At 32.0% G+C, this 57,671-nt stretch carries 47 protein-coding genes (2 of these 47 only partly in view); 9 read left to right on the top strand and 38 right to left on the bottom strand.

What is annotated here, in order from left to right:
* From AWE51_RS12825 to AWE51_RS12775, 11 genes are all read right to left on the bottom strand, one after another.
* Positions 1 to 479 carry the beginning of a glycerophosphodiester phosphodiesterase gene (locus AWE51_RS12825; protein ID WP_066314055.1) on the bottom strand. Its footprint begins 658 nt before the window's first position, so 479 of the gene's 1,137 nt are visible here — the first part of the coding sequence; its start codon is at positions 477 to 479; its stop codon lies beyond the left edge, outside the window.
* A gap of 195 nt (positions 480 to 674) precedes the next feature.
* Positions 675 to 1,436 carry a tryptophan synthase subunit alpha gene (trpA, locus tag AWE51_RS12820; protein ID WP_066314054.1) on the bottom strand — a complete coding sequence of 254 codons (762 nt, stop codon included), beginning with the start codon at positions 1,434 to 1,436 and terminating at the stop codon, positions 675 to 677.
* Between the two features lie 21 nt (positions 1,437 to 1,457).
* Complete coding sequence (gene trpB, locus AWE51_RS12815; RefSeq protein ID WP_066314052.1) at positions 1,458 to 2,639, bottom strand: tryptophan synthase subunit beta; 1,182 nt, start codon at positions 2,637 to 2,639, stop codon at positions 1,458 to 1,460.
* A 25-nt stretch (positions 2,640 to 2,664) separates the two neighbouring features.
* Positions 2,665 to 3,315, bottom strand: coding sequence for a phosphoribosylanthranilate isomerase (locus AWE51_RS12810; RefSeq protein WP_066314051.1), 651 nt, complete (start codon positions 3,313 to 3,315; stop codon positions 2,665 to 2,667).
* Positions 3,316 to 3,332: 17 nt separating this feature from the next.
* Positions 3,333 to 4,475 carry an SDR family oxidoreductase gene (locus AWE51_RS12805; protein ID WP_066314050.1) on the bottom strand — a complete coding sequence of 381 codons (1,143 nt, stop codon included), beginning with the start codon at positions 4,473 to 4,475 and terminating at the stop codon, positions 3,333 to 3,335.
* A gap of 1 nt (position 4,476) precedes the next feature.
* Positions 4,477 to 5,259, bottom strand: a complete 783-nt coding sequence (trpC, locus tag AWE51_RS12800; RefSeq protein ID WP_066314049.1) for an indole-3-glycerol phosphate synthase TrpC — start codon at positions 5,257 to 5,259, stop codon at positions 4,477 to 4,479.
* An 81-nt stretch (positions 5,260 to 5,340) separates the two neighbouring features.
* Complete coding sequence (trpD, locus tag AWE51_RS12795) at positions 5,341 to 6,339, bottom strand: anthranilate phosphoribosyltransferase (protein ID WP_066314048.1); 999 nt, start codon at positions 6,337 to 6,339, stop codon at positions 5,341 to 5,343.
* 93 nt (positions 6,340 to 6,432) lie between these two features.
* The gene (locus AWE51_RS12790) at positions 6,433 to 7,002 is read right to left on the bottom strand and encodes an anthranilate synthase component II (protein WP_066314046.1); all 570 of its coding nucleotides are present in this window, start codon (positions 7,000 to 7,002) and stop codon (positions 6,433 to 6,435) included.
* A gap of 24 nt (positions 7,003 to 7,026) precedes the next feature.
* Positions 7,027 to 8,424 carry an anthranilate synthase component I family protein gene (locus AWE51_RS12785; protein WP_066314045.1) on the bottom strand — a complete coding sequence of 466 codons (1,398 nt, stop codon included), beginning with the start codon at positions 8,422 to 8,424 and terminating at the stop codon, positions 7,027 to 7,029.
* Between the two features lie 225 nt (positions 8,425 to 8,649).
* The gene (locus tag AWE51_RS12780; protein ID WP_066314044.1) at positions 8,650 to 9,216 is read right to left on the bottom strand and encodes a YceI family protein; all 567 of its coding nucleotides are present in this window, start codon (positions 9,214 to 9,216) and stop codon (positions 8,650 to 8,652) included.
* Positions 9,217 to 9,241: 25 nt separating this feature from the next.
* Entirely contained in the window at positions 9,242 to 9,700 is a 459-nt protein-coding gene (locus AWE51_RS12775; protein WP_066314042.1) for a MarR family winged helix-turn-helix transcriptional regulator, read from the bottom strand.
* A 238-nt stretch (positions 9,701 to 9,938) separates the two neighbouring features.
* Between AWE51_RS12775 and AWE51_RS12770 the strand changes: the two genes are divergently transcribed.
* From AWE51_RS12770 to AWE51_RS12755, 4 genes are all read left to right on the top strand, one after another.
* Complete coding sequence (locus AWE51_RS12770; RefSeq protein WP_066314040.1) at positions 9,939 to 10,460, top strand: TlpA family protein disulfide reductase; 522 nt, start codon at positions 9,939 to 9,941, stop codon at positions 10,458 to 10,460.
* 35 nt (positions 10,461 to 10,495) lie between these two features.
* Positions 10,496 to 11,122 carry a thioredoxin family protein gene (locus tag AWE51_RS12765; RefSeq protein WP_066314039.1) on the top strand — a complete coding sequence of 209 codons (627 nt, stop codon included), beginning with the start codon at positions 10,496 to 10,498 and terminating at the stop codon, positions 11,120 to 11,122.
* Positions 11,123 to 11,248: 126 nt separating this feature from the next.
* Entirely contained in the window at positions 11,249 to 11,563 is a 315-nt protein-coding gene (locus AWE51_RS12760; protein WP_066314038.1) for a rhodanese-like domain-containing protein, read from the top strand.
* A 10-nt stretch (positions 11,564 to 11,573) separates the two neighbouring features.
* Entirely contained in the window at positions 11,574 to 11,969 is a 396-nt protein-coding gene (locus AWE51_RS12755; RefSeq protein WP_066314036.1) for a rhodanese-like domain-containing protein, read from the top strand.
* Between the two features lie 129 nt (positions 11,970 to 12,098).
* On the opposite strand, the gene AWE51_RS12750 is transcribed toward AWE51_RS12755, so the two are convergent.
* The 7 genes from AWE51_RS12750 to AWE51_RS12720 all read right to left on the bottom strand — a co-directional run bounded on the left by AWE51_RS12750 (position 12,099) and on the right by AWE51_RS12720 (position 26,259).
* Entirely contained in the window at positions 12,099 to 12,767 is a 669-nt protein-coding gene (locus AWE51_RS12750) for a bifunctional 4-hydroxy-2-oxoglutarate aldolase/2-dehydro-3-deoxy-phosphogluconate aldolase (RefSeq protein WP_066314035.1), read from the bottom strand.
* A 1-nt stretch (position 12,768) separates the two neighbouring features.
* Entirely contained in the window at positions 12,769 to 13,773 is a 1,005-nt protein-coding gene (locus tag AWE51_RS12745; protein ID WP_066314032.1) for a sugar kinase, read from the bottom strand.
* A gap of 299 nt (positions 13,774 to 14,072) precedes the next feature.
* Positions 14,073 to 16,106 (bottom strand): carbohydrate-binding protein, encoded by a 2,034-nt coding sequence (locus AWE51_RS12740; RefSeq protein WP_066314031.1) that lies wholly within the window; start codon positions 16,104 to 16,106, stop codon positions 14,073 to 14,075.
* 56 nt (positions 16,107 to 16,162) lie between these two features.
* Positions 16,163 to 19,273, bottom strand: a complete 3,111-nt coding sequence (locus AWE51_RS12735) for a carbohydrate-binding protein (RefSeq protein WP_066314029.1) — start codon at positions 19,271 to 19,273, stop codon at positions 16,163 to 16,165.
* A 551-nt stretch (positions 19,274 to 19,824) separates the two neighbouring features.
* Positions 19,825 to 21,372: a hypothetical protein gene (locus AWE51_RS12730; protein WP_066314027.1), complete on the bottom strand. Its 1,548-nt coding sequence runs from the start codon at positions 21,370 to 21,372 to the stop codon at positions 19,825 to 19,827.
* Between the two features lie 11 nt (positions 21,373 to 21,383).
* Positions 21,384 to 23,120, bottom strand: a complete 1,737-nt coding sequence (locus AWE51_RS12725; protein ID WP_066314026.1) for a RagB/SusD family nutrient uptake outer membrane protein — start codon at positions 23,118 to 23,120, stop codon at positions 21,384 to 21,386.
* A 19-nt stretch (positions 23,121 to 23,139) separates the two neighbouring features.
* Positions 23,140 to 26,259 carry a SusC/RagA family TonB-linked outer membrane protein gene (locus AWE51_RS12720; protein WP_066314025.1) on the bottom strand — a complete coding sequence of 1,040 codons (3,120 nt, stop codon included), beginning with the start codon at positions 26,257 to 26,259 and terminating at the stop codon, positions 23,140 to 23,142.
* Positions 26,260 to 27,155: 896 nt separating this feature from the next.
* Here AWE51_RS12720 and AWE51_RS12715 point away from each other — a divergent pair.
* Complete coding sequence (locus AWE51_RS12715) at positions 27,156 to 28,343, top strand: LamG domain-containing protein (RefSeq protein WP_066314023.1); 1,188 nt, start codon at positions 27,156 to 27,158, stop codon at positions 28,341 to 28,343.
* 111 nt (positions 28,344 to 28,454) lie between these two features.
* The gene (locus AWE51_RS12710) at positions 28,455 to 29,480 is read left to right on the top strand and encodes a LacI family DNA-binding transcriptional regulator (protein ID WP_066314022.1); all 1,026 of its coding nucleotides are present in this window, start codon (positions 28,455 to 28,457) and stop codon (positions 29,478 to 29,480) included.
* A 45-nt stretch (positions 29,481 to 29,525) separates the two neighbouring features.
* Here the strand turns inward: AWE51_RS12710 and AWE51_RS12705 are convergent, their stop codons facing one another.
* Genes AWE51_RS12705 through AWE51_RS12670 form a run of 8 tightly spaced genes read right to left on the bottom strand, consistent with a single transcriptional unit; the run spans position 29,526 to position 39,954 of the window.
* On the bottom strand, positions 29,526 to 30,542 hold the full coding sequence (locus AWE51_RS12705) for an L-rhamnose/proton symporter RhaT (RefSeq protein WP_066314021.1): 1,017 nt from the start codon (positions 30,540 to 30,542) through the stop codon (positions 29,526 to 29,528).
* Between the two features lie 49 nt (positions 30,543 to 30,591).
* Positions 30,592 to 31,641: an aldose epimerase family protein gene (locus AWE51_RS12700; RefSeq protein WP_066314017.1), complete on the bottom strand. Its 1,050-nt coding sequence runs from the start codon at positions 31,639 to 31,641 to the stop codon at positions 30,592 to 30,594.
* A gap of 41 nt (positions 31,642 to 31,682) precedes the next feature.
* Positions 31,683 to 32,786 carry a mandelate racemase/muconate lactonizing enzyme family protein gene (locus AWE51_RS12695; protein ID WP_066314015.1) on the bottom strand — a complete coding sequence of 368 codons (1,104 nt, stop codon included), beginning with the start codon at positions 32,784 to 32,786 and terminating at the stop codon, positions 31,683 to 31,685.
* A gap of 15 nt (positions 32,787 to 32,801) precedes the next feature.
* Positions 32,802 to 34,253, bottom strand: a complete 1,452-nt coding sequence (gene aldA / locus AWE51_RS12690) for an aldehyde dehydrogenase (RefSeq protein WP_066314013.1) — start codon at positions 34,251 to 34,253, stop codon at positions 32,802 to 32,804.
* Positions 34,254 to 34,285: 32 nt separating this feature from the next.
* Complete coding sequence (locus AWE51_RS12685; RefSeq protein ID WP_066314011.1) at positions 34,286 to 35,056, bottom strand: SDR family NAD(P)-dependent oxidoreductase; 771 nt, start codon at positions 35,054 to 35,056, stop codon at positions 34,286 to 34,288.
* A gap of 24 nt (positions 35,057 to 35,080) precedes the next feature.
* The gene (locus tag AWE51_RS12680; RefSeq protein WP_066314009.1) at positions 35,081 to 36,097 is read right to left on the bottom strand and encodes a zinc-dependent alcohol dehydrogenase; all 1,017 of its coding nucleotides are present in this window, start codon (positions 36,095 to 36,097) and stop codon (positions 35,081 to 35,083) included.
* 20 nt (positions 36,098 to 36,117) lie between these two features.
* On the bottom strand, positions 36,118 to 37,407 hold the full coding sequence (locus tag AWE51_RS12675) for a glycoside hydrolase family 117 protein (RefSeq protein ID WP_082832423.1): 1,290 nt from the start codon (positions 37,405 to 37,407) through the stop codon (positions 36,118 to 36,120).
* A gap of 27 nt (positions 37,408 to 37,434) precedes the next feature.
* Positions 37,435 to 39,954 (bottom strand): glycoside hydrolase family 2 TIM barrel-domain containing protein, encoded by a 2,520-nt coding sequence (locus AWE51_RS12670; RefSeq protein ID WP_066314008.1) that lies wholly within the window; start codon positions 39,952 to 39,954, stop codon positions 37,435 to 37,437.
* A gap of 338 nt (positions 39,955 to 40,292) precedes the next feature.
* Here AWE51_RS12670 and AWE51_RS12665 point away from each other — a divergent pair, with 338 nt between their 5' ends.
* The gene (locus AWE51_RS12665) at positions 40,293 to 41,909 is read left to right on the top strand and encodes a helix-turn-helix domain-containing protein (protein ID WP_066314007.1); all 1,617 of its coding nucleotides are present in this window, start codon (positions 40,293 to 40,295) and stop codon (positions 41,907 to 41,909) included.
* Between the two features lie 7 nt (positions 41,910 to 41,916).
* Here AWE51_RS12665 and AWE51_RS12660 read toward each other — a convergent pair whose 3' ends face one another.
* Together AWE51_RS12660 and AWE51_RS12655 are read right to left on the bottom strand one after the other, a co-directional pair.
* Positions 41,917 to 45,153: a DUF1553 domain-containing protein gene (locus AWE51_RS12660; RefSeq protein WP_066314006.1), complete on the bottom strand. Its 3,237-nt coding sequence runs from the start codon at positions 45,151 to 45,153 to the stop codon at positions 41,917 to 41,919.
* Between the two features lie 336 nt (positions 45,154 to 45,489).
* Positions 45,490 to 46,887 carry a glycosyltransferase family 2 protein gene (locus AWE51_RS12655; RefSeq protein WP_232517383.1) on the bottom strand — a complete coding sequence of 466 codons (1,398 nt, stop codon included), beginning with the start codon at positions 46,885 to 46,887 and terminating at the stop codon, positions 45,490 to 45,492.
* 361 nt (positions 46,888 to 47,248) lie between these two features.
* On the opposite strand from AWE51_RS12655, the gene AWE51_RS12650 reads away from it, so the two are divergent.
* On the top strand, positions 47,249 to 47,677 hold the full coding sequence (locus AWE51_RS12650) for a DUF1801 domain-containing protein (protein ID WP_066314004.1): 429 nt from the start codon (positions 47,249 to 47,251) through the stop codon (positions 47,675 to 47,677).
* A gap of 165 nt (positions 47,678 to 47,842) precedes the next feature.
* A complete protein-coding gene (locus AWE51_RS12645; protein WP_066314000.1) occupies positions 47,843 to 49,339 on the top strand; it encodes a serine hydrolase in 1,497 nt (498 codons plus the stop codon).
* A gap of 237 nt (positions 49,340 to 49,576) precedes the next feature.
* Here the strand turns inward: AWE51_RS12645 and AWE51_RS12640 are convergent, their stop codons facing one another.
* From AWE51_RS12640 to AWE51_RS12595, 10 genes are all read right to left on the bottom strand, one after another.
* Positions 49,577 to 50,884 carry a PrsW family intramembrane metalloprotease gene (locus AWE51_RS12640; protein WP_066313999.1) on the bottom strand — a complete coding sequence of 436 codons (1,308 nt, stop codon included), beginning with the start codon at positions 50,882 to 50,884 and terminating at the stop codon, positions 49,577 to 49,579.
* Between the two features lie 193 nt (positions 50,885 to 51,077).
* Entirely contained in the window at positions 51,078 to 51,749 is a 672-nt protein-coding gene (locus tag AWE51_RS12635) for a hypothetical protein (RefSeq protein WP_066313998.1), read from the bottom strand.
* A gap of 219 nt (positions 51,750 to 51,968) precedes the next feature.
* Positions 51,969 to 52,886, bottom strand: coding sequence for a helix-turn-helix domain-containing protein (locus AWE51_RS12630; protein WP_066313997.1), 918 nt, complete (start codon positions 52,884 to 52,886; stop codon positions 51,969 to 51,971).
* Positions 52,887 to 52,910: 24 nt separating this feature from the next.
* On the bottom strand, positions 52,911 to 53,669 hold the full coding sequence (locus AWE51_RS12625) for an SDR family NAD(P)-dependent oxidoreductase (protein ID WP_066313995.1): 759 nt from the start codon (positions 53,667 to 53,669) through the stop codon (positions 52,911 to 52,913).
* Between the two features lie 119 nt (positions 53,670 to 53,788).
* Positions 53,789 to 54,334 (bottom strand): hypothetical protein, encoded by a 546-nt coding sequence (locus AWE51_RS12620; protein ID WP_157766090.1) that lies wholly within the window; start codon positions 54,332 to 54,334, stop codon positions 53,789 to 53,791.
* A 39-nt stretch (positions 54,335 to 54,373) separates the two neighbouring features.
* Positions 54,374 to 54,808 carry an SRPBCC family protein gene (locus AWE51_RS12615; RefSeq protein WP_066313992.1) on the bottom strand — a complete coding sequence of 145 codons (435 nt, stop codon included), beginning with the start codon at positions 54,806 to 54,808 and terminating at the stop codon, positions 54,374 to 54,376.
* Between the two features lie 230 nt (positions 54,809 to 55,038).
* Complete coding sequence (locus tag AWE51_RS12610) at positions 55,039 to 55,542, bottom strand: cupin domain-containing protein (RefSeq protein ID WP_066313990.1); 504 nt, start codon at positions 55,540 to 55,542, stop codon at positions 55,039 to 55,041.
* A 97-nt stretch (positions 55,543 to 55,639) separates the two neighbouring features.
* The gene (locus AWE51_RS12605) at positions 55,640 to 56,686 is read right to left on the bottom strand and encodes a M14 family metallopeptidase (protein WP_232517382.1); all 1,047 of its coding nucleotides are present in this window, start codon (positions 56,684 to 56,686) and stop codon (positions 55,640 to 55,642) included.
* 228 nt (positions 56,687 to 56,914) lie between these two features.
* A complete protein-coding gene (locus AWE51_RS12600; protein WP_066313989.1) occupies positions 56,915 to 57,601 on the bottom strand; it encodes a CPBP family intramembrane glutamic endopeptidase in 687 nt (228 codons plus the stop codon).
* Positions 57,602 to 57,669: 68 nt separating this feature from the next.
* Positions 57,670 to 57,671, bottom strand: a 2-nt sliver of a protein-coding gene (locus AWE51_RS12595) for a helix-turn-helix domain-containing protein (protein WP_066313986.1). It continues 1,114 nt past the right edge of the window; only 2 of the gene's 1,116 nt are visible here; the start codon falls outside the window, past its right edge — the gene reads right to left on this strand; its stop codon straddles the right edge of the window (only 2 of its three bases are visible, at positions 57,670 to 57,671).

The following is a 57,671-nucleotide window of genomic DNA, read 5'->3' as shown; positions in this document are numbered from 1 at the left end:
TTTTTAGCAAGTAATATAACTTCTTCAAAAGTTGGGATATCAAATTGGTCATCAAAATCTTTTGGTCTACTACCAAATGCCTGCCTTGCTTTTAGTGTTTTAATTTGTGCCAAAGTAAAATCTATAGCAAACCAGTCTGTAACCATTTTACCATCTAGTTCTTTGGTAGTTTTTAAGTTTGCAAATTCTGGAAGGTCGGCTACGTTTGTTGTGCCTGATAACATAGGTTCGTGTCGTACTACAAGATGGCCATCTTTTGTTAATACTAAATCTGGTTCTATAAAATCAGCTCCTAATTCGATAGCTTTTACATATCCTTGTAGCGTATGTTCGGGTAATAAAGACTGCGCACCTCTATGTGCTATAATAAGTGGTTTTTTGTCTGGAGTTGGACCCCCAGTATAATCATCTAGAAAATCACAAGAAGTGAAAGAAATTATTGCGATAAGCAATAATAATGTGTGTTTAAGTGGTTTCATTATTTAAAATTTAGATTTCTGGCAAGAAACAAAATGAATGTTAGTACAATGTGAAACCGATGTTACACTACGATAATCTAAACGTAAAGAATGTTAAATTTAGGAGTATTAGATTTACTTTAAAAGTTGTAATTAAACGATTTGTTTTGTCATTCTAAGATATCTTAGAATGACAAAACAAATCGTTTATCTTATCTATCTTATCTTTTTAACAAAGTCACTTATGCTATTCACTCCATTATTTGTAATATGCTTTATAAAAGCCGAACCAATAATAGCTCCCTTAGTAGTTTTGGTGGCTTGTAAAAAAGTTTCGTTATTACTAATGCCAAAACCTACAATTTGAGGGTTTTTGAGTTTTAAATTCTGGATGCGGTTAAAATAATCCTGTTGTACATCTCCAAAAGTTGATTTTGCTCCCGTTGTACTTGCAGAACTAACCATATAAATAAAACCGTTAGATACACTATCAATAAATCGAATACGTTCGTCAGAGGTTTGAGGCGTAATTAAAAACACATTTATCAATCCATATTTTTCAAATATCTCTTGATAATGTTCGTGGTATTCGGCAACGGGAAGATCGGGTATAATTAAGCCATCGATACCAATTTCTTGGCATTTAGCACAAAAAGCTTCAATACCATATTGCATCATAGGGTTAAAGTACCCCATAATAATTAAAGGGATGTTAACTGATTGTCGGATATCTTTAAGTTGTTCAAAAAGAAGTTTTGTAGTCATTCCATTTTTTAAGGCGACTGTAGAACTTTCTTGGATAGTAGGTCCATCTGCTAGAGGATCACTAAATGGTAACCCTATCTCTATCATATCTACTCCATTTTGTTCTAAATCTTGTATCACTTTTACGGTATCATTAAGTGATGGGTATCCTGCGGTAAAATAAATAGATAATAACTTATTATCTTGATTTAATTTTTGATTAATTCGGTTCATTTTTCTTAAATAGAGTAGTTTTTATAATTTAAAATAATCGATGTAGGTGTTCAAATCTTTATCTCCACGACCAGAAAGACTAATTACAACAATATCATCCGGTTTAAATTTTTTATCATTAAAAATAGCCAGTGCATGTGATGTTTCGATTGCCGGAATAATTCCTTCTAATTGAGATAATTCTAACCCAGCAGTCATAGCATCATCATCGGTTACTGAGAAAAATTCTCCTCTTCCTGTTTTGTATAAATGGGAATGTAGTGGTCCTACTCCAGGGTAATCTAATCCTGCAGAGATAGAGTAAGGCTCTGTTATTTGACCATCGGGAGTTTGCATTAGCAATGTTTTACATCCATGAATAATACCTTCTTTTCCTAATTGAGATGTAGCAGCACTTTCGCCACTGTTTACACCTTTTCCTGCAGCTTCTACAGCAATGATTCCTACATCAGGATTGTCTAGGAAATGATAATATGTTCCAGCAGCGTTACTTCCACCACCGATACAAGCAACTACATAATCAGGGTTTTCTCGTCCTTCTTTCTCGTTAAGTTGCCATTTTATTTCTTCAGAAATTACAGATTGAAAGCGTGTTACCATATCTGGATAAGGATGAGGTCCGATAGCTGATCCAATAATGTAATGGGTGTCTACAGGGTTGTTGATCCAATCTCTAATAGCTTCGTTAGTGGCATCTTTAAGAGTTTTACTACCTGATTTAGCAGGTCTTACTTCGGCTCCGAGCATTTTCATACGTGCTACATTGGGAGCTTGTCGCTTAATATCAATTTCTCCCATATATACAATGCATTTTATACCCATAAGGGCACATACTGTTGCTGTTGCTACCCCATGCTGTCCAGCACCAGTTTCTGCAATGATTCTGTTTTTACCTAATTTTTTGGCAACTAAAATTTGACCAATAGTATTATTGACCTTGTGAGCTCCAGTATGATTAAGGTCTTCACGTTTTAAGTAAATTCTGGTATTATGTTTTTCTGAAAGGCGTTTGGCAAAATACAACGGAGATGGACGCCCAACATAATCTTTTAATAATTGATTAAACTCTTCTTTAAAAGATGGTTCATTCATAATATCCAGATATGTAGTGCGCAGTTCTTCTACGTTTGGATATAGCATTTCAGGAATATATGCTCCTCCAAACTCACCATAGTACCCTTTTTCGTTAGCTTGATATTTCATAGTGTAATTTTATAATATGCTCTATTTAATTAGAGAATAATTGTTTTTTAAATTCTTTTAAATCTTCTATGTTTTTTAGACCTGGTGCCGTTTCAAATTTACTGTTTACATCTAATGCATAAATAGGTAAACCGGTCTTCATAATTTCTTTTATTTTTTCAATTTCATTTAAGCCAATACCACCACTTAATATAAATGGAGTAGTGGAGGGATAGTTTTCTAAAACGCGCCAATCAAATGTATATCCATTGCCTCCTTTTTCTTTTCCTTTAGTATCAAACAAAAAATAATCTACGATACCTTCATACGATTTAAGTATTTCAAAATCGAATTGATCTTTGATAGAGAAAACTTTCCATACTTCAATGTGACGAGACCCCGAAGGTCTTTGAGGGCCGTCGAGCTGATTTCTTAATTCTTGACAATATTCAGGAGATTCGTTTCCATGTAATTGAATTGCATTAAAACCAAACTTGACTACTTTTTCAATTATAAAATTAATTGAAGCATCTACAAACACGCCTGTTTTTTTTATAGTATCAGGAAGCTCAGAAATATCTTCTTCAAAATTTCTTGGAGATTTTTCATAAAAAATAAAACCTAAATAATCTGGCTTTAAGTCAGCTACAGCAGTTATGTTTTCTTCATATTTCATTCCGCAAACTTTCAATTTCATCTTCTTTTTTTTCAAGGTTAAAGGTTGGCTTCTAATTTAATATTGGCATTATTAAAATTGATATTATGCGCAAAATCATATATTTCTTGAAAATGTTCTTTCATGTTTGGTTCTTCAATATTTGAAAGTAATTTTCGTATTAATTTGGATTCGAAATAATGATTTTTTGACATTGAATATTTCAGTAATTGACTTCCAATTGTTTTATAGAATAACTTCTCGATAGTGGATTTATCTTCGGGTTCTTCAGGAACTAATTCTATGTTAATACCACATTTTTTTAAAATACTGGTAGCTATATATTGGGTTGGGACATTTTGAGTTAAAGTGATATTTAATTGCTCTTCTTTGATATCAGCTGCACGGATAATTCCTTTGGCAACATAATCTACAGGAACAATATTAAGACCTCCTTCTATATTTAAGGCAAGCCTTATTGTGCCAATATTTGAATGTGATTTTTTTATCTTGTTAAAAAATTCTCCTACAGCATAAAAAACAATATATCTACTGCTTACAAATTTAGGAAAATCAATAAGCCTTCCTGATACAATACTAGGTCTCGCAATAGTGCAGCTAAAATTATTTTCTTTTGCGATTTGTAAAACTAGTTTTTCGATTTTCATTTTATACGCTTCATAGAAGTTTCTAAAATTATATGTCGTAGCAGAATGATAATCCTCTTCGATTGCACCTTCTATTTCACCTCTTGAAAATGCAGTGCTGACAAAGACTAGTTTTTTTGTACGACACTTAATCGTATCGAAAAAAGCTTGCGTATGATGATAATTGACATGTGCAATTTCATGTTTCGCTTTTTCTGTATTACTTAGGTTTACAGAAGCGGCTAAATGATATACTGTTATTGTATTTCCTGCCTTTTCTGGAAGTATAAAATTATGGATTTCTCCTTCAATTACTTCTACATATTTATCTATGTATTCCTTATAGAAAGGAACAATCTTTTCGGGAATAAGCTGTTTAGAAAAAACTTCATTTAATAAACGTTCTTGAGCAGATATATGCCTTTGTTTGCGAATCAAAACATAAATACGTGCTTCTTCTTTTTTCGAATACAAATCAAATAAGAGTTCGAATAATACATGTGACCCTATATTGCCTGTTACTCCTGTTACTAATATTGTATTGATATTGCTCAAGTTATTTTAGATTTTGGATAAATTCTATTGCGCTAGTTCCTGGATTCTCGGTCTTCATAAAGTTTTCACCTATAAGAAAACCTTTATATCCATATTGTTTTAAATCTTTAATAGCTTCGATACTACTGATCCCACTTTCTGAGACTTTTACAAAATCATCAGGAATCTGATCACTTAAAGATTTGCTTATATCTGTACTAACTTCGAATGTTTTTAGGTTTCGATTATTTACACCTAGCATATCGAGTGTGGGCATAATTGACTTTTCTAATTCTTCTTGATTATGAACTTCTAATAATACATCAAGTGATAGGCTTTTGGCAAACTCGGACAAAGATTTGATTTGATCTCTGGTAAGTACCGCAGCTATCAACAAAATAACATCTGCACCGTAAGCCTTTGCTTCGAGTAGTTGGTATTCATCGATTATAAATTCTTTTCGTAATAAAGGAAGCTCTACAGATGCCCTTGTAAGCAATAAATCGTCTAAAGAGCCGCCAAAGTATTTCCCATCGGTTAATATTGACATACCACAAACCTCTGCTTTTTGATACCCTATGGCAACGTCTTGGACACTTACTTTTTGATTAATAACTGCTTTAGAGGGAGATCTGCGTTTATGTTCTGCAATAATTCCTGTTGTACTGTTACGTAATGCATTGGCCAGAGAATTTGTTTTTCGATCAAATAACACAGAATTTTCTAATTGCGTTGTAGGGATGATGCTTTTTTTAAGTTCGACCTCGATACGTTTATCAGCTACTATTTTATCTAGTATATTCATTGTTTTATATCCTAGTTTTTGGATAAATTTTAATAATGGTTTATTTTACAAATAGGCTAGGAGTCTATCCTAAATTAAATTTTATGCCGTTTTACTCAGCTCTTGCATTTTTTGTAGAGCTACGAGTCCTTTTCCAGATAATAAAGATTCTTTGGCACGTTCAAACCCTTGTATTGGTGCTAATTTCTCTACAGTAGCAATAGCCATACCTGCATTAGCACAAACAACATTATTTTGTGCCTCTGTACCTTTACCACTTAAAATATTCATAAAGATATCGGCAGATGACGAAATAGAATCTCCTCCAACTATTTCTTCTTGTTGTAATGCAGAAACACCAAAATCACTTGGTGTTAACATTCCTTCTGTTTGATTTGAAATTGTCTTAGTATTTCCTGTTAAGGAGATTTCATCATATCCATCTAATGCATGAATGATAGTAAAGTTTTTATCTGTGTTTTGATATAAATATCCATACATCCTTGCTAGTTCAAGATTAAAAACACCAACAATTTGATTTTTAGGAAAAGCGGGATTAACCATTGGTCCTAACATATTGAAAAAAGTCTTAACACCAAGTTCTCTACGAATTGGGGCTACATTTTTCATTGCTGGGTGAAATAAAGGTGCGTGCAATACACAAATTCCGGCCTCATCAATACTACGCTTTAAAAAATCTTTATCATTACTAAATTTGATACCTAAGTGTTCCATGACATTAGAGCTTCCGCATTTAGAAGATACACCATAGTTGCCATGTTTAGTTACTTTTATTCCTGCACCAGCAGAGACAAATGATGATAATGTAGAGATGTTAAAAGTATCTTTTCCATCACCACCTGTACCACATAGATCGATAGGGTTGTATTCACTTAAATCAATAGCTACGCAGAGTTCTAATAATGCATCTCTAAATCCTTCTAATTCTTCAACGGTAATACTACGCATCATATAAACGGTTAAGAAAGATGCGATTTGACTTTGGTTGTAATCTCCTTTAGAAATGTTAACCAATACGGCTTTGGCTTCTTCTTTTGAGATTGTTTCGTGATTGATTAATCTATTGAGTAAATTTTTCATAGCAAGTACGTCCAGAACTCTTTTTTTATCATAAAGATATAGAGTGTGTTAGGATTATTTTTTTGTTAATATCGAATTATCATATTTTTTATGTCAATTGTTGACCCAGTTTTCTAGTATTTTTTTTCCATCTGGTGTTAATACAGATTCTGGATGAAATTGTACACCACGAACATCTAATTTTTTATGGCGAAGTGACATAATTTGTCCGTTTTCATCATATGATGTTGCTTCTAAGCATTCAGGAAGTCCTTGTTCGGTAACCACCCAAGAATGGTATCTACCCACATCAAAGTTTTTTTCAAGCCCCTGAAAAAGAGGCTCGTCTGTTACAGCTAAGGTGACGTTGGTAGCAACGCCATGATATACATTTTCGAGATTGGTCAAATTGCCACCAAAAACTTCTCCTATGGCCTGTTGTCCAAGACAAACCCCAAAGATACTTTTTGAATCAGCATATGCGCTAATGATATCTTTTAATAATCCTGCTTCATCAGGAACACCAGGACCTGGAGATAGTAAAATCTTTTGATAAGGTTCTACATCTTTTAGAACTAATTGATCGTTTCGTTTTACGGTAACCTCGCAGCCTAAATCTTCTAGATAATGTACTAAATTGTACACAAACGAGTCGTAGTTGTCTATTACTAATATTTTTTTCATTATTTCTTTGCGGAATTTAAACTCCTATATTTCTTCAGCTAATTTTAAAGCTTTTGTTAGTGCTCCTAATTTGTTATATACTTCTTGTAATTCATTTTCCTTATTGGATTCATTAACTAATCCCGCTCCTGCTTGCCAATGTAGTTGGTGATTTTTACTTAGAAATGTACGAATCATAATCGCGTGGTTAAAGTTGCCCGAGAAATCCATAAAACCGATGGCTCCTCCATAAAAATCTCGATTTACCGTTTCATACTTTTCTATTAATTGCATTGCCATATGTTTAGGAGCACCACTTAATGTACCAGCAGGAAAAGTATCTGCAACTATCTGCATAGTAGTCGTATTAGGATGTTTTTTTCCGGTTACTTTACTAACAAGATGAATTACATGAGAAAAAAATTGAACCTCTCTATAATTGTCTACGGTAACATTACTTCCATTTCTGCTTAAGTCGTTGCGTGCTAAATCGACTAACATAACATGTTCGGCATTTTCTTTTTCATCAACAGATAGCTTTTTTGCTAATTCTGCGTCTTGTTCATCATTACCTGTTCGTTTAAAGGTTCCGGCGATAGGATGAATCTCTGCAATCTCATCTTTAACAACCAGTTGTGCTTCTGGAGAACTTCCAAATATCTTGAAATCACCATAATCAAAGTAAAATAGATAAGGAGATGGATTTACACTTCTTAGAGCACGATATACATTAAATTCATCTCCTTTAAATTTTTGAGAAAAACGTTTAGATAAAACCAACTGGAAAACATCACCACGTTGACAATGACTTTTGGCTAATTCTACATGTTCTTTATACTGTTCATCATTGAGATTAGAAGTTGTATCACCTAAAGTAGAAAAACTATACGAAGCAAAATTTTTGACATTAAGTAACGATTCAATTTCGGCGATATTACTTTCAGAATTATAACAATGTGCAAAAATATATGCTTCATTATTAAAATGATTTATAGCGATTATATTTTGATAAACAGCATAATGAATGTCTGGGATATCGAGTGCTCCTTCTTTTTTAGTGATGTCAATATTTTCAAAATAACGAACAGCATCATAAGAAATATATCCAAATAATCCATTGTTGATAAATTTGAAGTCACTTTTTGAGGTGTCAAATTGTTGTCCGAATTGCTCAATAATTTCTGGGATATTGGTGCTGTCGGTAACTTTTGTTTCGGTAGTACTTTTATCGGGAAAAGATTGATATATGATTTCTTTTTCGATCTTAATACTGGCAATAGGGTTACAGCAGATATAGGAAAAACTGTTTTCATTTCCTCGATAATCACTACTTTCTAATAACAAACTATTAGGGAAACGATCTCTTATTTTTAGATAGACACTTACGGGAGTGATAGTGTCTGCTAGAATTTGTTTGAAATGTGTGGTTAATTTATAACTCATTTTGCATTATGCTGATTTAATTTATAGCTCTGATTATAACAACAAAAAAAAGGCTTGTCGTGATTTGACAAGCCTTAGATATGTTTACTTAACATAATAACAGGAGCTATCTCACGACGTTTTCGTTTTGAGATAACCACCACCAATTATTTGTTAAGATTGTTTTCATTATTTTTTTATTGGTTCAAATATATAAATTAATTTATAATTTGAAAACATAAAAAATTACATTTTTAAATTTACAGCTAATTCAAACTCATCGCTGATTGCTTTATCCCCTAAATTGTCAAAGAAACTTCCTGATCCATATTTAATGTCGTATTTAGTTCTGTCTACCTTAAGAGTTGTAGAAGCAGTATCGCCATTAACAGCTAAATCAAACTCGATAGGGTTTGTTTTTCCTTTTATGGTTAAATCTCCAGCAATTTTATACCCTTTTTCTGTTTTTTTAGCTTTAGTGACTTTTAGTTTTGCTGTTTTATGATTGGCAGTACTAAAGAAATCATCAGAACTTAAATGCCCTTCAAGTTTTTCTTTTCCTTTTCCAGCTTCAAGATCTGTTACTTGTAGAGAAGTCATATCAACTGTAAACTCTCCACTTGTTATTTTATCTCCGTCGAAGACTAAAAAACCATCAGATAAATTTAATGTTCCTTTATGTTCTCCGGTAACTTTTTTTCCTGTCCAATTTATTTTGCTTTCTGAGGTTTTAATTGCTTTTTTTTGCGCAAAAGTTGAAGCAGAAGTAATAATCGCAATAGCTAAGATTAGTGATTTAAGTCTAGTTTTCATTGTTTTTAAATTTGAATAGTTAATTTTAATTTGTAGTTCTTATTTTATTTAATAGTTCGTTTAAATGCAATAATTCTTTTTCGGATAGATGAGCGGTAGTTCTATTTTCAAAAGCATCCATTATAGGACTAATTTTATTTAGAAACTCTTTTCCATTTTTAGTGATTGTAATTTCTACTTTTCTTCTATTTGAAGGACAAGTAGTTCTTTCTACATACGTTTTGGTAATAAGTTTATCAACCAATCGAGTAGTGTTACTCATTTTACTAACCATTCTTTCTTGTATAGTAGAAAGATTTGCCGGTTTTCCTTTTTGACCGTTTAGTATTCTAAGTACGTTAAATTGTTGAAGAGAGATATCATGTGCTTTAAGCTCAAGGTTTATTTTATCCATGATCCAATGTTCAGTATATAATAAATTTACTATTACTTTTCTAGAAAGAGGAAGCTCTACTTCGGTTTTTATAATGTTTTCTATTTTCAATTGTCTGTACAATATTTGTATATACAAATGTATGAAATGATTTGTTTTATAAATTATAAAGAGATACTAATTCTTTGTTAAAGTTGAATTTTAACTGTGGTTAAATAGTATTATTGCCTCAATAAAAGTATAGTAGTCCAGTGGGGTATTTGTAAGAAATTCTGAAAATTTTTAGATATAATATAGAAACCCTGTTAATTTTCTTTCGCATAATTAGCGATTTTAATAAATTAGAAGCATGTCGAGATTAATTTTATATGCGATATTAATAATATTCTTTACAAATTGTAAAGGAGAACAGAACATAGCACTTGATGCTACAGATGTATACAAGAGCAAAGGGGTAGAAATACCAACATATGATTTTGAAAGTTTTGAGCCCTTATTAAAAATTGATGATGGTAAAACAAGAGTAATTAATTTTTGGGCCACTTGGTGCAAGCCTTGTGTAGCAGAATTACCATATTTTGAATTAATTAATAGTAGGTATCCGGATAATGAAGTAGAAGTTATTTTAGTGAGTTTGGATTTACCAAAACAGGTAGAATCAAAACTCATTCCATTTGTTAAAAAACAAAAAATAGAAAGTAGAGTTTTGCTATTAGACGATCCTGATGCAAACAGTTGGATACCTAAAGTAAATAAAAATTGGTCTGGTTCTATCCCAGCTACTATTATTTATAAAGGAAATAATGTTAACTTTTATGAAAGATCATTTACATATAGTGATTTGGAAAAAGAGTTAAAAAAAATGTTATAAATAAAAACATAAATACAAACACTTAAACGGTAGATATGAAAACTTTAAAAATTCTTGTTGGAGTAGCTTTTGTAATCGCTATAAGTGCTTTTGCAATTGATAAGGTTTCTGATTCAAAAGCTAAAGGAGGATATGTAATAGGAGATATTGCTACAGATTTTGAATTAAAAAACATAGACAATACTTTGGTTTCATTAAAAAATTATGAAAATGCCAAAGGGTTCATTGTAATCTTTACATGTAATCATTGTCCATATTCGGTAGCATACGAAGATAGGATTGTAGCATTGGATAAGATGTATAAGGATAAAGGATATCCAGTAATCGCTATAAATCCAAATAATCCAAAAGCGTATCCAGATGATAGTTTTGATAATATGAAAATAAGGGCTAAAGAAAAAGGATTTACTTTTCCTTATTTATTTGATGACGGACAAAATATTTACCCTCAATATGGTGCAACCAAAACGCCTCATGTTTATATTTTAGAAAAAACTACCAAAGGAAATATTGTACGTTATATAGGTGCCATAGATAATAATTATAAAGATCCTACAGCTGCGAATGAAAAGTATGTAGAAAACGCTGTAAATGCATTGTTAAAAGGAGAAAAAGTTCCTGTAGAAATTACAAAAGCAATTGGTTGTAGTATCAAGGCATAGTGCACTGATAGTACAAGGATTTTTTAGATAAAAGATTTACATTGTGCGTAGATTTGATAAAGGACTCTTATATTTGTAAGGAATATAGAATAAAGTAGTCCAAGTTTAGTATAATATATTTTATAAATGGCACAAGATATCACCCAAGAAGAATGGCAAGAGCTTATTAGTAAAGATGATAATGCAGTTATTTTAGATGTAAGAACAGAAGAAGAGGTAGAAGATGGATTTATTCCAGATATGCTTAATATCGATATTCGTTTAGGGCAAGGTTTTCTGGATGAAATTGAAAAACTCGATAAATCCAAAAGTTATTATGTTTACTGTCGATCTGGAGCACGTAGTGCTCAAGCTTGTACATTAATGAACCAAATGGGATTCGAAACCACATATAATTTAGTAGGTGGTTTTATGAATTGGGATGGAGAGGTTGCCGAATAACCAATAGTATATGAAATTTACTCCCCTTGTATTAGTAGTTTTTCTTTCTTTAGCATTATTCAATTGTAAAAATATAGAAAGTAGCGATACTGTAGAACTTATTACAGTAGAAGATATGGATTCATTGTTAAAGATGGGAAAAGTACAACTTGTTGATGTTCGTACTCCTGCAGAATACGCAGATGGTCATATCGAAGGTGCTGTGAATATTGATTTTAATGATGATAATTTTGAAGATCGTATAGCAAATGTGGATAAATCAAAACCTGTTGCAGTATATTGTGGTCGAGGCGGTCGTAGTGGTCGATGCTCTGCTTATATGAAAAAAGCAGGGTTTACAAAAATTTATGATCTTGACGGTGGTATTACTGAGTGGAAATTTAATGGTAAAAAAATAGTAAAATAACTACATAGAAAATATTACAAATAAAAAAAGCTTCTTGTGTAAAGAAGCTTTTTTTATTTGTAATCTCTAGATTATAAAAACAATTTTGAATAATTCAGTCTGAGAAATAGAAATACAGGTTAAAATATGTTATGAATTGTTATTTGCAAACAAAATACATTGTTTCATTGTTTTAGCTATTGTTGGATAATCTAAGTTTTCCTCTTTGTTTTTAATCATTAGATTTGACCCAATACCAATACAGTAGGCCCCTGCTGTAAACCATTTTTTAATATTACTTTCTTCAATAGTAACTCCACCACTGGGCATAATATTAGTCCATGGACATGGGGCTTTTATGCTTTTTATAAAATTTGGTCCTCCTATTTGACTAGCAGGGAAAATTTTTACAATTTCAGCACCCAATTCTTCGGCGTAATTAATTTCTGATAAAGTAGCACAACCAGGAATCCATGCTATTTTTCTTCGGTTACAAACTTTAGCTATTTCAGAATTTAAAATGGGAGAGACGATAAAATTTGCACCACTTTGAATAAAGAGAGATGCGGTACCCGGATCTACTATAGAACCAATACCTATAATCATCTCTGGGAGCTCTATATTTGACCATTTTATTAATTCAGAAAAAAGTTCATGTGCATGATCACCTCGATTGGTAAATTCGAATACCCTTGCTCCACCATCGTAACAAGCTCTTATAACTTGCTTAGCAATTTTAAGATCGCTATGATAAAAAAGAGGGATGATTTTAATCTTCCCCATGGTTTGGACTACTTCAATTCTAGTGTATTGTGACATGTTATCTATTTATTCTTCCTGTTAAACTTCCATTCATAACTAATTCTATTTCTTTCTCAAGAACTAGATTAGCATCACCTTCTATTGTATGTTTTAAAGCACAAGCTGCATTTGCAAATTTTAAAGCTTTTTTATCATTAAAATGTAATAATCCATGTATAAGTCCAGCAGCGTATGCATCACCTGTTCCAATCCTATCAATTATGTGGGTTATTTCTAGCTGTTCAGTTTCAAAGAAATTTGCTCCATCCCACATTCTAGATTTAATTTTATGCCAATTTGCATTTGTAGAGATTCTCGTTTTATCAAAGATCTTTTTTAAATTGGGAAAAGTATGTAGTAGGTGTTTACTACCTTCTATAAATCCAGTAGTGTTATTTTTAAAATTGGTGTTTAATAGTTCATTAATTTCGTTTGGACCGCCAATAAAAATATCAGATAATTCAATAAGTTCATTTAATACTTCTTGAGGTTTAGCACCGTATTTCCATAGATCTTTTCTATATGCGGGATCTGCTGATACCATAATGTTTTTATTCTTTGCGGTTTGTAGAGCAACTTTTAAACTTTGATAGGCTTGTTTTGATAAAGCAGGAGTAATTCCTGTCCAATGAAACCAATCACAAACATCCAATGCTGCATTCCAATTTATATGATTAGGATCCATCATAGAAAATGAAGAATTGGATCTATTATAAGAAATCGTACTAGGCCTCATTACAGCTCCAGTCTCTAAAAAATATAAACCTAAAGGATAGCCCGAGTTGGTAACTAAACTGGTGTCTACTCCATATTGATTTAAAAAACTTTTTGCTGCATGGCCTATAAAATCTTCAGAAACAACAGAAACATGTTTTACATCATTTCCTAGTTGTGCTAATGATATCGCCACGTTTACTTCGGTACCTCCAAAATAATATTCTAACGTATTAGACTGTATCATTTTTTTATTTCCTATTGGAGAGATTCGCATTAAGATCTCACCGAAAGTTATAATTTTTTTCATGTTTAATTTGTTGGATAAAACTTGATTACCCAAAGTAAAAGTGTAATACATTAGAAAGCTTATATGTAATTGTTGTATCCATTTATTTTTCTAGTTTAAATTACTTTGTTTCTTTAAAAGTTTATATTATCTAAACACTCACTATTAAATAAGTTCATCAATGATTATATACAAATGTTAAGCAAAATTGTTTAATATTTCTTTGGGGAAGAAGGCTTTGAACATTTGCTTTACCCATATAAAGTGATGACGAATTATAGCATAGTGAGTGTTAAAGTTAGTTTTAATCTATTATGAAATTAATTCTTAACGATTTTCAACGTATTTTGATTTCTACTTGTGCTAACTTTTAAGAAATAAATTCCTTTTGGTAAATCCTTTATATCAAGTTTATGGTTTTGATCTAATTTCTTACTAAAGAGTTTAGATCCTTTAATATCATACATTTGAATATTATGTTCTTGGTTATTACTTAATCCTTCAATAAAAATTATATTAGAAGCTGGGTTTGGGTAAACACTTAAGTTATTTAAAACTTGATTTTTACCCGAAATAGCTCGAGAATTTATTTTTGTTAATGTGATTTTATCTAGATTCCATTGCCATGTATTTGCTCCAGATGCAACAATTCTAATTTTATGCGCCCCAGAAGATAGGTCAACAGTTCCTCCGTTAAGTGTTGTATAATTACCCCAACTTCCATTATTAGGTACATTGGTTGTTGTTATTAGTGCATCATCTACTACTAATTGAATTTGGGCATTATTGCTTGGTGTAGAAATAAGATGTTTAACAGAATAAGTCCCTGCGCTTATAACATCAATATTATATTCGGCCCAATCGTTAGTGTTGACATAATTGATATTAGCAGAAGTTTTGTTTACTCCTAAACCAGGTCCGCCTGCAAATGCATCATTAAAGGATCCACCAGTATTAATAAAGTCTTCTGCTTCTATTATAATATCATCTACGGTAGGATTACTCGTAACCGTCACAGTAGCTGTAGTTGTAAATCCACCATCAGTAGTTTTAAGAGTAATAGTTGTGGTACCATTTCCAATAGCGGTTAAAACACCACTTTGATTCACGGTAGCTACAGAAGTGTTACTTGAAGTAAAAGTCATAGTTTTTACAGAAGCGTTTGCAGGAAGTACAGCACCTGTTAAGTTACCTGTTTGGCCTATGGTTAAAGACAAATTACGAGGAGATACTGTTACTCCCGTTGCTGCAACAGTATTTGTAGATGGAATAGGTTTGTATACACGCAACCAATCTACTTTCATGGTGTTTCTTGCTGGATCATTTAACTGGGCATCAGTTGGAGTCCGACCAGCTAAGACATGCCAATCTTGAGATTCTACATTAATAATAATATCCATTTCTTTTGTAAACCCATTTCCTCCCTGATAATTAAAAGGGTCAATAACGCTTACAGAAGATGTATTACTAGCCGCTTGTAAGGTTTGAAATGAATAACTACTACCAGTAGCATATTGCACTGCTAATTGAAATCCATCACTAGCAGTATCAAGAGTTCCGTTGGTCATGGTTGGATAGGTATAATACCAAGTGCCATTTCTTTTTGTAGCAAATGCTTTATCGTATAAAACTCTTACTAATTCACCATCAACATAATATTCGAAATGAAAAGGACTAATCCAGTTTACACCAATACGTACATATCTTCTGTTACCATTGTTCCATGACCATTCGCCCCAATTGTTAACGTCTGATCTGCTCCACCAACTATTTCTATCTCTTGGTTGATAGTCTGTAAATGGGTTGCGAACAAAAGAATGATGACTTAAATGAATAAATTCAGAAAAAAAAGCATTGCCCTGTTCGTCTCCACCATAACATTCTATTATGTCAATTTCTTGAGTATCATCTGGGCTCAATAACCAAACATCTGAAGCTAATACAATATCGGCTACACTAACATTTGCTTCAACATATACCGGAAATTTTACTCGAGTATTTGATGTTATACATCCCGCATTAACTCCTGGTACTCCCAGTTTTGCGGTACTTGGATTTCTAGAGGCTCGAAGTACCAAATCACTTCCGTTAACCGATACGTGATTATGCTGCCAGTAAGTGGTTCCAGGACCATCCCATGCATTATGATAGAAGTTGTACCATTTATTACTTCCGAAGTTTGAACGTTGATTCGTTTCATTAAAAATATAATTAAAACTATCTGAAGGCCCTTCTTGAAGTTTCCAAGTTTTGCCTTGACCTGCATTGGCAGGGACAGAAATTCCGTTCCAATCTTGCGCTTGTAGTTGGAAAATGACCAAGCAAAACGCAATTAATAATGTTTGTGTTTTCATATAAAATGATTTGTGTTAGATATAGTTTTATTGATTTTTAAATAATCTTGGGGTTCTTAATTTTTGATAATTTTTAAAGTAGTTTGGTTTCTTTTACTAATGACTTTCAAGAAATAGATACCTCTAGATAAACTCTCTACATCTATAGAGTGATCATCATTTAATTTTATATCTGGATATTTTGTTCCTTTTGCGTCATAAACTTGAATAGTAGTGTTACTATTTGTACGAAGTCCTTGAATATAAATTTTACCAGATGATGGATTTGGGTACAGTTTTAAGTATTGAGATGTTGAAGCTATCGTTTTACCAGAAAATGTTGATCCCGTAGTTAATGTGATTTTGTCAAGATTCCACTGCCAAGTAGTTACACTAGAGGCTATAATTTTTATTGTATGAGTGCCAGCAGTTAGATTTATTGTACCTCCAGTTAATGCAGTATAATTATCCCAGGCACCGTTATTTGGAACATTAGTAGTAGATGCGATAGTATTATCGATAAATAATTGAATCTGAGCTCCTGAACTTGGAGTAGAAATTAAATATTCTACATCGTAAGTTCCGGGTGTAGTAACGTTTAAAGTGTATTCTGCCCAATCCCCATTATTCACGTAATTGATGTTAGTAGGAGTTTTGTTTACGCCAAGACCTGGACCACCAGCAAAACTATCATTAAAAGTGCCTCCAGTATTTACAAAATCCTCTGCCTCGATTACAATTACGTCACCTGTGGGAGGAGTGTTATTAACAGTAACATTGGTAGAAGAAGTAAATCCGCCGTCGACAGTCGTTACTGTTATAATTGCATTACCATTGGCATTAGCGGTTATTGTACCATTAGTATCTACAGTTGCGATTGCTGCATTATTAGTGCTCCATATTACACTTTTATTAGTTGCATTGGCAGGAGAAATAGTGGCATTAATTGTGGATGTCTGTCCTTGGTTTAGAATAATAGTATTCGGAGAAACATTAACTCCTGTAACAGCAATAGGATCGGGATCGGTATTACCTTGATCTGATCTACCTGGTTTTTTAGAGAAATCCCATGTTAATAAATTAACTATGTTAACTTCTCCAACATGTTGAAAATCCACAACAATAGTGTTATTTGTTTGCACCAAACTTGCCGGAACTGGAATTTCTAAAGCTCCAAACCATTTTGACCTATTTTGAGTTTCTCCTCTCCAATCAAAAGGAGTTTCTACTTCAACCCCATTAAAAGTTAATTTATTAATAGATAAGAATCCATTCTCGGTTTGAGGTGCATCAAAAAGAGTAACGGTCATTTTTATCATCGCTTCAGCCTTGTCTGCATCAACAGGTAGTGTAACGTTATTTACAAAAAATGTATTATCTCCATTATTAATAGCTACTCTCTGATTGTTACTAACAGGTTCTCCGTAAAATTTGTTTTCTACTGAAGTTTGATTGATAGCAACCGCATTAGGTAATGTATATTTTAATACCATAGTTGCTTCTGGTCTCAACGTAACTGATGATGGAATATTAGTAGTAGTAGTATCATCTAAAACAATATTTCTAACTCCTTCTAAATAAAGATGTTTTATACGAACACTTGTTGGATTATTATCATTATCCTCAAATAAATTCAAATTAATAGTTGTATTTTGTTCTTGGAGGTTATTCAAAATTAAGTATACTTCATTACCATCAATGTAACTATCTACTTGGATATCAGGATCTGAAGATTTGGTATCAACTCTTGTTCCATCAACATTATCCCATAGTTCGTACCATTTTACAAGCTCACTATATTCCCAAACACCATCACCGTCATCATCACGTAAAGTTTTATAATGATATACGACTTCTGGTATACCATCACCATTATTATCGATATCTCTAAACTGTGCTTTTAATAAGTGAAAAGGCATTGATAATTCGATGTAATCAGGTCTTTCTAAAAACTGCATCATCATTGCACTAAATGGCTTTAGGTTTTCCCAGTCAAATCGGGTATCGTGTGGCATTGGATCCCATGAATTAGCAACTGCTCCATATTCAGAAATAATAACAGGTTTTCTATTATTTTTCCCATTTATAAATACATCATACCATTCTAACATTTCTAAAGTAGCTTCTACATGCCCACCTGATCTTCTTTGTCCTCCTTGATTCTGATATTGGGGCCAATCATAAAAGTGTACCGAATAAAAATCCATATTATCACCAGCTCTGTCAATAAATTCTTTCCAAATTACATCCCATTGGTACCATGGTGTATCTCTTGGATGATTAAATAATGGCGTATCCACCTGGCCTCTTGCATATGCTTTAGCTACTTCATCTGCTGCTGTATTTCCATAAAAGCCATCTACATAATTAGCTGTTGCAAAACGAGAAATACCATCACCTCTAAATAGATCATGTAATCCCCAAGTCATACCTCCAATTTTAGGAGCACGATTACCTAATTTTTGTTTAATACCTTGAGCTACCAAGTTGTGGTACTCTATAATATCCTCCCAACTTGACATCATAAATTGCCCAGTGTTTAAAGGAAAATCAGGTTCGTTTATTACTTCCCAGTATTCTGGCATAACAACACCTTCTTGACTAGCGGTCTCAACAAAAAACTCTTCTAGATATTGAACCATCCAAGCTGCAGAAGTTTCTATATCTTGAGGAATCCAGGTGAAACCATTTTCTCTTCCCCATGTAGATCCATTTAATCCATTTTCAAAATAAGAAAGTGTTGGATAAGTGGGATGTGGGTTAGTCCCCATTATTGTACCTCTAGATTGCTCGTTCTTATATTTAAGCAAACCTCTGTCTGTTATTCTTTGCTGATACTCACCTTGCCAAAAATCTAATAATACAGATAAACTATCAGGATCATGATGTTGTCTGTTATTTTCATCTTCTGGTGAGAATTGATGTAAAAAAGATGCAACACCGTTATCACGACCTAACTGTACATCTAGATCTTCAAACAAGCGTTCAGCTTTATCTAATTCTCCTTCCCATGCGTTTTCATAAAGACTGGAGTGCATGGTAATATGCCTTTCTCTTCCAAAATCGGATATTCCTCCTACAGAATGTTTGATGTTTAGATTTACATCTACTTCGACATTTTGGGCTCTGTTTACCAGGGGGTAGAGTAAAATAAGAGCAATTATTAAATAATGATTCATTGTTTTCATGTTGAATACGTTTTTTGTGTTTATATAATTTATAGAGTTAATACACGATTGTGTGATATAAAATCAGAATGTAAAAGCAATGAGTTTTTTACAAACTAGTTGATCATATATCGTAAGCTTGAGAGTTCAAAAAAGAAATCTTTTAGCTCTATTTTTAATTATTAAACAGCTAAAACCAAATGAAATTTGTACTAACACGCTTTTAGTTCTAATCATAAAAGGGAGGGGGTGATTTATATCAAACCACTATTTGTAAAATAGATCAAAGCGAAAACGATTAGCTTAAAAATATAGTCTCAAAAAGAATAGTTAAGGTGTTGTTTTAAGTAGAATTCAGAGACTTTTTCTTTGGTTATAAGTGTTTTAAGAGTGTTCTTGTGTTGCTTGGTTAATGCGTATGTTATGTTTTAAGTATTTTTAGGTAGTACATTGGTTATTACTAGAATTTATAATGAAAAATTAATGCTTAAAAAAGAGGTTACTTGTCTTAAAAAATGGTTATCCTAAACAACCTCTTTTTAAGCATTAGAATTGACTAAAAAAACAACTAACTAAGGTCTTATCGTAACTTCGCTAACAAATAAATCGTCCATAAAAATTCGGATAGGTGCATCATTAAATTCGTTATAACCTCGAATAAGAAATTGTTTATCTTCAGTTTCTGTAGCGGTTACGATTATTGATTTGTATACCCATTGGTTTAATGGAAAATCAGATGTAAATTCTGGACTTGGCCCTACAGAGAAATTAGTAGCAGGAATCCAATATAGTCTTAAATCTGGGTTAGCTAGACCATCAGGAGTATTTCCTAGATTTTCAACAAAAGTCCAAATTCCGATTTCATAAGTTGTACCAGTTTCTAAGGGGAACGATCCAGAATCATGTGCTATAATCATGCCTCCATTGGCTTGCATGTCTACAATTCCGCTTCGATTTCCTGTTCTGGCTTTATCAAAAGCGATAGAGAAATCATATAATTCCCAAATTCCTCCCCAAAATTGGTATGGCCAATTAGAATCATCGGTAGAATTTTCAAAACTAAAGTCTACAGTTGTGGTCTCTAAAATATTGGTTCCTTGTTCAAACGAACTCATAGGAATATCGGTAAAACTGTTTGCTTGAACACCATCTGCCGTAAATAAAGATCCTGCGACGTATGATACAGTTACTACATCATCAATATAGACTGAATCTCCATCTAAAGTAATATCCAAAATATTACGTTGTGTAGGGTTTATAGTTACACTACGAATGACAGCTGGTATTGTAGTAGTTCCATTTTGAATAGTAAGAGAGAAATTAGCTTTATTTATTGTAGTTTCATCCATTTCTCGGCTAAACTCTAGAGCTAATCTACCATCTCTTTTTCCTTTAATCTCGTCGAGAGATACAGGGTCGGTAGAAGGAACAACTTTAATTAAGTTTGAAAAATTAATTTGATCTTCTCCAAAAGGACGTCTTGTGCTAGCCTCAACCTTTAGGTCGTATGTACCAACTCTTTTGTAAGTAACATCAATTTCTGACGCTCCTGTAGAGCTTTCAGGATCACCTCCATCTAAAGTCCAGTTGATATCTTCGGGTTCCCCGATTGTTTCAAAACTATATCGAATTGATCTACTTGCAATTACTTCATTTTGGGTATTGTCAGCAATCGTCAAAGCGGCTCCCAGACTACCATCTGGATTAATGTAATTGGCTTTTAGATTAATTTTAATGGGTTCAAGAACACGCACAACAATAGTGGTATCTAATTCTTTTCCTCGTTGTTCTCCATTAACAAAAGCACTTTCTTCAAAAGTCTGATTTAGAACTACGTTATGTTCTCCTACTTTAGAGAAGATTGTTTTCACGATATCCTCATTAGACTCTTTTATCGTGGTGACATCATCAGGAAAAGTCCACTTTCTTGAAATGACACCAGTAGAAACGTCTGCAAAAGTTAAACTTGTGCCAAGTCTAATCTGATTATCCTGATTTTGTTCTGATGTAAAAATCAATCTTTGGCTTGGTACATCTGTATCGACGTCATCATTATCACAACCAATAATGGTAATAAGAATGATAATCAACGGACTGACAATTTTTAATATTTTTTTCATTTCTTTCTTTTTTAATTACCAATTTGATCGTTTGTTTGCAACTCTGTAGCAGGTATTGGAAAATAGTCATGTAAAGTAGCGTTGTAGTTTTGACTAGCCTGACCAAAGTCTGGTCTTACTTTTTCTCTTATAAATAGGGGAGCAACACCAGCACCTGCAACATCTAATGCGGCAAAATTGGTAGGATCAAGTCTCCATAATTCATCTTGTAGTAATTCATTGAGTACATTTTGTACAATGCCCCAGCGTACTAAATCTTTCCAACGATGTCCCTCAAAACATAGTTCTAGAGGTCTTTCTACTCTTCTTAGATGAGTTCTTACACTTTCTACAGATAAAGAAGCAAAAGATCGAGGTCTAGATCTTACTTGTTCGCTAATATGAAACTCAGGAATACCGCCATCATTATCAATGTATTGTCTTAATGTTATTACACCAGCTCTTCTTCTTACTCTATCGATAAATTCTATTGCGGTATCTACATCACCATTTGCTTCTAAAACGGCTTCGGCGTACATAAGAAATATGTCTGCTAATCGTATATGTCTAAAATTAATATCAGAACGATTATTTCCATCTTCATTGGATAGATGATACCAATTAGAATATTTTTTTGCATACGAACTTTGACCAAAAACCCAACCTGGTTTTTCTCCTATCGGAAGACCATAGTATAATTCATCACCATTAATGGGTACTATGCTGGCACCCATTCTTTTGGATTGCGTATTTATGTCATTTATGGGGTTTGTGGGATCAATTTCATCTCTAACAAATAGTTCATGCAAGTAATAGGTGGGAAGTACAACATTAAATGCACCAAATTGAAGTTGTCCCATTGATCGGGCTATAGCATTTGCTTCGGCCCCTGTTTCAAAACTATTGTCATCGACCACAGAACCATCTGCACCTGGATTAAATTCTATAGAGTAAGGAGTCTCTAAAATAGATTCAGAGTTGAACTCTGTAAGGTGAGAGAAATTGTCTAAATTATTTGGAGTTAAACTGTAGATGTTTGAATCGATAACCTCTCTAAATTGTGTTGCTGCTAGGTTCCAATCTTTATTATATAAATGAACTTTACCTAATAAAGCCGTTGCAGCTCCCCAAGTTACTCGTCCTTTTTGTGAATCCGGCCATGCCTGTGGAAGATTACTTTTTGCAAACATAAGATCTGGTAAAATTACCTGATTTGTAACCTCTTCTATAGAACTAAATGGTGCAGAAAAATCTTCACTATTTTGTGGCACATCAATTCTGATGACTCCACCACCATAGGTATGAGCAATCTGAAAATAGTAAAATGCTCTTAAAAATCTGGCTTGAGCTTCTATAGATTGTTTTTGATCGGCATCTTGAAAAACACCTCCATTGATTTGTAGTTGACTTAAAACCTGATTGGCTCTAAATATACCAATGTATAATTCATTCCATTTATCAACTACTTGCTCGCTTACATCACTAAAGTCAATTTTGGCAAACTCGATTTGTCTGTAGAAATCTTCTGTTCCTGCTTCATCACCAAGAAGCATTTCGAACTGTAGTCCTGAACCACTAATGCCTTGAAATTGTAAAGCGGCATAGACAGTATTAAGGGCAGAATTGAAATGTTCTGTTGTTCTCCAGAATGTATCCTCTGTAATAGCATTAGGATTATCAACCTCTAATGCTTCTTCACCACATCCACTTACGACTAATATAATTGATAGTGTAATCAGGATTTTTTTTAGTTGTTTTTTTATTTTCATGATTTGTAATTTTATTTTTTTAAAAACCGAATTCTACCCCAAATAGGAACCTTCTTGTAACAGGATAAGACAATGCATCTACACCTCTTGTGAAAATACCATCACCTCCGATTTCTGGATCAAACCCTGTATACTCTGTAAATGTAAATGGGTTTTGTGCAGTGGCATAGATTCTTAGTTTAGTAATGAATTCGGGTAGAGAAGCATCTGGGATAGAATATCCTAATGTTATATTTCTTATTCGTAAATAAGTTCCATCTTCGAGAAAAAAATCAGATCTAGCTCTCGTACTAGAAGTAACAAGGCCACTTCTTCTTGCGGGTATATCAGAATCAGTATTTTGAGGAGACCATTGATTAAATTGCTCTAAATGTCTACCATATACATATGCTGCAAGACGCGCTCCATTATATACTTCTGCGCCATAGGATAGATAGTTTTGGATAAAAAGGTCAAAACCTTTAAAGTCAAAACTTATATTCAAGCCAGCTTCAAATTCTGCTTGCCCGGAACCCGCATATGTTCTGTCATTTTCATTGATTACCCCATCTCCTGAATCGGCAATACCATCATTATTTGAATCTATAGTTGGTTGATCTACATATTGTATGTCTCCTAATCTAGCCGTTGGTACAAGTTGCTGATAAGCAGTTAATTGTTCTTGCGTTTTTATTACTCCAGCATTTTGGAGTAAAAAGAATGCACCTGCTTCAAAACCTTCTGCTAAAAACGTTGTATTATCTGCGTTTCCAATTGTTGCTAGTGGGCGACCTCCAGAAAACCCTCTTCTTGTGCCATTTAGATCTGTTACTTCGTTGTTGTTTTTAGTGAAAGTTCCTGATACATTCCATTTTAAACCAAATTTGGTCTCATCTTTATAACTAATAGATAGTTCAATACCTTTGTTGGTAAGATTTCCAGCATTAGTAACTCTACTTCTAAAAGTATTGTCTCTGGGAGTGTTAGTACCAGCTGAAGGAGGCAATTGCTCTTCTAACAATAAATCTTCTCGGTCATTCTGATAATAGTCTGCTACTATACTTAGTCTATTGTTGAACATTGATAAATCAATTCCTATGTTTTTGGAAATTTTTGTTTCCCATTTAATATTAGGATCTACAAATCGTCTTCCTATTTGCCCAAAAACTAACTCATCGCCAATAATAAAGTTAGCTCCAGATTCGATTCGAGGAGTAAATAAGAATGATGGGATAGATTGATTTCCTACTTCTGCCCAACTTGCTCTAAATTTTAGGTTATTAATTATATCAATATTCGCATTTTTAAAAAAAGCTTCTTCACTCACATTCCATCCTACAGATACACCGAAAAAATCCCCAAACCTATTAACAGGCGCAAATTTAGAAGAACCATCTCTTCTATAACTTCCCGAAATAAGGTAACGATCATTATAATTATATTGTATTCTGGTCAAAAGGCCTGAGAGTTTGTTTTTGTCATCAAAACCACTTGGTTTTATAGCTTCTTCTCCAGCACCTAAAACATCAGTATCATTACTTTGTAAACCAATAACTCCTGTATTGACAGTTTTAGAATCGAATTGTTCAAAAGAGGTTAATGCTAATAGCTTAATATTATGTTTTCCAAAATTTTTATTGTAATTCAAAGAGTTTTCGATCGTACTTCTTTGTGAAAAAATAAAACTCTCTTGTAGTATAGCATCCTCACGAGACGCTCCAGGAACAAAATTACCTTCGACATTAAATAATAAATATTGTGGTCTAAAGAATTTACGTCTAAAGTTAAAGGTATTTCTACCCAGATTAGCGCGGTATGTAAGGCCATCTATGACTTCATAATCTAAACTAAAAGCAACATTCGAACTTCTTATTTTTCTATCATCTCTATTGTTTAACTCTCTAGTTAGGAAACTTAACAATTCTGGTTGCCCTGTTCCAACTCCTAATTGTACTCGTCCGTCTACAGGAACAATATCACTAACTGGAGGTTGAAAAGGTTTCTGTGCAATTGCTTGTTCTAATAAAGCAAAAGGTTCTTGTTTTCTTAGCTCATCGGTAATACCAATACTAGAGAATATTTTTAGTCTATTTTTCTTGTATTCACCAGTGATTCTTGTAGTAAGTCTATTAAAACCTGAATTTTCTAAGACTCCTTCCTGATCAAAATAGGCACTATTTAGGTTTAGTGTTAAATCGTTAATTCCACCAGAAACATTAATATTGTGATTTTGAATTAAGGCATTATTGTTCTGTACATCACCTACAAAATCACTATCAAAATCTAAAGCATTTGGATTTAAAAAAAGGGTGTTATTCACTGTCCCTTCCACATCATTTATTATTTGATCAGAAAAAAACTGTTGAGAGGTATTCATTAATGGAACTCCAGATGTAATATTTTGAACTGCTACATAAGTAGAATAGTTCACTCTCATTTGTCCTTTTTTACCTTTCTTAGTAGTTATTAGTATGACTCCGTTAGCGGCTCTAGTACCATAAACAGCGGCAGACGCTCCATCTTTTAAAACATCGATGGATTCAATCTGTTCAGGAGCAATATTTGGATTTCCTTGAAAAGGGACACCATCTACCACAAATAGCGGACCCAAAGATCCCGGACTAAGAGATCCAACACCTCTAATCTGAATATTCGCGGATTCACCAGGTCTACCATTACTAGCTTGAATATTAACCCCTGCTATTTGACCTTGTAAAGCTTCTCCCAAATCAGAAACTGGTGCTTTGGAGATTATTTCAGAACTTACATTACTTACTGCTCCAGTAACTTCAATTTTTCTTTGTGTTCCATAACCCACAATTACAACTTGTTCAAGTTGTTCACTAGACTCTTGTAAAGAAATATTAATTGTGTTTTGTTCCCCAACTATAATCGATTGTTTTTCAAAACCAACAGACGAAAAGAGTAAAGTTTCTCCTTTTGCAGCTTGGATTGAGTAATTGCCATCAAAATCTGATACAGTTCCTCTATTTGTTCCTTCTACTAATATGTTTACTCCCAGTATAGGAATATTACCATCTGTTATTGTTCCTGTAATATTTACTTTTTCTTGTGCTTTTGTAACAGTAGATATAATTAAAAAAGTAAATATCCATAACAGATGATATTTTCTTTCAAAAACGGTTTTCTTTTTTTTCATAAATAAAGTAGCTTAATAAAAATCAATGTGTTTTGCAGATTTCTAATGTTTTTAATATTCCTATAAAGAAATCTTCAAAACAAACATATTAATCTTAATTTTTTAACAAAAAGAAACGTACTAGACAAAAACTAGACGATGCGTTTTTAGTTATTATAAATCATTTAAATAATTGATAGTGAGTTATTTGATTTGATTTTAACGATTCAGTAAATTTTGCTTTGTCGATTGCGTTTTACTGTTTTTTTAATTTAATATAAATATGGGATAGCAGTTAAAAATAAAACTGATTGTAAAAATGTTATTAAATAAGTCTTCTAAAATCTACGCTTTTTTAGAAAATCAATAGGTTCGGGATAAGAATTTGATTTGTACTTTTTAGGGTTCAAAATTATCTTAGTTTAGATATCTTAATACCTTACTTTTAATTAAAAATTAAGAATTTATCTATACAATTTTAAAATCGTACTACACTGGTTGTAATGAAAATTTGAAATGGTCAATAAGCCAATAGAAAATTAAAAACGGAAAATTTTATTCATGTATTTGAAACGTTTAAGGCCCGACCCAAAAGACCTTTAATTGTAGTAAACAATGTAATTTAAGTAATAAAGTAATTATATAGTGTTATTTACATAATCTGTTTAGTTTTTGTCTAGTATCATTTTAAAGACTAAAAACATAGGAGCTTTAATTTTACCAAACATAAAAGAGTTAACTCTTTTGTTTTTTTAAAACCAAAATAGATTTTATAGTAGTACAATTTTAGAGTTTGTTATATAATACTTAAAAAGTTTCTTATTGAAAGAGCTTTTTTAATGTTTGATTACTAATAAAACTAACAAATACTTCTCGAAATCTAGTGTTTCAATATTTTTTTTAAAATTTTAATTACTATGAAAATGAAAGTATTTTTCTTAATTATCCTTATCAGTACATTTACGAACTCTTGTTCCAATGATAGTTCTGATGTACAGGGTATAGAAGTCGAAAATCCAGATCCAGATTCAACACCCTTAGATCCAGATAGCGTAGGGACAGATTGGGAAGGTTTAGTTGTGCCACCAACAGCAGGAGAGGGAAAAATCTGGAAATTACAGAAAGATTTGTCGGATAGTTTTAATTATTCTTTTACTGGAACACCAACTGAGGAAACATTTGGGGATAAATGGACAAATTTTTATCATAACAATTGGGAGGGACCAGGGCCTACAAAATGGGTTAGAGAAAATGTATCAGTTACGAATGAAGAGCTTCAGATAAAAGCAACGAGAAATGCCGGAGAAATGAAGTCATTTGAAGTTGATTGTAATACAGATGGTGTAGCAGAAACTTGGACTTTACCAACTACACGAGCAGGATGTATTACTTCTACCCGTAGAGTTAAATACCCTGTATATGTAGAAGCACGAGTTAGAGTAGCTAATGCTGTAACTGCATCAGATGTTTGGTTATTGAGTCCTGATGACACCCAAGAAATTGACATTATTGAAGCGTATGGGGGAAAAGGTGAGGATAATCGTAATGTATGGTTAGCAGAACGGGTACACTTAAGTCATCACACTTTTATTCGTGAACCTTTTCAGGATTATCAACCTGCCGATATAGGAACTTGGTGGCGTAAAGATGGGATTGATCAATGGGGAGGTAAATGGGTACGTGTAGGAGTATATTGGAGAGATCCAAAACACCTTGAGTATTATATTGATGGTATACATGTAAGAACATTATCTGACAAAGCTTTTGCTAGTAGAGATGTTAATGGTAATTGGCAATATAGCTATCCCAAACCTCTAGAAGGAGGTAAAATTCCTAGAGATGCAAACGGATTTCAAGCTGTAAATGTTGCAAGTAGTCTAGAAGAAGCAAATACTTTGTCAACAACAAGTGTAATAGATCCATTAGATCATTTAAAAAATAATATGAATTTAGATAAAGAGATGGATATTATTATTAATGTTGAGGATCAGAATTGGAATGCCTGCAATGGACGTACGCCAAAAGATTCTGAATTACAAAATGTAGATAATCATACCTTTAAAGTAGATTGGATTCGTATATATAAACCAATTGATAAAAATTAACTTTATTAAATAAACAATATAAAAATAGCCTTGTATTTTTGTGGGATACAAGGCTATTTTTTACTTTTTAGTATTTTATAAAATTTGGTCATCAAAAATGAACATAGTACAATGAGTAACCCAATTACACTTAAGAAACTTGCAAATTTATCTAATTTTTCGATTTCTACAGTTTCTAAAGCTTTAGCGGATAGCCCCGAAATAAGTTCAAAGACTAAAGAAAAAGTAAAAAAATTAGCCAAATTATATAATTACACCCCCAATTTATTGGCTAAGAATTTGAAAGAAAGAAAGACTAGAACTATCGGTGTAATAATCCCGAATATCTTAGCTCATTTTTTTGCTAAAGTTTTGGTAGGTATAGAAAAAGAAGCTGTGAAACATGGTTATAATATAATTACATGTATATCAGATGAATCTTATGAAAAGGAGGTTAAGAGTATACAAATGTTAGCAAGTGGTAGTGTGGATGGGTTTATTATTTCTGTTTCTAAAGGAACCTATTTAAACAAAAATTATGAACATTTAACGGCAGCAATCGCTAAAAACCTTCCTGTTTTGTTGTTTGATCGTATTACCGACAAAGTAACGTGTGATAAAGTTGTTATTAATGATTTTGAATCTTCATATAATGCGACTAAAAAAATGATTGATTCTGGTTGTAAAAACGTAATATTTGTTTCTCCTATTAACAATACTAGTGTTGGTGTTGAAAGAGTACGAGGGTATCATAAAGCTTTAGAAGATTGTCAAATGCCAACAATATCTGCAGAGATATTGATCATAGAGGATTATAAAAAATTCTCAAATAGTTTTAACACGTATATTGAAAATAATAAAATAGATGGAGTTTTAGCAGCAGATGAACTTTCTGCGATTTACACAATGAATTTAGTAATTGGTAAAGGTTTAAAGGTGCCAGAAGATGTTTCAATAATAGGTTTTACCGATGGCATACTTTCAGAAAATAGTAATCCACCACTTACTACGATTGATCAACATGGCATAGAATTAGGTGAAGTTGCAACAAAAAAAATGATTGAAAGATTACAAAAGGAAGACTATACAAAAGATTATGAAACTATTACCGTAAATACAACATTAATAAAGCGCGGTTCATCTGCTATTAATTTATAATCCTTTTGTGCCATACTCTCTATTAGACTAAAAGAAATTCAGTTTTTATTGCATCCCATTTCCAATTGCTATAACAACTACGCCAATAATCATAGCTGTAAGTCCAAGATAAAGAAATACTTTAGGTTTGGAACTTGTTTTATTCCATTCTCCAGTTAGTAAGCCAGTAATAATGGCCACAGCAACGCATGACGTATTAAAAATGGCATACCCAACTGTATTACCAGAAGAACCAAGGGTATAGGCAGCAAAAGCGAATGTTCCCGAAGCTGCAAAATTTAACAAAGCCATTATAAACGTAAAGATTAGGTTTTTGCTGGTATGAACAGAACTAAAGTTACCCCATAATTTTTTTGAGCTTAATTGATATATGAAATAGGGAATAACAAAAAAACCTCCTGATACATATATGACAATCATAATCATTACAGCAGTTGCCCATTCTGGATTGCCTGCCTGTTGACAAGCTTCATGCAGGTATGGTCTACCAAATGCATTAGCATAACTAAATCCAGTAGCTAATAATCCTCCAGCTACGGCAATTATGATACCTATAATCATAGATGAATTTTTATGCTTACCAATACTTTGAATTTCTTTACCCTCATTTTGTCTAAGAATTCCTGCTTTTCCATTAAAGAATACACCTATCAATACAATTATGATTCCTATCAATATTATACTAAATACATTGGTAGGAGGTAGACCTTCCACCAGAAAAGGTAATAATGACCCTACTAGGATTACGGTTCCTATAAATATAGAGAACCCTAAGGATAAACCTATATGATTAATTGCTTTACCCCACATCATTGCACCTACTCCCCAAAGAACACTAGCAAAAACCATTTTCCATAAAATATCAGAGGGAATATTGACCACAATACTATCGAACCCTTTAACAAATAAGAATCCGGCTAGTATTGGAATTATAAACATATTTATAAAAAACATCATACCCCAGGTATTTTCAAATTCATAACCTTTGGTATATTTTTCGGGCAAGGCATATAAACCTAGCATAAGACCTGCAATAATGGCAATTAAAACTCCTAAAATCATAATGTTTAATGTTATTTAGATAAAGTGTGAAAGTTGTTTGTTTCAATTATTAAATTGTGTAAAACTTAAAGACAGTTTTACTAGTGTAGGGTTCTCCCGGATAAGTTATAGTTTTAGGAGCATCATCAAGATTGGGACCATTAGGATATCTATGGGTTTCACAGCAAAATGCTTTATATTTTCCGTATTGATCGCCATTTTCTCTTTGTAAATTATCTGAAGTAAAATATCCTGAATAGAAAAGCATTCCGGGTTCGGTTGTTAGAACATCCATTGCTCGACCACTTCCTGAATGTTTAATTGAGGCTACTTTTTTTAACAAAAAATCTTGTTCGAATAAAAAATAAGTATCAAAACCAGTTTCTGTATGTTGCAGAGCGTCACTAAATAATTTCTCATTTCTAAAATCTTCTGGTCTACCTTTAACTTCCTTTTCTTTTCCTTGAGGCACACCTTTATCATCTCCCACAAGAAATGAATTAGAATTAATAGTCACATTGTGATCGTGAATAGTTTCTTTGAAGCCAGATAAATTAAAATAAGAATGATTAGTTAATGAAATGGGAGTGGCTTTGTCGGTTTCAGCATGATATGAAATTATCAATTCATTTTCATTAGTAAGCGTGAACTTCGTTTTTACCTCTACATTTCCAGGGTATCCTTCTTCCATATCTGGACTATGGATAGCTAAGGTTAAAGAGATTTCGTTTTCAAGCTCTACAATTTCGTCTACTTGCCACATACGTCGGTCAAACCCTTGAATTCCGCCATGTAAATGATTCCCTCTATCATTTCCTACCAAACTATATTCTTTACCTCCTAGAGTAAATTTCCCTTCGTGTATTCGTGAGGCATACCTTCCTATTGTTCCTCCAAAATAAGGTGCATTATTTTTGTATTCTTCAGAAAAATAACCTTCAATATTCTCAAAACCACAAGTAATCTCTGTAGAGTTTCCCTCGTTATCTGGAGTACTGATAGATGTGATGGTACCTCCATAATCTGTTATTTTAACCACTACATCATTATGATTAGATAATTCATATAAAGAAACTTTAGCTTTCCCGATGTTTCCAAAATTTGTTTTTATTATTTTCATAATTAATGTGAGAAGTTATTGTGTTTTGTATTGAATAATTTTTAGTGTAATTCCTTTTTTTCAAAAGGAGTAAGTTTTTTCCAATCGAACACCACACCTACACCTGGAGTATGGGGGGCAATAGCTCTATGGTTTTTAACCACTAAAGGTCTTATGGTATATTCATCAATAGGAAAACTATGCACTTCTAACCAACCTGCATTTTCTTGTGAAGAAACCAAACTAACGTGAAGTTCTTGCATCCCATGAGAGCATACAGGGATATTATGTTCTTGAGCTAGTTTAGCTACCCTAAGCCATCCGGTAATTCCTCCACAATTGGATGCATCTGGTTGGATAAAGGCTAATTTAGATTGTTCGAAAGCATATTCAAATTCATGAATAGTATGTAGGTTTTCACCCATTGCTAATGGGAAACTTGTTCTGTTGACTATTTCTCCGTATCCCTTATAATTATCTGGTATTATAGGTTCTTCAAACCAGGTAATATTATATTCCCTAAATCTATTGATAGCTTCTATAGCTTTATCAATATTCATAGAATAATTGGCATCCACCATAAAAGTTATATCCGGACCAATGCAGTCTCTTACAGCTTTAATTCGTTCTATATCCTCATCTAGATTGTCTCTTCCTATTTTAATTTTTACAGCATTAAACCCTCTGGATAAATAGGTTTTCATGTTATTTAATAATTTATCTAAGGGAAACATTAAATCGATACCTCCGCAATATGCTTTGCAACTATTATTTGCTCCACCAGCAATTTTCCAAAGAGGTTGATCTAATTCTTTACAGTAAATATCCCAAAGGGCAATATCAATTACAGAAATTGCAAAAGAAGCAATACCACCTCGACCTACATAATGTATATGCCATTCTAGAAAATCATAGATACCTTCTATATCTGATCCATTTTTGCCTAGAAGTACATTTTTAAAATCATGCTCGATCATTGCCTTGATAGCATGACCTCCTTTTCCTCCGGTATAGGTGTAACCTGTACCTTGATTTCCATTTTTTAATGTTATCGTTGCCGTTACCAGCTCAAAATGATAGTGATCACCATGTTTGGCATCTGATAGAACTTCTGGTAGAGGGACTTCGAATAACCGAACATCAATATTTATAATTTCGTTATCCATTTGTGTATGTTATCTTTATTTGTAGTTGAGGTAAAAGGTTTTCTTTTCTAAATATTGCTCAAAACCATATTTACCGTCTTCACCGCCACTGCCGGATAATTTATAGCCGTTATGAAATCCTTGATGTTGTTCGCCGTGGCCTCTGTTTACATATATTTCTCCGTATTCTAATTCTTCATTACATCGCATAATGGTTTTCATATCTTTTGTAAATACCATAGCGGCCAAGCCATATTCACAATCATTTGCATAGTGTATGGCTTCATCAAAGGTTTTAAATTTTAGAACGGGTAGGATAGGACCAAATGATTCTTCATGAACAATAGTCATATTTTGTTTTACATTAGTAAGTATAGTTGGTTCAAACCAATATCCCTTTTCGAATTGAGCTCCTTTAGGTCGTTTACCACCCGTAGCAATAGTGGCTCCTTCTTGTAGACTAACTTCTACCAAATGCTCCATGTGCTTTAATTCTGAAGCATTTACTTTGGGGCCCATATCCGAATCTTCTAACATGGGATCTCCTATTTTAAGAGCTTTTGTAGCTGCAATAAATTTATCCATAAATTTATCATAGATATCTTCGTGTACATACATACGTTCATTACAGGTGCAAACCTGACCACAGTTATCAAAACGCGAATGTAGGGCAGAGGTTACCGCAGCATCAATATCTGCATCTTTGAATACTATGAAAGGAGCTTTTCCTCCAAGTTCTAACTGTACATGAGTTAGGTTTTGAGCTGCGTTTTTGGCAATTTGTTGACCAACAGGAGTAGACCCGGTCATTGTAACCATTTTGGTAATAGGATGTTCTACCAAAGCATTACCCATCGCGCGTCCAGGTCCGGTAACAATATTAATAACTCCATCAGGAATTCCTACTTCTTTGGCAATATATCCTAGCTCTAATGTTGCCAACGGGGTCTCAGAAGTTGGTTTTATTACAATTGTATTGCCAGCAACTAAAGCTGGGCCTAGTTTTCTGGCCGCTAATGCCAATGGGAAATTCCAAGCTGTAATAGCAACGATTACACCTCTTGGTACTTTTTGAATCCATATTTGTTCATCTGCATTGTCTGAAGGTAAAATATCACCTTCGATTCTTCTGGCCCATTCACAAGCATATTGAATAAAAGAAGCAGTAACTTCTACCTCCATACGGGCTACTTTAAGTAATTTTCCTTGTTCTTTTACTAATAGTTCTGCTAAGTACTCTTTTTTTGCTAGTATCTGATCGGCAAATTTATATAGTAATTCGGCTCTTTGTCGAGCCGGAGTTTTTTTCCAGGATTTAAATGCTTTATCAGCCGCTTCAAGGGCATTAATACCTTCTTGCGGAGTTCCATTTTGAATGGTAGCTACAATTTCTTCTGTTGAAGGGTTAATAACATCAATAGTTTCATTAGATGTTGAGGTCACCCATTTTCCATTAATAAATAGTAAATATTCTTTTATAGTGCTCATTTTTATCTTGTATTTCTGATGTTGTTACTTAATTATCTTCCCATCCATCCACCGTCAACCACTGTGATTGAACCATTCATGTAACTTGCCGCTTCTGAGGCTAAAAACACTACGGGACCTGCAAAGTCTTGAGGTTCACCCCATCTGCCAGAAGGAATTCTAGAAAGGATAGAAGAAGCTCTATTGGGGTCATTTCTTAAAGCTTCTGTATTGTCTGTTGCGATATAACCTGGCGCGATTGCATTTACATTTACACCTTTTCCAGCCCATTCATTAGCAAAAGCCATTGTCATTTGACCAATTGCTCCTTTACTAGCGGCATATCCAGGCACAGTGATTCCTCCTTGAAAGGTTAATAAGGATGCCGTAAATATAATTTTACCATTTCCTCTATTGATCATTTCTTTTCCAATTTCTCTGGTAAGAATAAATTGAGCATTTTGATTTACTTCAATTACTTTATCCCAGTATTCATCAGAATGTTCTGCGGCAGGGGCTCTCAATATTGTTCCTGCATTATTAACTAAAATATCGATGACAGGAAAGTCTGATTTGACTTGATTGATGAATTTATACAAAGATTTTCTGTCAGAAAAGTCACATTGATAGGCTTTGAAATTTTTTCCGATTGCAGTTATTTCTTGTTCTATTTCACTTCCTTTTTTTTCTAAACTTGCAGAAACACCAATAATATTTGCACCCGCTTCTGCTAGACCAATAGCCATAGCTTTTCCTATTCCTCTTTTACAACCGGTTACTAGGGCAGTTTTTCCTTTTAGGTTAAATTTATCTAAAACACTCATTAATTTTGTATTGTTGGTTTATGTTTACAATTGGCAATCCATTAATATTTTAAGACCATCAGGTTTTTTATCGATATTTTCAAATACTTCCTGTATTTTGCTAAGGGGTTGTATATCAGTAATTAATTGCTCAAAGGGGAGTTGGTTATCTGTAATTAATTGAATCGATTTTTCGTAGTCTTCTTTTTCATATACTCTCGCTCCGATAAGTTTGAGTTCTTTCCAAAAGAATTTGAATAAATCAATGTTTTTCTTTTCGCCGTGTATTGCTACCATTACGATTCTTCCTCTAATTCCTGCAATTTCTGTCATGACATCAAGTGCGGGTTGCACACCAGCGACTTCAAAAACTACATCGGCTAATCGTCCTTCTGTCTTTTCTTTAACATATTGTATCAGATCTGTATGTGTAGGGTTTATCACATCAAAACCGAGATCTTGAGCTTTACTTATTCTTACAGGATTGATTTCTGATATAATTACGGTTGCACCAGTATTTTTAGCTACCATAGCAACTAGTAATCCAATAGGTCCTCCTCCCAATACAACAGCAGTTTCCTTATGTTTTAATTGACTTAATCTCACATCATGTACAGCCACAGAAAGTGGTTCTATGAGCGCAGCAAGTTTTAAATCTGTAGTAGTTTTTAGTTTGTGAAGTGTAAATGCAGGTACATTCCAATATTGTTGCATAGATCCAGGACTATCGATACCAATAAATTTTAGATCTTCGCAGATATGATTAAATCCTTTATCTGAAGGTTTAACGCCTCTATCATCTAAAGGCCTAACGACAACTTTGTCGCCGACTTTATATGTTGTTACATTGTCTCCTACGGCATCAATGGTGCCTGACATTTCATGACCAATAGTAATCGGAAAATTTACTCTTTTATCCATCATACCATGATAGATATGGACATCAGTTCCGCATACCCCAGAATAAGCGACTTTAATGCGGACATCATCTTTTGCAGGAGCTTCGACTTCTGTTTCAATTACATTGAAGGTTTTATTACCCTCGTATCTAGTTGCTTTCAATGTTATGTATATTAAATTACTTAATTATCTTTTTGTATTGTTTCTTTTTTCTTTCCATTTGGTTTTTTAGCTCCTCTGGCTACATGTGATGATTTTCTATAGGAATCAAAGCGCATAATACTCTGTTCATGCCAGTTGTTGTATACATGAGATAGTCCCCAATCAAAAATCTGAGTTGGATTACCTTTTGGAGCTTCTAGTGTTCTGTTTAGTCCAATTGCGTGAGGCATATTTGCTCCTTTTACAGCACCTTTTATTTCAAAGTTTATTCCATCTGGTGACCATTGTAATGTATTTCTTTCAGGACCATCTGTAGTGATTAGTGAGGCAATACCGCCTTGTGTTGGCCAAACGCAAATTTCATGGCCCGAATTAGATATAGGGTTATACTTTGATTTTATATAAGGACCTTTGGGGGTATCAGCTATCGCAACACCATGACGGATTTGGCGTCCTCCAAATAATATTTCTTCTCCCATTTGTTCTCCTTTGTAATACAAGTAAAATTTACCTTTAAAAGGTACTATGCAGGGGTCATGAACTTTGTGAGAGTCAAAATCTCCTTTTTTTTCGACTAAGAATCTATTTTGTTCAGTTCCTTGCCATATTCCATTATCAGCAGGCTTTAGAATTGGTTCTACACTTTTTGTCCAAGGACCATCGGGTGAATTAGACCAAGCCAGACCTACTTGATTCTTCACTCTTACATTATAAGGTGACTTTACTGTTTGATAGCATAGGTAATACATACCTTCATGCTTCATAATTTCAACGGTAAACACTGATCTGTCATCGTACGATCCTTTTTCTCCACGAGGTACGGCTATTCCTTGTTCTTTCCATGTCCAACCATCCTCTGACGTGGCGTACCAGATATCACATCGATCCCAGGGAAACACTTTATCATTTTCAATATCTCCTCCAAAACCATCTGTTTTACCAATGCTTTTTGAGTACCAGACATAGTATTTTCCATTTTCTTTGATCATAGCCGATGGATCGCGACGTACAATACCTTTTTCATACGCTAAATCTCCTTTTAAGGGTTTCATTGCATTAAAAACCCGATACCAATCATTTTCGACATATTTCCATTGTAATGCTCTTTTTGAAGCAGCACTTAGATAATCTTTATTGGTAATACCAAATCGATCTAATTTTTCTTTAGATAGGTCTAATTTTGGTTCACTTGTTTTTTCTTCGGTATTATTTTTTCTTGTTATTTCTGGTTGCGTTTCCTTTTGTTTATTGCAGGCATTTAATAAGAAAAGAGATAAGCTGTATAAGATAATTTTATAACTTAAGTTCATAAGAAAATTTAGTTTTTGAGTTTTTATTTAATCAATGGTAATATGGATATCATTACTAGATAATTTTTTAGAAACAGCCTTAATTGTTACGTTAGATTTTTGTGTTGTTGATTGTACAAGGAGTAAACATCTTCCTTTGTGGGTTATGATTTCATTTGATTGATAATCTTGGATGTTACTGGCAGATCCGTTATCAACACCTAGAATCTTGGTTTTGCCATCAACAATAAAGCTAATTTTTTCATTGCTGGTTGTAACTGGATTTCCTTTTTTATCAATCAATTGGGCAACTATATGAGCAGTAGTATATCCATCTGCTTTTAATACTGTTTTGTCTGTTGTAAGTTTTATACTGTCGGCCGCATCAGATGTATTAATGGTTTCTATTTGTTGTATTTCTCCATTTTTAGATCCTACAACTTTTAATTCCCCTCGGGTATATGGAACAATCCATTTGTATATTCTATCTTCAAAATTTATGAGTTTTTTAGATCCTAAACTTTCTCCATTAAGACATAATTCGATTTCATCACAGTTAGAATATACCTCTACAATGATTTTGTCTTTTTCAGTATAATTCCAATGATTATTTACATCGTGCCAAACCCACAGAGCTGTTTTCCAGGCATCTTTTGTTTTTTCTTTAGGTTCTCCATCTTTTCCTATTTTGTAAATTGATTTATCAAGTATCTGTGTGGTAGCATAAATATGAGGGTCTTTATTCCATAATGTTTTTATCATATGATAGGAGGGTTTTTCAAAACCTGCTAGATCTAACATTCCGCTAGGAGTTGCTTTTCTAGGCCATTGGTTGTTTGATTCACCCATATAATCGATCCCGGTCCATAAAAATGTTCCAGAAATAAATGGCCGTTCTTCAATGGCTTTCCATTCATGCCATTGCACAAGGTTCTCGGTTCCCATTATGGGCTTATTAGGATAGTTTTTATGGCCATAGTCATATAAAATTCTTCTATAACTATATCCTACTACATCTAATGCATCTGCATAACCAGATAGGTGACTAGCTGAGGGTAAAATACAATTTGCCGTTATATAACGGGTGGTATCTAGTTCTCTAGTCCACGTGGCTAGTTTCTTGGCAGTTTCACCAATGTCATAGGCTCCTTTGGGTAGGGTTTTTAATTTTTCTGTGATTTGTTCTACTGTGTGGGGAGGTTCTTCCCAAAAATAATTACCGTCCCAATTTATATTATTAAAAAAACCTGTAGCGTTAGCGTTTCTTGGGTATGTCCATTCAATTTCATTACCGATACTCCATTGAAAAATAGAAGGATGATTACGGTGTGCTAACATAGTGTTTTTAAGATCTTTCTCTGCCCATTTTTGAAAATGTTGAGTATAACCTCTGGTGATTGAATCTATACTTTTTTCGTTTGTGTTTAATCGTTTATCTTTTGGGTTATCCCATTCGTCAAAAAATTCATCTTGAACTAAGAATCCCATTTCATCACATAAATCTAAAAACTCTTGTGAACCAGGGTTGTGCGCTATTCTTATGGCATTACATCCGGCATCTTTAAGTTTTTGTAATCGTCTACGCCAAATATCTTTGGGTACAGCCGCACCAACAATCCCACCATCATGATGAAGACAGACTCCTTTTATAGGAGTATTGATATCATTTAGGAAAAACCCCTTGTTAGCATCAAATTTTATTTTTCTAATACCAAAAGAAACCTGATTTTTATCTAGAACAATACCTTCTTGAACTAATGTAATAGTAGCCTTATACATTCTTGGTGATGCGATGTCCCATAAATATGGTTTAGATATAGAAAGGGTACTTTCTAGATTGATTTGCTGATGTGCTTTTACATTGTATTTTTTTGAATAATCAGATACAAGTTTAGTGTTATCATCATAAATCTGAATTTGTAGGTCAAAATTTTGTTCTGATTGGTTATTATTTTTTACTAATGTTTTTAAATGTGTCGTAGTGATATCTTTGGAAATACTTGGGGTAGTAATAAAAATACCCCATATTGGAACATGAAGATTATTTTTATGAATAAGTTTTACATTTCTATAAATCCCAGATCCAGTATACCAACGACTATCTACATATCTACTATGATCTACTTTAACTTTAATAGTATTTAGAGAGTCATTATTTCTCAAGGTTTTTGTAATATCAAAAAAGAAAGGAGAATATCCGTATGGATGTGATCCTAGTAATTGATTATTAATATGAACTTCGGTATTGTTGTAAACCCCATCAAATAAAAGATATGTTGTTTTAGAGTTGTCTTTATTTAATAAAAAGTTCTTTTGATATAATCCAATACCTCCTGGTAAATATCCAGTTGCCCCTTCTTTGCTTGCATCAAATGAAAAACTAACGCTCCAATCATGTGGTAATCTAATTTTTTTCCAATCTGGTTTCTCTTTTTTTTCTGATTTTTCTAGAAGCCTAAACTCCCAATTGTAGTTGAAATCATGATTTCCAATTTTTGAATAGTTTTGAGCATTACTTTCCAAGAATAAGAATACTAAAAGTAATGCAAGAACAGGTCTTAATAACATATGTAAATTATAGAATAAATTTTCTTACAAAGATCAATACTAATCGCGTAATCTTGTTTTAACTACAACTAGACATAAACTAGACAATTTAATCTAACTCTTGTAAATAACTAGACAAAAACTCTATTTTTGACATCAAGTATTGTCTTAAGGTAATTTTTTTTTAATAATTTTTGTTAATTTATAAGAAATAGACACTATTCTTCATTGTTTTTGGGTAATACAATAAAGTTTAAGTAAGCCATGTATTGTTAGATATGATTTTTTGGTTTTGTGTTCAAAACATAAAACCATGTAATTGTAGATGATAAAAAGTCAAAAAATATTGTAAGAATCAAATGATGAAGAAATTATTATTGGTATTTAATTTTCTAATTATTCTATTGTTCCAGAATTTTTCATCTGGACAAATACCATATCAGACAAATAAATATTTAGAAGAAGCTCGAAAAAATAAATTTGTGAATTTCGAGAAAGCTGTACATAATTATGAAAAAAGTATAGCATATTTTACATACAAAAAAGATACATTAAACCTTATTAATAGCATTCATGAATTATCTGAATTGTATGGGCATAATCTAAACTATGGTAAATCATATGATGGGTATTGGAAAGCGTTATTTTTAGCAGAAGAAAGTAATGATGAATTTTCTAAATCTAGAGTGTATCAATCCTTAGGTTGGTTATATAGTTTCTATAACCGAAACAAAAAAGCACTAGAGAATTTTGATAAAGCTTTAGATATTAGTAAAAAACTTTACCTAAAAAAAGAGATTGATGAAGGTTATCTTATCAGTGATTATTTTTCCAAAGCAAATTTTTATAGATATAATAGAGATTTTGAAACTGCAAGGAAATATGTGGATAGTTGTTTTATTTATTTTAAATCTAAAAATAATCAAACTCAAAATTATTTTTTAGAATCTGAACGAGGTTTTTTATTAGCTATAGATGGTCAATTTGATACTTCGGAAAAGATTTTAAATGAGTCCTATACCTATTTTAAAGAAAACAACGAATCGTATTTGGTTATTGTACATTACTTTTTTGCACAGTTGTATCAGATCAAAGGAGCACTTAAAAAAAGTAAGTATCATTATCTAAAATCTCTTGAATTATCAAGTAAGTATAATAGCCATATGAATTATCAAATTATAAATCATAAGGAATTATCAACAATATATTATGATTCTAAAGAGTATAAAGACGCTTTTTTCCATATAAATAAAGCCATTGGTTTAGAAAACAAAATATTTGGTATAAATAGTAAAAACAATGAATATTTATTTGAAATTAAGGATAAATATCGCTTACAAAAAACAGAACAAGAACAGATACTAAAAGAACAAAGGTTACTAAAACTAGAGCATAAACAAAAACTATCTAGGTTAAGATCTATTCTATTATTTATAACATTATTTTTCTTAATAATTTTTGGTTTCATGGTGTTCAAAAATTTAAAGAGAAGGCATAAAAGAGAAAAGATTTTATTAAAACAAAAGCAGAAGATTAAACTTAAAGAGAATAAAAAGGCAATTGATTTAAAAAATAAAGAACTTGCAAAATCAGCATTACAGCTTATTGAAAAGGATGAGTTTATTGCAGGTTTAAAAAATGCACTTACAGAAAACAAAGAAGAGTTAAATTCGACTACAATAAATAAAGTAATAAAATCTATTCAATCTGGGGTAGGGAGTAACTGGAAAGAATTTGAAGCCCGATTTATCGATATTAATCAAGATTTTTATAAAAATATAAAACAAGATTTTCCTCCATTAACTCAAACAGATTTAAAGATCTGTGCATTAATAAAGCTTAATTTTTCTAGTAAGGATATGTCTTCACTTTTAGGAATCTCTATAGAAAGTGTACATACTTCTAGATATCGATTGAGAAAAAAATTAAAATTAGACAGAAATGATAATTTGGTAGAATTTGTATCTAAGTATTAAAACATTATTACCTTTTTGTTATAGTAGCATCCAAATTCATTATGGTACTAGCTATTACTGCATTTGCTGCTATTAAAGGTAAATTATCGTCTTTAAGGATTTGAAAATCTCCAGAACTTATCCAACCTTTAGTTTTATTAGTATTTTCTTTGAATTTCTTATATTCTTTCTTTTGAAAAGACATTAAAATTTGTAATTCTTTATCAGAGATAGTTTTTCCGGTTAACTTTATATAGGTGTCTTTTATACCTTCTTCAATACTCGAGAATTTGGTCATATTTTTACCGATTACTTTTGCTGCTTCTAAATAAGTCGGGTCATTAAGTAATACTAAAGCTTGCAATGGGGTATTTGTTTCTTGTCTTCTGGTAGTACAGATATCTCTATTTGCAGCATCAAATGTTCCAATAGTAGGATTTGGAGCTGTTCTTTTCCAAATAGTGTATAAACTTCGTCTGTATAATTTTTTACCAGAATCTTTTTTATACGGTAAGTGTGTCATAATCCATAATCCGTCTGGTTGATAAGGTTTTACACTTTCGCCTCCTATTTCTTTATTTAGTAAACCACTAGCAAGTAATGCATTATCTCTTAGCATTTCTCCTGATAGTCGTTTAGAAGGGCCTCGAGCCAATAATTTATTATAAGGGTCTAGTTCTCTGATTTGATTTGAGGCTTTAGAATCTTGTTGATAGGTATTAGACATGACTATCAACTTATTCAATTTTTTAAGGTCCCATTTGGATTGCATAAATTCATTTGCAAGCCAATCAAGCAATTCGGGATGGGTGGGTAGCGAACCTTGATTTCCAAAATCTTCAGATGTTTCTACGATACCAGCACCAAAGAAATTTTGCCAATACCTATTTACCGCTACTCTTGCTGTTAAAGGATGTTTGGGATTCATAAGCCATTTGGCAAGACCTAATCTGTTTTTGGGTAAATCTTTTGGCATAGAGGGGAGGCTTTCTGGAGTATTTGAAAAGACCTCCTCTCCAGGAGAGTCATACTGGCCTCTTTCTAAAATATATGTTTTACGTAATTTGGGGGTTTCTTTCATAACCATGACTTCTTGAATGTCATTCACACTGTCGGCATACATGGTTCTAAGTTTTTGAAGTGAGGATTTGGTTTCTTTTGTAGACTTAGATTTAGATGATAAATAGTATTTTTTTAGGTTGTTAAATTCTTCTTTCGAAAGTTCATTATTGGATTTGCTTAGAATCGAACTTAGAGATTCTTTATCTGCTATTTTTAAGATTTCGATTTGGGTTAATTCTTTATCAAAAATAAAGAGGTCATCTAGTATAGCTTTGGCTATACCTTTTCCTCTCCATCTTGCTCCTAATTGTAGACCAGGTTCTATAGGTTTAGAATAGATGTAGTCTTCAAAATTATGAAATACAATGTCTTTATATAGGTTATCTATCTTTATTTTTGACTCCATTTCCTTACCATTTAGATAGACTTTAAGACCACTAGCTTTGCTAGAGCCATCATATGTAAGAGTGAGTTGTATCCATTGATCTCTAGGCACTTTCTCTTTTGTTAGTTCTACGATAGCATTATCTGGCCATACATGGGCCAAAAGTAGTTCCAGAGTATTGTCTTCTTTTATAGCAAGATGATATCCTCTATAGCTATGCAGACGTGTGCCTTGTCCTTTATGAAAGATGACTCCTTCTTTAAGGTCTCTAGGGATGAAAATACGTAATCCAATACTAAAAGCTTCGCTTCGCTGAAAAATTCCTATTTTATCTAAATCAAGCCACGAATCCCCATCAAATTGTAGACCTCTACCAGAATAACCTTCTTTTAGAATAACGTTTTGATTGGTTGTGAATTGGGTTTTTATAATACCCTTTTGTTGATGATTTAGTTTATTTGAGATGTTTTCGTTTTCAAAGTCAAAATATGCTAAAAGATGCTTTCTGTCTTTAAATGAATCAATTTTGTACTTCTCTTCTGAGATCCATTTTTTTACATGATCTAATTCATTAGTTTTTACATTTTCAAGTTCTTTTTCTTGTTCTTGAATCAAACTGTCAATGTATGCAGCCATTTTTTCTTCATCCTGAGTAGGCAGAAGTAGTGTTGGTACAGGTGTTGACCAATCCCAAGGGATTTGACCAGATTCGTTTACCTGATTAAAAAAACTATATAACTCAAAATAATTTTTTTGCGAGATAGGATCATATTTATGATCATGGCATTTGGCACAAGCTACAGTTAACCCCATAATTCCTTGACCTACTACGTTTGTTCTATCTGCTACATATTCGGACCTAAATTCTTCATCAATAATACCCCCTTCTAAATTTTGAGGATGTAAACGATTAAAACCAGTGGCCAATATTTGTTCTTTTGTAGGATTCTCCAATAAATCACCAGCCAATTGCCAAGTAACAAATTGATCATACGGCATATTCTGATTAAAAGATTTTATCACCCAATCTCTCCAGGGGCTCATATCTCGATATCGATCTACAAAATACCCATGAGTATCCGCATATCTGGCTAAATCTAACCAATCTATTGCCATTTTTTCTCCGTAATGTGGTGATGCTAACAATCGATCTACTTGTTTTTCATAAGCATTTTGAGAAGTATCATTTGTAAATGCTAAGATTTCTTTCTTGGTTGGTGGTAAACCTGTGAGATCTAAAGATACCCGTCGAAGTAATAATTCTTTTGTTGATTTTTTTGCAGGGGTAATATTTTGTTGTTCTAATTTTTTAAGAATAAAATTATCGATAGGATTTGTAGGATTGTATTTTTTATCTATTTGCGGAATTTTAGGTTCAACAACAGGAATAAAAGCCCAATGATCCTTATACTCGGCCCCTTGATCTATCCATTTTATTAGTATTGCTTTTTCGTTGGCAGTTAAAGTAAGATAAGAACCTGGTGTAGGCATAATTAAATTAGGGTCTTGTGACAAAATTCTATGAAAAACCTCGGATTTTTTTAAATTTCCAGGATCTATTGCAAATTTACCTGGTGATTCTGGTAGCTCTAAGAAAGCGGTTTCTGGAGTATGTAATTGTAGTCCAGCAGAAACCTTTGCTTTATCTGGTCCATGACAAATAAAACATTTATCAGATAGAATAGGTTTTACGTGAATATTGTAATCTATGTTTTTTGGTAAACTCTTGTATGATATTTCTACTTCTTCTGGTAAAGAAGGATGACAACCTATATGTATTAAAATTAAGCAGGATATAAGAAGAAATCTTATTTTCATAATTAATTGCTTTTCGATAATATTTTGATCTCAAAATTAAGATATCGAATAGCTCAATATGGTTTTTCTAACTAGACAAAAACTGTACAATAACCGTTAGAAAACTAAATGAAGTTAGGTTGTTTCTTGTTTTTTATATAATTTTTGGAATTGGCTTAGCGATCTCTATTTATAGAGAGTAAACAACTATTTGCAATCGTAGTTTAATGAATGAGAAAACTGTTTCCCTCCTTTTTGAATATTTACGATTCATCTATTAATATCCTATACATAAAAAGAGACTGCCTTTTAAGGTAGCCTCTTTACTAGGTTTTAAGATATAAATTGGTTGATATATTAAGATGATACAGCAATAACCTGCTGTTTTTTTAGTTGTTTTTTGGTTAAATCACGAGTTAACCAGCCACTTCTTCCTGCTGTGGCTATGGCATAAGGGGTGATCCAGAATAAGGTAAATGCGTAAAAAACACTATATGGGTATGCCCAAAATGCTTCAGATACACTATGTTTCTTAGCATAAAATATAGCTTGAATACTTGAAAAAGCCAAAATGCTTACTAGTGTAGAACTAAGGAATAATACTGGATACGTAACGATAAAAAATAGCATTAGTAATAGTCCAGGATATGCCATTGTCATTTTTAACCATTGGTTTAGTAATAGTATTCTTGTACCACTTTTAGAACCATCTCTAAAATCAGTAAAAGCAAATTTACTCATTGCAATATTTTCACGAATATTACTTCTTTCCCAACGTATAAACATCTTTGATAGATTTTTATAACGCTCAGGAATGTTGGTGTAAACAAATGCATTACGTTGAAATAAAACTTTATAACCTTGCTTTAAAATCATATTGGTCATGGCTCTATCTTCTCCAATTTTTGACACTTGTCCCATAAAAGTTTGATTAATCCAATCCGGAAGACAATTAAAAACGGCTTCTTTACGGTAAGCAGATAACGCTCCTGGGGTACACAACACAGATCCTAATCTACTTTGTGCAGAACGTATAAACTCAAAACTAAATGCAAAGCTTACATTTAACATGCGTGGTATTAAAGCTTTATCTCTGTTTAATACACGTACATTTCCTGCTACTGCACCACAATTCTTGTCTACAATAAAAGGACTTGCCATAATACGTAAAGTATCTTTCTTAACGATAGAATCACTATCAACAGTTATAAATACATCTCCTGTGGCTAAGTTAAATCCACGATATAATGCATGTCTTTTTCCTTTGTTTTTTGGTTGTTGATAGATAGAAACACGGTTTCCTAATTCATTTTTTGCTTTTTTCATCCACTGCCATGTATCGTCCTGACTACCATCATCTATAGAAAGTATCTGTACTTTTTCAGCGGGATAATCACTTTCAGCTAAACTAATTAACGTCTTATAAACTAATTCACCTTCGTTGTATGCTGGTACTATTACTGTTAGAAGAGGTAGTTCACTATTAGAGATAGGTTTAATTACTTTATATCTTAGATATAAAAATAGTATGTAGATTAAAAAACTCACCTTAACGGCAAGTAGAGAAAAACCAACTACCATTAAGGTCATTCCCCAAGCGGTATTCATTCTTTCTAAATAGATTTCTTCAAAATAGGGTTGCAAAAAATAGAACGAAAATGCAGCGCCAAACATTAATATAAAAGTTCCTAATAGAATTAAAGGAGATGAAGAGTTTGAAATAAATTTTTCTATACCGTTGCGGTCTTTGTTCATAATCATTAATTGTTTTATTAATACCTTTCTGGATAAAGCAATTGTAGTACCATTTTGAATATGCTTGGAAAACAGTGTTTTAAGTAAAAGTGTCTATTGTAAAGTGTGAAGAATTTCCACAGGTGTGTAAAATCAACCCACTATTTTATGGGGAAAATGTAGTCGTTTTTTAACGTGAGAATCGCTAATTATAGTAGAACAACTTCATGATGTTTATAGGTGCAGAAATCTGCTAAAAATTAAATGATTTGGTATTTTCTATAAAAAACATACCTTTCTTACTACTATAAAAAACGTTTTTTTAAAAGATATACAAATGCAGCACTTATTATAAAAGATACATAGTGTAATTTGAAAACCAATGAAAGATTTACAAATAATAACGAACCCTGAAGTTAAATTGATTTTTGATAATTATCCGGACTCTATACGGAATAAAATGTTTAGCCTTCGTGAATTGATTATAGACACTGCCAAAGAAATTGACGAAATAACTACGTTGGAAGAAACTCTTAAATGGGGTGAACCAAGTTATTTAACAAAGATAGGAAGTACGATAAGAATGGATTGGAAAACAAAAAAGCCAAATCAATATGCAATGTATTTTCAATGTACAAGTAGATTAGTAGAGACTTTTAAAATGATTTTTAAAAACACTTTTGATTTTGAAGGAAAAAGAGCTATCATCTTTCAAATGGAAGACGAAATTCCTGCCGAGGAATTGAAATTTTGCATAAAAGCAGCTTTAAGATATCATACCGTAAAACATTTACCAACCTTAGGAATATGAGAAAGAAGGAAAAAGTGTTTTTATTAAGGTAATAAAATGGAATAATTTTGTTATTTCTCGAATATCATTCTGCAAAAAATGTTTGTTACTCTTGTATAACAATGTGTTACTAAATAATTAAAGATTTAATTGTAATTTAGGTGTGTTCAATTAATCAATCAAAAAATGGGGTCACTAAAAAAAATAGTAATATTATGTTTGTTTACAGCATGTTTTTTTTCTTGTAAAATAGAAGACAAACTAGAAACTAAAACAAACATCTATAAAGAATTTTTGAATAAACTTCAACAGAAGGGGATAACAACGGGAAACATATTGGTATACAAAAAAGGAGAAGTTGTTTTTAAAAATAGTTCGGGATTAAGAAGCATCAACCCTAAGGATTCTTTGACTTTAGATTCGCAATTTCGTCTAGCATCTGTGAGTAAACAGTTTACAGGTATGGCTATCATGAAACTAAAAGAATCTGGTAAGCTAGATTATGATCAAAAAGTAAATACCATTCTTCCCGAATTTCCATATAAAGAAATTACAGTTAGGCACTTGTTACACCATACCTCTGGGTTAACCGATTACGAAAGGTTAATCGATCAGAATTGGAAACCTGAAGACTCTACTAAAAGATATATATTAGGAAACGATGAGATTATCAAAGAAATGTATAGGGTAAATCCAGAATTAGATTTTAAAACTGGAGAAAAATGGGAATATAGTAATACAGGTTATTTGTTTTTAGCGTCTATAGTAGAAAAATTATCAGGACAACATTTTAGTGAATTTTTGAAAGAACAAATTTTAGACCCTTTAAAAATGAACAACACTATTTTGTATAAATATCAAGAGGCTGCAGATGTAAACATGCCAAATCGCGTTTTTGGTTACCGAAAAGCGTTGAATCAAAAAGATTTACAACTTAATGATTATAATATTGTTAACGATGTAAGAGGTGATGGGGGTATTTACTCAACATTAGAGGATTTGATGAAATGGAATATAGCACTTTCTAATCATACAATTATTCCAAAAAAGTATTTAGACGAGGCATTTACACCAGGAAAATTAAATAATGGAGAAGAAACTAACTATGGTTTTGGCTGGTTTATAGAATCCAAAACCAAACCAAGAGTTGTTTTTCATTCTGGAGGTTGGGTAGGTTTTGGTACTTATTTATATAATGAAGTCGATGCCGAAAATGGGTTTATTGTATTAACTAATAATTCAAATAATAATTTTCGGGATATTGTGATTGGTTTTGCGAATATTAATAGAAATGAAGCGTACAAGATTCCAAAATTTAAAGGAGAAACGGTTTTAGCCGAAAAAATATTAAATGAAAACATTGATAAAGGTATTGCCTATTATCACGAAATAAAAAAAGATACATTAACCTACGAAGTGAAAGAAAGTAATATTAATCAATTGGGGTATCAGTTATTACAAAATGGTAATTTAGAAGAGTCCTTGAGAATATTCAAATTAAACATAGATGAATATCCAAACTCAGCAAATGTGTATGATAGTTATGGTGATGCACTATTAGAAAAAGGGGATTCTATACAGGCTTTAACGAATTTTAAAAAATGTTATGCTATGGATAATACTTTGGACTACGCTAAGGATAAAGCAGACAAATTAGAAGAGCAGCTTAATAAAAACAAATAGTTTTTACTTTGCCTTGCTTCTGATTAGTTCGGCAACTTCTTTATAATAATTTTCGAAGGTTTTATTTCCATTTAGTTTTTTTTCTGAAAAAAGAAGATAAATTTCCTTTTCAAGACTATCAGACTGTTTTTGATAAAAATCATTACCTTTTAAATCGTTAAAAATTCTTTTAGCTAATATTGCCTGTAAGGGCCTAATGATTAAATGATAGACGTTATCTTTAATTTGTGATTCTATTTACTTTTTATTTGAAATAGTGCACCATTCTAAAAAATCAAAGTCATTAAATTTTAATTTGTTATTTTCCAAATTATTTACACCTATATCAAGAAGTCCTATGATTAATTCTGAATCATTAGTTTTTACCTTTCCTTTGGTTTTTGGCTTTAATAGATAGTTTTTAAAATTTTCATTAGACTCGTCTTGATATACTTTGGCTAAATAAAAGGTTTCATCATTTTTTAAGAATATTTTTTTTTCTATGTAAGCATTTTTTATATCTCCAAGATATGTGTTTCGATATGATAATGGCACAATTTGGATATAATCATTATAAAATTCACTTATATATGATTCATTATAAGAATCTCCTTTTATAACTAGTCCTGTACCACTATTATTAAAGGTAAAAGGGAAGCTTATTGATACTTTGTTCCATCTATTTTTTATTAACTTAAATCGACTAAGTCTTTTAGAAGTGATTACAATTATAAAACCAGTAAAATAAATTGACCCATGTAAAACTTTTAAAGCATATTCTAAACCTTCACTAAAGGAAAGAACAATTGTCTGAAGCAGATAAACTAGTCCATAATAAATCAATAGTTTTTTATATACTCTATTTGAGTCTATAACGATTTTATAGTTAAAAAAAGAAGAGTTGTTCAATGAGTTATTTAGAATAGTTGAAAAGATTTCGATAGTAATAAGAAAATATAAGATTGTAATAAAGATTCCTCCTTTTTTGGTAGATTCATATAACAACCAAAAATCATAAAAGCCGTGACTAAAGGCAGCTAAAAAAAGGAAGATAATTAGAATAATTAAAGGTTTTTGTTTGAATTTGTATAATACAATCCCATAACCAATTAGCGCAGTGTCAAACATGTGGCCCACAGTGGATAAGATTGCACGACCATTTATGATACCAGCACCATTTCTGTTAAAATATATAATGTTTTCTACTGCAGAGAAACCTAATGCTGAAACTGAAATAAATATGATATAATCAATAGGTTCATTAAACTGTTTTTTGAATAATTTATAAAAGATTAAAAAGGGTATAAGTTTTGATATTTCTTCGACTAGACCAATCTTTAAAACAGAATAAATAAAATCATTTATAAAACTATTGGTAAGTTCAAAATTGAAGTGTTTTAAAAAGTATTTTTCCAATCCAAAAACAATTAGAACAGAAGAAGCTCCTAGCAAAAACATTAAAATTAAATAACCTAAGTTATCTTTCTCATAAATGTCAATTAATAAAAAATAATCAACCCAAATCCAAGCTATAAAAATTGCAATAAGTATATAGAATGTTAGCATTGTATTTATGTGCAGGCCATTAACGTTATAAGTAAGTGTCGAAACAAGATGAAATGTTACCTAGTTATTTAGATTTTCTGTACATTTAATATTGTATTTATTTTTAATTAATAGTGTTATCTTAAAAAAACATAATAAGTAAATGAATTTTCTCAAATAGCTGTTGTATCATCTATATAGTTAGGTACAGCCTTTATTTCCACCATTCTTGAGTATCCATTGGTTTGTAATCTGCCCATCCTTTAGCATAATATTTTTCACTTGGACCAAATTCACCGGCGCCAACATCAAAATCTTGATTTGCATTTGGCACTCGAAAGTCAGCCCAATTACAGATTTTTTCTTTTCCAGTTTTGTAACTTTTCCAAACTCCAATAAATGCATTATTTGAATACCCATCTGCAACCGACTGAATATTGTCATACTCGATTCGATCGTCAGAAATCAGATACCACTTAGAGTAGAGTTTACCCTTAAATAGTCCACTATGTTTTTGATCTTTGTTTTCTTTGAATTCATAATCTGCGATAAGAACTCCTTGTGACTTAATCCCTTTGTTTTGATGTTCATTATCAACTCCAAAATGTAGTTTTTCAACTTCTTTTATATCTCTTAAGATTATTGTTCCTTTAAAGTCACAGATTGTCTCTTTAACTGAAGATTTGCCCGAAACTAAATATTTATTCGAATTGATAGAGTCTTTCTTAATTGATAGAAATTTTATTTTAATTCTTTGATGATTAGATCCAATAATTCCTAAAACATTATAATTTTTGGTTTGAGTCCATAAATTGACAAAATCTAACTTATTATATTGTGATAGAGTGTTTTTTGGTTTGAGTTTGTCTTCGATTAGAAAATCCATCAAAAACTTTTCATCCGATTGAGAGAAACAAATAGTGCTTATAAATAATAGTATCCAAATTATTTTTTTATTTGTGTACATCATATTTGTGTAGGATTGATTATAATAGAGATGCCTAAATTAGTAAAAGATAACGAACAATAGAGAAATCCACAGGGTTTTCTGAATATGCAAAAACTAATACTTAATCATACTAATATTGCTAGTAGCATCAGATATTCAATTAAAAGATTTTCTAAATTCTAAAGGCGACATTTCTGTTTTATTTTTGAAAAGTTTAGTAAAAGATGTAGGGTGTTCAAAACCCAAATTGTAAGCAATTTGGCTTACCGAAAGTAATGTGGTTGATAATTGATCTTTAGCTTCTTCTATCAATTTATTATGAATATGTTGTTGCGTGCTTTGTCCGGTGATCGATTTGAGCATACTACTTAAGTAATTTGAAGAAAGGTTTAAACGATTAGCAGTCCATAAAACTGTAGGTAAACCTTTTTCAATCAAATTCTCGTCCTTAAAATAATCAGATAAAACGTTCTCTAACTTATTTAATATTTGATGGTTCGAGATCTTACGAGTTATAAATTGTCTTTCGTAGAATCGTTCGGCATAATTGAGTAGTAACTCTAACTGTGAAATAACTATTTTTTGGCTAAATTTATCAATATTAGATTCATATTCGCGCTTTATATTGTTTAAAAGATCTGTGATCATTACTTCCTCTTTTTCAGAAAGAAAAAGTGCCTCATTTATGTTGTAACCAAAAAAATCATAGTGTTTTACTTGTTTGGCAAAAGGTGAATTCCATAAAAAATCCGGATGCACTAATAACAACCAACCTGAGGGTTTACTATTTTTAATATTTGGATTGCTACCTAAACTCATAACTTGATTGGGGGCAACAAAAGTCATTAATCCTTGGTCAAAATCATATTCTTGTTGACCGTAAAAGAATTTATGTGCAACATTACGCTTTAACCCAATAGTATAATAATCTTGTCTCCATTTCAAATTATCAATATCTGATGGATATTTTACTTTACTATAATCTATTAAACTAATTAATGGATGTTCAGGAGCACTTATACTAGCTAGGTTGTGATAATCGCTAATTTTTTTGAAATGTTTTAATTCTTTCATCAGTATAAATTTATGTAAAAGATGTTACACTAACATCCCTCCAGATACTTCAATTCTTTGACCATTAATCCAACTTGCTCTATCAGAACATAAAAAAGCTACAGTGCCGCCAATATCTTTGGCTTCACCAACACGACCTAATGCTGTAATATTGGCTATAATGTTTCTTTTTTCTTGATTATCTCGATTACTTCCCCCGGCAAAATCGGTGGCTATAGCTCCAGGAGCGATAACATTGGCTGTAATTTTGCGTGCACCTAATTCTTTTGCCAAATAACGTGTAAAGACTTCTATACCACCTTTCATCATAGCATATGCAGACATGCCTGGTAAACTAAAACGGGTCAGGCCACTAGATATATTAATAATTCTTCCTCCTTCATTTATATAAGACAATGCTTTTTGAGTTAAAAAATATACACTTTTAAGATGTACATTTATCATTTCATTGAATTGCTTTTCTGTAGTGTCGGATATCAAATTAAATGCCCCGGTGCCAGCATTATTAATTAGAAAATCAAAATTGGGGCTACCAGTTTCTTGTTTTAAATAGTCTATGGCATTAACAATAAATTGTTGTCCGCTTTTGTAGTCATTTGCATCAAAGTGAAAAGCGATGGCTTTTTGACCAATTGATTTTATTTCTGAAATAACTTCTTTTGCTTTATCTTCATTACTGTTATATGAAAAGATAATATCTATTCCGTCTTTGGCAAGATTAATTGCCATATCTCTTCCTAGTCCTCTAGTTGCTCCTGTAATAATTGCTGTTTTTTGAGTCATTTTTTATATTGTTTTTAATTACAATACAAAGTTGAATCAAATTGTGAAGTCATAATGTGCCAAATCTATGATAGTCCTATCCAAATCTAATATTTTAGATAAATCCAAAACTTCATTTTTTATTTACAATCAGATTGAGTTTTTTTATTTTTCCATTGGATCCAAAACTCCTGTAACCCTTCAGGTGTTTTTGTAATTTTGCTGATATCCAAGGTATGGCCTTCCAGAGTGACTCCTTCAAGTTCTCTTTTTCTTTTATTTAGCGCAGGGGCATGATTCCAGCCTCCAACGTGGTCAAAAGAAGTATAAGCTTCGCATTTGGAGTTAACAGAGGTAAAAGGAATGAAAAGATAATAAACTACTTTTCCACTTCCCATTCCTTGAGTTGTCATTTTGATAGAAGAAAAATCTACTTTTTTATAGTTTTTTTCACGATAAAGTTCTTTTAGTTTGTCCCCTACATTTCCACTCATTTTATTAGAAAATTGATGCGCAATATCCTGACCGTTTATAAATTCGGGTCCTGTATATGTTCCACTACAACCATTTTCGGTACATTCTATTCTGTTTTTTTCTTGAGTTTGCGTTTCAAGATTTTTCTTTTGATATTTTTCACAACTCAATTGAAAGAAACTAATGAGATAAATGCATGTTAGTAGTTTCATATGCTGGATTAAATTATAACCAATATTGGTTAAGGTTTTTTATTTTTCTAAATAATCTTTTAGACTCTTTTTTATGAACCATTTCCAACCTTGTAAACAACTTTCTCTTTTGAATTCCTCAATATTTTGAGGAAAATCTTCTGTCACTTGATGAGTCAATGTTAATTTAGAGACTTCTTTATCTTGAGATAAATCAAAGACCACAACCGAATCTCCTTGGTATCCTTCATACTTCCAATTGTACGCTATTCTTTTTTCGGGATCAACTTCTACGATCTTCCAGATATGAGGAAATATCCTACCTTCATTTTTAATGATAAAACGTGTTTCAAATCCAACTTTTGGTTCAAAAGATGGTATATTTTTAAAAAACCATTCTTTCATACGATTTAATTCAGTTATCGCACACCAGATTTCTAGTAATGAAACATTAAAAGTCTGTTCAATAACAATAGGATCATCGGTATTTTTCATTTTTTGAGAATCATTTGTATTGGTTATTTCAAAATGGATTGTAATCGTTGTTGTTAATTTATCAATAAAATTTGTTTTAAGCTACTGTTACAGTGGTTAATTCATTTGTACAAATATGAAGTAACGATTGAGTTTTTGAACCAAGTAATAATTCGAATTACTTATTTAAAAAATGCGGACCAAGAAACAATATCGATTATATGAAATTGCGATAACTTTTCAATTAAGTTTTAAATCCCTGTGTCTACTGATACAGATCTAACTTTTTTTTCATTTGTAGTGATAACAAAAATTATTAAAGGTGATTCTCCTATGTTTTTTATACCATGAAATCCTTTTCCCATCATAGTAGTAATATTTCCTTTTACCACCTCATGTTTTTTTTCGGGACTTTCCCAACTGTCCTTTTCTAGGTACTGACCAACACCTTCAAGAATAACATAAATTTCTTGTTCATTTCTTGAGCCATGTGTATGAAACCCAATTGAATCATCAGAAGTAGGTAATATCATATAAGCACCAATTCGGTTATTAACTAATTCTCCTTCAGCAAACATTTGAAGTAGATAAACAACACCTTCTCCTCCGTACATTTGGGGTCGTTTATCATATCGAATTGCTTCTCTTGGGGAATCACCAAAATGAATAGTTCGTATGTTTAAATACTTTGTTATAAGGGAATCTATATAAGCTTTTTCACTTTGAGATACATCTTCTCTTTTTGATGTTGTCATATTTTGAAATTTGGTTTGTCTTACTTCTAAATCATTCAGTAAGAATATTATTCAAGTGATGTAATGATATTGTCAAATATACCGTTTGTGAAAATCTTTAATTATCTTCAAAAGAGCTAATACACATAATTGTATCATCTATGTTCACGGGTGGCGTGGCTAGCATATACAATATAACACCTTCTTTTGTGGCCTTATATTCCTCGAGAACTTTTCCAAATTCATCAGATGTATAACCTATAATTTCATCTTTGGTAACAAGATCACCAGCTTTATGCGAACTATAAAAAATCCCTTGAACCTTAGATTTAATATATTCTTGACTATTTCTGTAAATGATGTTTTTATGCGGCTCAGTTGCTTTTGGATACATATGCATAGTAAACAGCATGTTATAAATCGCATTTTTAATTAAACTTACATTCTCTTCTTGTACGTTACCTAATTTACCACATTCGATACTCAAAGCAGTCTTACCATCTTGTACCGCTTGTTTAAAAACATATTTTGCTGGATCTTTATCTGAGATGTTATAAGGATATGAAACAATGTATTGAAAACCACTATTTTCAGATAGTGTTTTTGCTAATGCGGTTTGATTTTGTTTTTTCTTATTATTATAATAACAAACAAAGGGAAGTAAATCTTCACAGGCATCACCTCCATGTACATCTAGAAAAACATCGCTAACAGGAATTACATTTTGAGTAATAAAATATGCTATTTGTTCTGTGATACTACCATCCTTATTACCCGGAAAAGCATTATTTAAGTTTTTTTGATCTTGAGGATTGATAAATGGTGTTCGTGTAAAAAATGATGCGGTATTGGCTATAGGAATAATTATCAGGGTACCCTTTAGTTTTTTAACATCAATTTGATTCAAAAATTTCTGTACAGCAATAATTGGTGGATATTCATAACCATGAACACCGGCAACTATTGTAAAAACAGGACCATCAATTGCTCCTTTAATAATTGAAATAGGTAAAAACCCTTGATTACCATAATTATCATTAAACTCAATCTTCATATGATTCTTTGTTGATCGAATTTCGTTGCGAAAAGCTTTGTTGAATCTATTTTGAGCAGCAACATTATTTATGGTAAGAATGATAACTAAAATTGAAAAGATTTTGGACATGTCGATTTGAAATTATAGTTGGGATTTTTGCTAATGGTATTGTTTATGAAGAGTAGTGGGCTTTAAGTGCTGATTTTTACATAAAAATTGACCGTAAATTTATACAATTCATTTTTGTCTAAATACTTTAACCCCTATTTTATAAATTTGTTGTTAGCTACTGGCTTTAAGCAGTTTTTAATAAATTACATTTTTAAAGTGAATTGTACATGTTCAACGATTTTTATGTTATAATGCTTTATAATAAATCAATAAAAACATAACAAAATCAACTAAAAAATGTGTAAACATTACCAAACCAGTTGATTTTTGTTTATCAGCAATGTAACTATATGCTATCGAAATAAGGATATAGGGTAGTATTAATTTTAATGGTAAAAAATGCACGATTGAGAATAATATTCCGATAATTAGGTAGCTTACAATTTTAGAGTATTTTCTGTTGGTGGTATTTTGCATAAAACCTCTATAAGTAACTTCTTCTACCACACCTGCCGTAAGTGCTAATCCTAACAAAAGAGGGATAGCCGTTATAGCATTGTAATTTGAAAATGTATTTATAAGCTCTAATTGTGGTGTGCTTTCTATTTTAAAAATTATATAACTAAAGTATATCATCATAAAGGTAAACAGGCCTAAACCTATGATGCTTAATACATTTTTTTTATCTAAAATATTAAACTTGAACCTTATTTGTATATCGTCTTTATTTGTAAATAGATTCCATTTAGTAATAATTTTCCAGTAGAGATAAAGTGCAGCCAAAACTACTATTAAACCCAAACCATACTCTGGAAAGTATTTTAGGTTAAGTTGTATAACTATTTGATTAATGGTTATTATTGGGTATAATAAAATAATGTTTAAAAATAGAGCTTTTAACCAAGCAGGAGTTTTTTGCCAAACTTTTTTCATGATACTGTAAATTTTAATTTGAAACAAAAGTATTGGCAATCAAAAGTATAGACGTCCTTTTAATATTATT

It is taken from the genome of Aquimarina aggregata, from assembly GCF_001632745.1.
GTDB classification, from domain to species: Bacteria; Bacteroidota; Bacteroidia; order Flavobacteriales; family Flavobacteriaceae; genus Aquimarina; species Aquimarina aggregata.
Note: the sequence above shows the minus strand (reverse complement) of the source record. Positions and strands in the feature narration are given on the sequence as shown.

Bases quoted from the DNA above. Each gene is read 5' to 3' on its own strand.
- trpA (WP_066314054.1), bottom strand. From the start codon at position 1,436: ATGAACCGAATTAATCAAAAATTAAATCAAGATAATAAGTTATTATCT.
- trpB (WP_066314052.1), bottom strand. From the start codon at position 2,639: ATGAAATATCAAGCTAACGAAAAAGGGTACTATGGTGAGTTTGGAGGA.
- AWE51_RS12810 (WP_066314051.1), bottom strand. From the start codon at position 3,315: ATGAAATTGAAAGTTTGCGGAATGAAATATGAAGAAAACATAACTGCT.
- trpC (WP_066314049.1), bottom strand. From the start codon at position 5,259: ATGAATATACTAGATAAAATAGTAGCTGATAAACGTATCGAGGTCGAA.
- trpD (WP_066314048.1), bottom strand. From the start codon at position 6,339: ATGAAAAATTTACTCAATAGATTAATCAATCACGAAACAATCTCAAAA.
- AWE51_RS12790 (WP_066314046.1), bottom strand. From the start codon at position 7,002: ATGAAAAAAATATTAGTAATAGACAACTACGACTCGTTTGTGTACAAT.
- AWE51_RS12785 (WP_066314045.1), bottom strand. From the start codon at position 8,424: ATGAGTTATAAATTAACCACACATTTCAAACAAATTCTAGCAGACACT.
- AWE51_RS12780 (WP_066314044.1), bottom strand. From the start codon at position 9,216: ATGAAAACTAGACTTAAATCACTAATCTTAGCTATTGCGATTATTACT.
- AWE51_RS12770 (WP_066314040.1), top strand. From the start codon at position 9,939: ATGTCGAGATTAATTTTATATGCGATATTAATAATATTCTTTACAAAT.
- AWE51_RS12765 (WP_066314039.1), top strand. From the start codon at position 10,496: ATGAAAACTTTAAAAATTCTTGTTGGAGTAGCTTTTGTAATCGCTATA.
- AWE51_RS12760 (WP_066314038.1), top strand. From the start codon at position 11,249: ATGGCACAAGATATCACCCAAGAAGAATGGCAAGAGCTTATTAGTAAA.
- AWE51_RS12755 (WP_066314036.1), top strand. From the start codon at position 11,574: ATGAAATTTACTCCCCTTGTATTAGTAGTTTTTCTTTCTTTAGCATTA.
- AWE51_RS12750 (WP_066314035.1), bottom strand. From the start codon at position 12,767: ATGTCACAATACACTAGAATTGAAGTAGTCCAAACCATGGGGAAGATT.
- AWE51_RS12745 (WP_066314032.1), bottom strand. From the start codon at position 13,773: ATGAAAAAAATTATAACTTTCGGTGAGATCTTAATGCGAATCTCTCCA.
- AWE51_RS12740 (WP_066314031.1), bottom strand. From the start codon at position 16,106: ATGAAAACACAAACATTATTAATTGCGTTTTGCTTGGTCATTTTCCAA.
- AWE51_RS12735 (WP_066314029.1), bottom strand. From the start codon at position 19,273: ATGAAAACAATGAATCATTATTTAATAATTGCTCTTATTTTACTCTAC.
- AWE51_RS12730 (WP_066314027.1), bottom strand. From the start codon at position 21,372: ATGAAAAAAATATTAAAAATTGTCAGTCCGTTGATTATCATTCTTATT.
- AWE51_RS12725 (WP_066314026.1), bottom strand. From the start codon at position 23,120: ATGAAAATAAAAAAACAACTAAAAAAAATCCTGATTACACTATCAATT.
- AWE51_RS12720 (WP_066314025.1), bottom strand. From the start codon at position 26,259: ATGAAAAAAAAGAAAACCGTTTTTGAAAGAAAATATCATCTGTTATGG.
- AWE51_RS12715 (WP_066314023.1), top strand. From the start codon at position 27,156: ATGAAAATGAAAGTATTTTTCTTAATTATCCTTATCAGTACATTTACG.
- AWE51_RS12710 (WP_066314022.1), top strand. From the start codon at position 28,455: ATGAGTAACCCAATTACACTTAAGAAACTTGCAAATTTATCTAATTTT.
- AWE51_RS12705 (WP_066314021.1), bottom strand. From the start codon at position 30,542: ATGATTTTAGGAGTTTTAATTGCCATTATTGCAGGTCTTATGCTAGGT.
- AWE51_RS12700 (WP_066314017.1), bottom strand. From the start codon at position 31,641: ATGAAAATAATAAAAACAAATTTTGGAAACATCGGGAAAGCTAAAGTT.
- AWE51_RS12695 (WP_066314015.1), bottom strand. From the start codon at position 32,786: ATGGATAACGAAATTATAAATATTGATGTTCGGTTATTCGAAGTCCCT.
- aldA (WP_066314013.1), bottom strand. From the start codon at position 34,253: ATGAGCACTATAAAAGAATATTTACTATTTATTAATGGAAAATGGGTG.
- AWE51_RS12685 (WP_066314011.1), bottom strand. From the start codon at position 35,056: ATGAGTGTTTTAGATAAATTTAACCTAAAAGGAAAAACTGCCCTAGTA.
- AWE51_RS12675 (WP_082832423.1), bottom strand. From the start codon at position 37,407: ATGAACTTAAGTTATAAAATTATCTTATACAGCTTATCTCTTTTCTTA.
- AWE51_RS12670 (WP_066314008.1), bottom strand. From the start codon at position 39,954: ATGTTATTAAGACCTGTTCTTGCATTACTTTTAGTATTCTTATTCTTG.
- AWE51_RS12665 (WP_066314007.1), top strand. From the start codon at position 40,293: ATGATGAAGAAATTATTATTGGTATTTAATTTTCTAATTATTCTATTG.
- AWE51_RS12660 (WP_066314006.1), bottom strand. From the start codon at position 45,153: ATGAAAATAAGATTTCTTCTTATATCCTGCTTAATTTTAATACATATA.
- AWE51_RS12655 (WP_232517383.1), bottom strand. From the start codon at position 46,887: ATGAACAAAGACCGCAACGGTATAGAAAAATTTATTTCAAACTCTTCA.
- AWE51_RS12650 (WP_066314004.1), top strand. From the start codon at position 47,249: ATGAAAGATTTACAAATAATAACGAACCCTGAAGTTAAATTGATTTTT.
- AWE51_RS12645 (WP_066314000.1), top strand. From the start codon at position 47,843: ATGGGGTCACTAAAAAAAATAGTAATATTATGTTTGTTTACAGCATGT.
- AWE51_RS12640 (WP_066313999.1), bottom strand. From the start codon at position 50,884: ATGCTAACATTCTATATACTTATTGCAATTTTTATAGCTTGGATTTGG.
- AWE51_RS12635 (WP_066313998.1), bottom strand. From the start codon at position 51,749: ATGGATTTTCTAATCGAAGACAAACTCAAACCAAAAAACACTCTATCA.
- AWE51_RS12630 (WP_066313997.1), bottom strand. From the start codon at position 52,886: ATGAAAGAATTAAAACATTTCAAAAAAATTAGCGATTATCACAACCTA.
- AWE51_RS12625 (WP_066313995.1), bottom strand. From the start codon at position 53,669: ATGACTCAAAAAACAGCAATTATTACAGGAGCAACTAGAGGACTAGGA.
- AWE51_RS12620 (WP_157766090.1), bottom strand. From the start codon at position 54,334: ATGAAACTACTAACATGCATTTATCTCATTAGTTTCTTTCAATTGAGT.
- AWE51_RS12615 (WP_066313992.1), bottom strand. From the start codon at position 54,808: ATGAAAAATACCGATGATCCTATTGTTATTGAACAGACTTTTAATGTT.
- AWE51_RS12610 (WP_066313990.1), bottom strand. From the start codon at position 55,542: ATGACAACATCAAAAAGAGAAGATGTATCTCAAAGTGAAAAAGCTTAT.
- AWE51_RS12605 (WP_232517382.1), bottom strand. From the start codon at position 56,686: ATGTCCAAAATCTTTTCAATTTTAGTTATCATTCTTACCATAAATAAT.
- AWE51_RS12600 (WP_066313989.1), bottom strand. From the start codon at position 57,601: ATGAAAAAAGTTTGGCAAAAAACTCCTGCTTGGTTAAAAGCTCTATTT.